Source organism: Paraliomyxa miuraensis (assembly GCF_026337845.1).
In the GTDB taxonomy this organism is placed as follows: Bacteria; Myxococcota_A; Polyangia; order Nannocystales; family Nannocystaceae; genus Paraliomyxa; species Paraliomyxa miuraensis.
This window is the reverse complement of sequence record NZ_JAOVZF010000163.1, coordinates 460,084-516,767: the sequence shown is the minus strand read 5'-3', so window position 1 is coordinate 516,767 and position 56,684 is coordinate 460,084. Positions and strand designations below refer to the sequence as shown.

General features: G+C 69.5%; 49 protein-coding genes and 1 pseudogene (2 of these 50 only partly in view). 30 read left to right on the top strand and 20 right to left on the bottom strand.

The annotated features are described in order from the left end of the window. On the bottom strand, positions 1–1,199 hold the 5' portion of the coding sequence (locus OEB96_RS42270; RefSeq protein WP_266222639.1) for a serine/threonine-protein kinase. It extends 916 nt beyond the left edge of the window; only the first 1,199 of its 2,115 coding nucleotides appear in the window; its start codon is at positions 1,197–1,199; its stop codon lies beyond the left edge, outside the window. 186 nt (positions 1,200–1,385) lie between these two features. On the opposite strand from OEB96_RS42270, the gene lspA reads away from it, so the two are divergent. Beyond that, positions 1,386–2,000, top strand: coding sequence for a signal peptidase II (lspA, locus tag OEB96_RS42265; protein WP_266222638.1), 615 nt, complete (start codon positions 1,386–1,388; stop codon positions 1,998–2,000). A 3-nt stretch (positions 2,001–2,003) separates the two neighbouring features. Here the strand turns inward: lspA and OEB96_RS42260 are convergent, their stop codons facing one another. The 4 genes from OEB96_RS42260 to OEB96_RS42245 form a co-directional block, all read right to left on the bottom strand. Continuing rightward, positions 2,004–3,992, bottom strand: coding sequence for a TRAP transporter large permease (locus OEB96_RS42260; RefSeq protein WP_266222637.1), 1,989 nt, complete (start codon positions 3,990–3,992; stop codon positions 2,004–2,006). Further along, on the bottom strand, positions 3,989–5,083 hold the full coding sequence (locus tag OEB96_RS42255) for a TRAP transporter small permease (RefSeq protein WP_266222636.1): 1,095 nt from the start codon (positions 5,081–5,083) through the stop codon (positions 3,989–3,991). The genes OEB96_RS42260 and OEB96_RS42255 overlap by 4 nt, the downstream gene beginning before the upstream one ends. 165 nt (positions 5,084–5,248) lie before the next feature. Further along, entirely contained in the window at positions 5,249–6,274 is a 1,026-nt protein-coding gene (locus tag OEB96_RS42250) for a TRAP transporter substrate-binding protein (protein ID WP_266222635.1), read from the bottom strand. Positions 6,275–6,580: 306 nt separating this feature from the next. Next, positions 6,581–7,465, bottom strand: coding sequence for a TRAP transporter TatT component family protein (locus OEB96_RS42245; RefSeq protein ID WP_266222634.1), 885 nt, complete (start codon positions 7,463–7,465; stop codon positions 6,581–6,583). Between the two features lie 242 nt (positions 7,466–7,707). On the opposite strand from OEB96_RS42245, the gene OEB96_RS42240 reads away from it, so the two are divergent. The 5 genes from OEB96_RS42240 (at position 7,708) to OEB96_RS42220 (ending at position 13,697) form a co-directional block, all read left to right on the top strand. Then, a complete protein-coding gene (locus tag OEB96_RS42240) occupies positions 7,708–8,976 on the top strand; it encodes a DUF5690 family protein (protein WP_266222633.1) in 1,269 nt (422 codons plus the stop codon). Between the two features lie 79 nt (positions 8,977–9,055). Beyond that, positions 9,056–9,370, top strand: a complete 315-nt coding sequence (locus OEB96_RS42235) for an RpnC/YadD family protein (RefSeq protein WP_266222632.1) — start codon at positions 9,056–9,058, stop codon at positions 9,368–9,370. 86 nt (positions 9,371–9,456) lie between these two features. Beyond that, complete coding sequence (locus tag OEB96_RS42230; RefSeq protein WP_266222631.1) at positions 9,457–10,992, top strand: glycosyltransferase family protein; 1,536 nt, start codon at positions 9,457–9,459, stop codon at positions 10,990–10,992. A gap of 23 nt (positions 10,993–11,015) precedes the next feature. Beyond that, complete coding sequence (locus OEB96_RS42225) at positions 11,016–11,693, top strand: M14 family metallopeptidase (RefSeq protein ID WP_266222630.1); 678 nt, start codon at positions 11,016–11,018, stop codon at positions 11,691–11,693. A gap of 123 nt (positions 11,694–11,816) precedes the next feature. After that, positions 11,817–13,697, top strand: a complete 1,881-nt coding sequence (locus OEB96_RS42220; RefSeq protein ID WP_266222629.1) for an SUMF1/EgtB/PvdO family nonheme iron enzyme — start codon at positions 11,817–11,819, stop codon at positions 13,695–13,697. Positions 13,698–13,782: 85 nt separating this feature from the next. Here the strand turns inward: OEB96_RS42220 and OEB96_RS42215 are convergent, their stop codons facing one another. Continuing rightward, positions 13,783–15,042, bottom strand: coding sequence for an alpha/beta hydrolase (locus OEB96_RS42215; RefSeq protein ID WP_266222628.1), 1,260 nt, complete (start codon positions 15,040–15,042; stop codon positions 13,783–13,785). A gap of 29 nt (positions 15,043–15,071) precedes the next feature. Between OEB96_RS42215 and OEB96_RS42210 the strand changes: the two genes are divergently transcribed. From OEB96_RS42210 to OEB96_RS42195, 4 genes are all read left to right on the top strand, one after another. Then, complete coding sequence (locus OEB96_RS42210) at positions 15,072–15,236, top strand: hypothetical protein (protein ID WP_266222627.1); 165 nt, start codon at positions 15,072–15,074, stop codon at positions 15,234–15,236. Then, positions 15,233–16,936 carry a tetratricopeptide repeat protein gene (locus OEB96_RS42205; RefSeq protein ID WP_266222626.1) on the top strand — a complete coding sequence of 568 codons (1,704 nt, stop codon included), beginning with the start codon at positions 15,233–15,235 and terminating at the stop codon, positions 16,934–16,936. Before OEB96_RS42210 ends, OEB96_RS42205 begins: the two co-directional genes overlap by 4 nt. Positions 16,937–17,197: 261 nt before the next feature. Beyond that, positions 17,198–18,145 carry a hypothetical protein gene (locus OEB96_RS42200; RefSeq protein WP_266222625.1) on the top strand — a complete coding sequence of 316 codons (948 nt, stop codon included), beginning with the start codon at positions 17,198–17,200 and terminating at the stop codon, positions 18,143–18,145. A 57-nt stretch (positions 18,146–18,202) separates the two neighbouring features. Continuing rightward, positions 18,203–20,041, top strand: coding sequence for a serine/threonine-protein kinase (locus OEB96_RS42195; RefSeq protein ID WP_266222624.1), 1,839 nt, complete (start codon positions 18,203–18,205; stop codon positions 20,039–20,041). A 24-nt stretch (positions 20,042–20,065) separates the two neighbouring features. Here the strand turns inward: OEB96_RS42195 and OEB96_RS42190 are convergent, their stop codons facing one another. Beyond that, complete coding sequence (locus OEB96_RS42190; RefSeq protein ID WP_266222623.1) at positions 20,066–22,297, bottom strand: vWA domain-containing protein; 2,232 nt, start codon at positions 22,295–22,297, stop codon at positions 20,066–20,068. A gap of 174 nt (positions 22,298–22,471) precedes the next feature. Here OEB96_RS42190 and OEB96_RS42185 point away from each other — a divergent pair, with 174 nt between their 5' ends. The 6 genes from OEB96_RS42185 (at position 22,472) to OEB96_RS42160 (ending at position 27,209) form a co-directional block, all read left to right on the top strand. Next, positions 22,472–23,053, top strand: a complete 582-nt coding sequence (locus OEB96_RS42185; RefSeq protein ID WP_266222622.1) for a hypothetical protein — start codon at positions 22,472–22,474, stop codon at positions 23,051–23,053. 126 nt (positions 23,054–23,179) lie between these two features. After that, complete coding sequence (locus tag OEB96_RS42180; protein WP_266222621.1) at positions 23,180–23,461, top strand: DUF1244 domain-containing protein; 282 nt, start codon at positions 23,180–23,182, stop codon at positions 23,459–23,461. 11 nt (positions 23,462–23,472) lie between these two features. Next, positions 23,473–23,898 (top strand): secondary thiamine-phosphate synthase enzyme YjbQ, encoded by a 426-nt coding sequence (locus OEB96_RS42175; RefSeq protein ID WP_266222620.1) that lies wholly within the window; start codon positions 23,473–23,475, stop codon positions 23,896–23,898. Positions 23,899–23,913: 15 nt separating this feature from the next. Further along, on the top strand, positions 23,914–24,813 hold the full coding sequence (ttcA, locus tag OEB96_RS42170; protein ID WP_266222619.1) for a tRNA 2-thiocytidine(32) synthetase TtcA: 900 nt from the start codon (positions 23,914–23,916) through the stop codon (positions 24,811–24,813). An 11-nt stretch (positions 24,814–24,824) separates the two neighbouring features. After that, on the top strand, positions 24,825–26,093 hold the full coding sequence (argG, locus tag OEB96_RS42165) for an argininosuccinate synthase (RefSeq protein WP_266222618.1): 1,269 nt from the start codon (positions 24,825–24,827) through the stop codon (positions 26,091–26,093). Between the two features lie 195 nt (positions 26,094–26,288). Further along, positions 26,289–27,209: a hypothetical protein gene (locus tag OEB96_RS42160; protein ID WP_266222617.1), complete on the top strand. Its 921-nt coding sequence runs from the start codon at positions 26,289–26,291 to the stop codon at positions 27,207–27,209. A gap of 9 nt (positions 27,210–27,218) precedes the next feature. Here the strand turns inward: OEB96_RS42160 and OEB96_RS42155 are convergent, their stop codons facing one another. Continuing rightward, positions 27,219–28,268, bottom strand: a complete 1,050-nt coding sequence (locus tag OEB96_RS42155; protein ID WP_266222616.1) for a metallophosphoesterase — start codon at positions 28,266–28,268, stop codon at positions 27,219–27,221. Positions 28,269–28,379: 111 nt separating this feature from the next. Between OEB96_RS42155 and OEB96_RS42150 the strand changes: the two genes are divergently transcribed. Next, complete coding sequence (locus OEB96_RS42150; RefSeq protein WP_266222615.1) at positions 28,380–29,513, top strand: response regulator; 1,134 nt, start codon at positions 28,380–28,382, stop codon at positions 29,511–29,513. 15 nt (positions 29,514–29,528) lie between these two features. Here OEB96_RS42150 and OEB96_RS42145 read toward each other — a convergent pair whose 3' ends face one another. Further along, positions 29,529–29,933, bottom strand: coding sequence for a TraR/DksA family transcriptional regulator (locus OEB96_RS42145; RefSeq protein WP_266222614.1), 405 nt, complete (start codon positions 29,931–29,933; stop codon positions 29,529–29,531). Positions 29,934–30,028: 95 nt separating this feature from the next. On the opposite strand from OEB96_RS42145, the gene OEB96_RS42140 reads away from it, so the two are divergent. After that, positions 30,029–31,639, top strand: coding sequence for a GMC oxidoreductase (locus tag OEB96_RS42140; RefSeq protein WP_266222613.1), 1,611 nt, complete (start codon positions 30,029–30,031; stop codon positions 31,637–31,639). A gap of 9 nt (positions 31,640–31,648) precedes the next feature. Continuing rightward, the gene (locus tag OEB96_RS42135) at positions 31,649–32,704 is read left to right on the top strand and encodes a metal-dependent hydrolase (RefSeq protein WP_266222612.1); all 1,056 of its coding nucleotides are present in this window, start codon (positions 31,649–31,651) and stop codon (positions 32,702–32,704) included. A gap of 4 nt (positions 32,705–32,708) precedes the next feature. Here the strand turns inward: OEB96_RS42135 and OEB96_RS42130 are convergent, their stop codons facing one another. Genes OEB96_RS42130 through OEB96_RS42115 form a run of 4 tightly spaced genes read right to left on the bottom strand, consistent with a single transcriptional unit; the run spans position 32,709 to position 36,976 of the window. After that, on the bottom strand, positions 32,709–34,334 hold the full coding sequence (locus tag OEB96_RS42130; protein WP_266222611.1) for an ATP-binding protein: 1,626 nt from the start codon (positions 34,332–34,334) through the stop codon (positions 32,709–32,711). After that, entirely contained in the window at positions 34,310–34,738 is a 429-nt protein-coding gene (locus tag OEB96_RS42125) for a response regulator (RefSeq protein WP_266222610.1), read from the bottom strand. The genes OEB96_RS42130 and OEB96_RS42125 overlap by 25 nt, the downstream gene beginning before the upstream one ends. Continuing rightward, a complete protein-coding gene (locus OEB96_RS42120; RefSeq protein WP_266222609.1) occupies positions 34,735–35,889 on the bottom strand; it encodes a sensor histidine kinase in 1,155 nt (384 codons plus the stop codon). The genes OEB96_RS42125 and OEB96_RS42120 overlap by 4 nt, the downstream gene beginning before the upstream one ends. A gap of 46 nt (positions 35,890–35,935) precedes the next feature. Further along, positions 35,936–36,976, bottom strand: coding sequence for an archaemetzincin (locus OEB96_RS42115; RefSeq protein WP_266222608.1), 1,041 nt, complete (start codon positions 36,974–36,976; stop codon positions 35,936–35,938). Between the two features lie 65 nt (positions 36,977–37,041). On the opposite strand from OEB96_RS42115, the gene OEB96_RS42110 reads away from it, so the two are divergent. Further along, positions 37,042–37,533, top strand: coding sequence for a cupin domain-containing protein (locus OEB96_RS42110; protein ID WP_266222607.1), 492 nt, complete (start codon positions 37,042–37,044; stop codon positions 37,531–37,533). 39 nt (positions 37,534–37,572) lie between these two features. Here OEB96_RS42110 and OEB96_RS42105 read toward each other — a convergent pair whose 3' ends face one another. Further along, entirely contained in the window at positions 37,573–37,890 is a 318-nt protein-coding gene (locus OEB96_RS42105) for a hypothetical protein (RefSeq protein ID WP_266222606.1), read from the bottom strand. A 172-nt stretch (positions 37,891–38,062) separates the two neighbouring features. Here OEB96_RS42105 and OEB96_RS42100 point away from each other — a divergent pair, with 172 nt between their 5' ends. Continuing rightward, the gene (locus OEB96_RS42100; RefSeq protein WP_266222605.1) at positions 38,063–38,701 is read left to right on the top strand and encodes a TetR/AcrR family transcriptional regulator; all 639 of its coding nucleotides are present in this window, start codon (positions 38,063–38,065) and stop codon (positions 38,699–38,701) included. Here the strand turns inward: OEB96_RS42100 and OEB96_RS42095 are convergent. Continuing rightward, on the bottom strand, positions 38,698–39,966 hold the full coding sequence (locus OEB96_RS42095; RefSeq protein ID WP_266222604.1) for a spinster family MFS transporter: 1,269 nt from the start codon (positions 39,964–39,966) through the stop codon (positions 38,698–38,700). The genes OEB96_RS42100 and OEB96_RS42095 overlap by 4 nt on opposite strands. A gap of 324 nt (positions 39,967–40,290) precedes the next feature. Here OEB96_RS42095 and OEB96_RS42090 point away from each other — a divergent pair, with 324 nt between their 5' ends. From OEB96_RS42090 to egtD, 4 genes are all read left to right on the top strand, one after another. Beyond that, positions 40,291–40,560, top strand: coding sequence for a hypothetical protein (locus OEB96_RS42090; protein ID WP_266222603.1), 270 nt, complete (start codon positions 40,291–40,293; stop codon positions 40,558–40,560). A 182-nt stretch (positions 40,561–40,742) separates the two neighbouring features. Next, on the top strand, positions 40,743–41,666 hold the full coding sequence (locus OEB96_RS42085) for a DUF692 domain-containing protein (protein WP_266222602.1): 924 nt from the start codon (positions 40,743–40,745) through the stop codon (positions 41,664–41,666). Continuing rightward, a complete protein-coding gene (locus tag OEB96_RS42080; RefSeq protein ID WP_266222601.1) occupies positions 41,659–42,525 on the top strand; it encodes an HvfC family peptide modification chaperone in 867 nt (288 codons plus the stop codon). The genes OEB96_RS42085 and OEB96_RS42080 overlap by 8 nt, the downstream gene beginning before the upstream one ends. A gap of 8 nt (positions 42,526–42,533) precedes the next feature. Next, the gene (gene egtD / locus OEB96_RS42075; protein ID WP_266222600.1) at positions 42,534–43,529 is read left to right on the top strand and encodes an L-histidine N(alpha)-methyltransferase; all 996 of its coding nucleotides are present in this window, start codon (positions 42,534–42,536) and stop codon (positions 43,527–43,529) included. 34 nt (positions 43,530–43,563) lie between these two features. Here the strand turns inward: egtD and OEB96_RS42070 are convergent, their stop codons facing one another. Next, a complete protein-coding gene (locus OEB96_RS42070) occupies positions 43,564–44,331 on the bottom strand; it encodes a hypothetical protein (protein WP_266222599.1) in 768 nt (255 codons plus the stop codon). 118 nt (positions 44,332–44,449) lie between these two features. Between OEB96_RS42070 and OEB96_RS42065 the strand changes: the two genes are divergently transcribed. Beyond that, positions 44,450–45,082: an RNA polymerase sigma factor gene (locus OEB96_RS42065; RefSeq protein WP_266222598.1), complete on the top strand. Its 633-nt coding sequence runs from the start codon at positions 44,450–44,452 to the stop codon at positions 45,080–45,082. 10 nt (positions 45,083–45,092) lie between these two features. On the opposite strand, the gene OEB96_RS42060 is transcribed toward OEB96_RS42065, so the two are convergent. Beyond that, positions 45,093–46,265 carry an RCC1 domain-containing protein gene (locus OEB96_RS42060; protein ID WP_266222597.1) on the bottom strand — a complete coding sequence of 391 codons (1,173 nt, stop codon included), beginning with the start codon at positions 46,263–46,265 and terminating at the stop codon, positions 45,093–45,095. Positions 46,266–46,587: 322 nt separating this feature from the next. Here OEB96_RS42060 and OEB96_RS42055 point away from each other — a divergent pair, with 322 nt between their 5' ends. From OEB96_RS42055 to OEB96_RS42045, 3 genes are all read left to right on the top strand, one after another. After that, positions 46,588–49,191 carry a serine/threonine-protein kinase gene (locus OEB96_RS42055; RefSeq protein ID WP_266222596.1) on the top strand — a complete coding sequence of 868 codons (2,604 nt, stop codon included), beginning with the start codon at positions 46,588–46,590 and terminating at the stop codon, positions 49,189–49,191. A gap of 233 nt (positions 49,192–49,424) precedes the next feature. Next, positions 49,425–49,751, top strand: a complete 327-nt coding sequence (locus OEB96_RS42050) for a hypothetical protein (RefSeq protein WP_266222595.1) — start codon at positions 49,425–49,427, stop codon at positions 49,749–49,751. 127 nt (positions 49,752–49,878) lie between these two features. After that, entirely contained in the window at positions 49,879–51,954 is a 2,076-nt protein-coding gene (locus OEB96_RS42045; protein WP_266222594.1) for a D-arabinono-1,4-lactone oxidase, read from the top strand. Between the two features lie 85 nt (positions 51,955–52,039). Here the strand turns inward: OEB96_RS42045 and OEB96_RS46490 are convergent, their stop codons facing one another. From OEB96_RS46490 to OEB96_RS42035, 3 genes and pseudogenes are all read right to left on the bottom strand, one after another. After that, the gene (locus OEB96_RS46490; protein ID WP_323137497.1) at positions 52,040–52,987 is read right to left on the bottom strand and encodes a biotin/lipoyl-containing protein; all 948 of its coding nucleotides are present in this window, start codon (positions 52,985–52,987) and stop codon (positions 52,040–52,042) included. An 85-nt stretch (positions 52,988–53,072) separates the two neighbouring features. Further along, positions 53,073–55,493: pseudogene (gene pyc / locus OEB96_RS42040) on the bottom strand (pyruvate carboxylase); the annotation flags it as partial. Positions 55,494–55,587: 94 nt separating this feature from the next. Continuing rightward, positions 55,588–56,448 carry a hypothetical protein gene (locus OEB96_RS42035; RefSeq protein WP_266222593.1) on the bottom strand — a complete coding sequence of 287 codons (861 nt, stop codon included), beginning with the start codon at positions 56,446–56,448 and terminating at the stop codon, positions 55,588–55,590. Between the two features lie 66 nt (positions 56,449–56,514). Here OEB96_RS42035 and miaE point away from each other — a divergent pair, with 66 nt between their 5' ends. Then, on the top strand, positions 56,515–56,684 hold the start of the coding sequence (gene miaE, locus OEB96_RS42030; protein ID WP_266222592.1) for a tRNA-(ms[2]io[6]A)-hydroxylase. Its footprint extends 448 nt past the window's final position; the window shows 170 of its 618 coding nt (coding positions 1–170); its start codon is at positions 56,515–56,517; the stop codon falls past the right edge of the window.

The window sequence follows — 56,684 nt, the reverse complement described above, 5'->3', positions numbered from 1 at the left end:
TCGAGCTCGTGCACCCACACCAGGGCCGTGTCCTTGGGCGCGTCCGGCTCCGGGTACACCCAGCGCGCCTGGGCACCCGCGGCCGTGGCCGACTGGGCCAGCGTCTCCACCCGCGACAGCTCGGCCGGCGTGGGCTCGGGTCGCGCGACCAACAGCGCCGCGAGCACCGCGATGATCACCACCGCGGCTCCGACGACCGCGGGCCAGACCCACGGTCGCTTCTTGGTGCCCATGGCCGCCTCGAGCGCGTCGACCAGCGCCTCCATCGAGGGCCAGCGCTCGTTGGGCTCCTTGGCCAGGCCCCGCATCACCACCTCGTGGATCTTCGGGGGCACCTTGTTGTTCTGCGGCGGCGGGGTCATCTCGCCGCGGTGGATCGCGTAGGCGATGGCCAGCCGGTTGGGTCCCTCGTAGGGGCGCACCCCGTAGAGCAGCTCGTAGGCCACGGCGCAGAAGCTGTACTGATCGGTCGTCGTGCTCGTGGGTGCGCCCAGGTGCTGCTCGGGCGACATGTACGAGGGCGTGCCCATCACCGTGCCCGCGCGCGTCAGCTCGGGCGAGAGGTGATCGAGCGAGTCGAAGCCCGGCGGCCCGTAGCTCTCCTCGGTGCGATCGACCGTGCCATCGTCGTGCGCCTGCGCCAGCCCGAAGTCGAGCACCCGCGCGCGACCGTGCTTGTCGACCATCACGTTGTCGGGCTTGAAGTCGCGGTGCACCACTCCGGCCCGGTGGGCGGCCACCAGCCCTCGCCCGGCCTGGATCAGCACGCCCAGCCGCTCTTCGAGCGGACGCGTGGAGCGTATCCACTCCTTGAGGGTCGAGCCTCGCACGTACTCCATCGCGATGTACGTGCAGCCCTCGAACTCCTCCACCTCGTACACGTGGGCGACGGCCGGGTGCTGCAGCCGCGCCATCGCCTGGGCCTCGCGGCGGATCCGGGCCCGGTTGCGCTCGTCCCTCGCGGTGCCGCTGTAGAGCAGCAGCTTGATCGCGATCTTGCGATCGAGCTTTTCGTCGTAGGCCGCATACACCGCTCCCATGCCGCCCTCGCCGAGCTTGCCGAGCACCGGGTAGCGGCCGATGCGATAGAGCGCCTGCGGCGGCCCGTGGGCGGGCATGGTCTGACCCGAGCGCGCGGTGTTCCCGACCTCCGACATCTCGCCGAACGCCTGAGTCTCCTCGATGTCGCTTGGGTCCACGCCTTGCCCAAGGGTATCCGACGCCAAGGTTGCGGGATGTGCGCAGTTGGAGTGGACCCGCAGGGCTGTCACACAACGGCAGTCACTTTCATCGCCGAATTCGTTCACCCCGAGCGAAGATCGGGTCCAGAGTCCCGTGGGCGGGCAAGGGAGCGGTCGGCGGGGTGTGCTACACCCAAGGCCGCGATGCCCAAGGCACCCACCGATTCCCCGGAGCCGTCACGGCGCAGCCGCATCGTGCTGACCCTCGTCGTGCTGGCGGCCACGCTCGGTCTCGATCTGTGGAGCAAGGCCTGGGCCTGGGACAACCTGCGGCGCGGCAAGCCGATCATGGTGATCGACCCGCTGCTCGAATTCGCGTTCAGCTTCAACCTGGGCGCAGCCTTCGGGTTCCTCAACAGCGCGTCCTGGTCGCGGGTCTTCTTCATCGTGGTCACGATCTTCGCCCTGCTCTACATGGGCTGGCTGGCGCTCTCGCTGCCCACGCGTCATCGCTATGGCTTCGTGGCGGTGGGCCTCATCGCGGCGGGGGCCGCCGGCAACCTGCACGATCGCCTGGTCCGCGCCAACGAGGGTGGGTTCTACGGCGTGGTCGACTTCATCAAGATCAACTACCCCTGGGGCGGCTCGTGGCCCACGTTCAACGTGGCCGACATGCTGCTGCTGTTCGGGGTGGCGACCTTGCTGATCTACTTTCGGCGTGAGGCGGCCGAGCTCGAGGCGCTCGGACGGGGCGAGGCCAAGACCGCCGAGACGGTCGAGGCGGAACGAGCCCCTGCGGCGGCCGTGCCCGCCGACTGATCCTCAGCTCCCACTGTCCGAGCTGGCGCCCTCGGCCCCGCTGGCGCTGGCGCCCTCGGCCCCATCGCCCGAGCTGGCGCCCTCGGCCTCGGCTCCAGCGCCGTCGGCCTTCAGCATCCCCTCGAGCGCCTCGCAGGTCCACTCGGCCTTCATCACGGCGGTCGCTGCCTCGGTGACCTTGGCGTAGGCATCGGGCCCGGGCGCTTCCACCAGCGCCACGATCGCGAGCACCTCGGGGTTGGTGACCTCCTCCCCCTCGATCTCCTTGCGCCACTTGGCCAGCCGCTCGGCCGCGGGCGTCTCGTCGTCGGCCATCACCGTCTCGGCCGCGTCGCACAGCACGTACATCTGATTGACGATCTCGGACATCTCCTCCATGGAGAGCACGCGCTGGCCGCCGGCTCCGACCTCGCCGACCTTCTTGATCTCGGGCGCCCCCGGGCGCGCCTTCTCTTCACGCACGACCTGCCCCGACTCGTCGACCTGGGGCAGCGGCTCGTAGAACGCCTCGTCGCGCAGCAGCACGTTGACCGGCCCCACCGACAGCGTGGGCACGTAGGTCACGATGCCCAGGCCCACGAACATCAGCCCGATGAACGGGATCACCGACTTGATCACCTCGCCCAGCGGCTTCTTGAACGCGGCGCTGGCCACGAACAGGTTGATCCCGATGGGCGGCGTCAGGTAGCCGATCTCGAGGTTGACGATGAAGATGACCCCAAGGTGCACGGGGTCGATCCCGAGCTGATCGGCGATGGGCTTGAGCAGCGGGGCGATGATCACGATCGCCGAGATCGAGTCCATCAGCGCGCCCACCACCAGCAGCAAGAGGTTGATGATGAGCAGGAACTGCAAGGGGCTCAGCTTCATGGCGCGGATGGACTCCACCGCCATGTCGGGGATCTTCTCCTCCACCAGGAAGTCGTTGAGCCCGAACGCCAGCGCCATGATGATGAGCAGCGTCCCCATCATCACCGCCGACTCGCTGAGGATCTTGGGCAGGTGCTCGGGCCCGATCTCGCGATGGATGCACAGCTCGACCACCAAGGCGTAGATCACGGAGACGGCGGCGGCCTCGGTCGGCGTGAACAGCCCCGAGTAGATCCCGCCCAGGATCACCACCGGCAGCATCACGGCCCAAAAGCCGTCGCGGAAGCGGTCCGCCACTTCGCGGAAGCTGTAGCGGGAGCGCTCGGTTCGCCCGCTGCGGTGGGCGACCCACATGCTGTAGAGCGACAGCAGCACGCCGATGAGCGCACCGGGCAGGATCCCGGCCAGGAACAGCTCGCCCACGTCGAGCGGCACGCGACCGCCAGCCACGATCGCGAACACCAGCATGGGGATGGAGGGCGGGATCAAGATGCCCAGCGAGCCCGCCGTGGTCACCAGGCCCATGGAGAAGCGCCCGTCGTAGCCGGCCTTGACCAGCGCCGGGTACATCATCGAGCCGATCGCGATCACGGTGACCGGGCTGCTGCCGCTGATCGCCGCGAAGAAGATGCAGCCGCCCACGGTGGCGACGGCCAGGCCCCCGGGCATCCAGCCCACCAGGGCCTTGGCAAAGGCGACCAGGCGGTTGGCGATGTCGCCCGCGCTCATGATGGCGCCCGAGACCACGAAGAACGGGATCGCCAGGAGCACGTTCTTGGACGTGAGATCGGCCATCTTGGCGGGGAAGGTGTCGAACCCACAGATGGCGTCGGGGCTCAGCGTCGTGCACTGGCCCGGGTCGTAGAACGCAGGCTCGCCGTAGAGCACGAAGCACATCGCCGCGAGCACCCCGATGATCACGAACAGCGGCGAGCCCAGCAGGACCATGATGGCCAGCGCCGCCAGGAGCACCAGGCCGCCGCCCGATCCGTGCTCTTCGCCGGCCAGATCTTCGGCCAGCTCGGTCCCCTCGGGGGACGCGAAGCCATCGAGCGACATGCCGATCACGACGATGAGCACCGCCAGGGCGAGGGCGCGAACGATCGTCTTGCGCGGGCTCATCGGGCCTCCTCGTCGTCGTCGTCCTTGGAGATCAGCTCACCCGAGCGCCCGCGCTGGCGCAAGTCGTCCTCGGCCTCGGTCTTGCCCATTGCGCTCGCAAGCATCGGGATCACGTCGTGCGCGTCGGTGGGCACCTTGCTCTGCGGTCGCGGAATGCCGTTGTCCAGGGACATGTGCGCCTTCGAGGTCATGGTGTCGATGGCGCTCTGCTTGTCCTCCTCACCGGTGTGGAGCTGCCGTGCCTCGGTGGCGATCTCGCTCGGCTGGGGCCCGCGATCCTGCGGGATGCCCCCGGCCGCCTCGACCGGGTCGAGCGGGACCTCGAGCTCCCCACGCAGCGCAGCGAGGGCCTTGACGAAGTAGCGTATCGTCATGAACGAGAACGCCAGCGGCAGCGCGGAGAAGCCGAGGTACTTGGGCAGGTCCATCCCGGGGAACAGCCCGCCCTTGCCGTCGGTGCTCACGTACTCCTGGTAGTGGAATGTGACGTAGCGCAGCGAGAGCCACACCAGCACCAGGCACACCGTGGTGGTGAACAGCCCGGAGATGAAGGCGATCGACGGACGAAACTTCTCGGGCAGCGCGCGCTGGGCCGCCTCGACGCGCAGGTGGCGGTTCTCGTAGGTGCACATCGAGGCGCCCACGAATCCGACCCACAGCGTGAGCACGAGCGCGAGATCCTGCGACCACGTCAGCCCGTTGGGCAGCATGACCAGCAGCAGTCGGACCAGACCGTAGGCCACCAGCACGCCGGCGGCGGAGATGGCCAGCGCGGTGAGGGGAGCGATGGGCTTGGCGCGCTTGGCCGTGCGGATGCCGATGTATCCCAGCGTGGTGAAGACCACCGCCAGCACGTAGGGGGCGGCGGATTCCAGCCGCGAAAAACCCGGGGTGCCCGGGAGCAGGTCGGCGCCGAACCATCCGCCGACCTTGGCGGCGACGATGGCCAGCTTGCTCTCCTCGCCCGAGAAGCTGCGGTGCACGACGTCGACGAACACCACGAGCGCCATCACGAGCAGCGCGCCCACCACGATGGCGCGCTCGGCCTGATACACGGCCCGATCGATGCGTTTGTAGACCGACTCCGACACCGGCGGCGCATCGTAGCGCAAACGCGACCGCGACCCCAGCCTTCGCGTCGGGCCGGGACCACGAATGACGGAGGGGCAGCGATCGCCGTCCGGCGACCCCTGCCCCTCGTGATTCCCTCTCGCATGGCCCCTCCGGGAGGAGGCCCGGCCCCCGTTCCCCCGGGCCTACAGGGCGGCCTTGATCTTGTCGAGGATGGCCTTGCCCTGGGCGGTGGTGCCGTTGCGGAACTTGGTGTGGACCTCCTCGGCCTTGCTGGCGAATGCCGAGCGCTCGCCGTCGCTGAGCTTGCTGAGGGTGATCCCGGCGTTGACGAAGTTCTGCTCGAGCATCGGGGCGATGGCTCGGACCCCACGGCGGCCCTTCTTGGCGAGGTCGGCGGGGTCACCCATCACGATGGTCTGGAGGTCGGGCGGCAGCTCCTCCCAGAACTTGCGGGAGCACAGCACGATGCCCGGCTGGTAGATGTGCCGGGTGAGGGTGAAGTGGGAGATCGCCTGGTGCCAGGAGGCCGCGAACGCAAACAGCGGGGTGTTGTCGAAGCCTTCGACCACGCCGGTCTGGAGGCTGGAGAGCACCTCGGTCACGGTGATCGGCACTGGCGATGCGCCCATCGACTTCCAGGTGTCGAGGTGCACGTCGCTCTGCTGCGACCGCATCTTCTTGCCCCTGAGGTCGGCGGGGCTCGAGACCGGGAACGTCGAGCCGATCGAGCGATACCCGTTCTCCGAGTAGAACATCAGCTTGAAGCCCCGCTCCCACAGGAGCGCGTCGAGATCCTCACGGATCACGGTATCGAGGATCTTGTCGGCGGCCTTCTCGTTGGGAAACAGGAACGGCAGCTCGAGCATCTCGATCTCGGGGACCAGGGCAGACAGGGCGCCCGCGGTGCCACCGAAGACCTGGATCGTGCCGCGCTTGGTGGCCTCGGCGGTCTCGATCTCACCGCCGAGCGCTCCTCCGAGGTAGGTCTTGACCTTGATCCGTCCCTCGCTCTGCGTCTTGATCGCGCTCTTGAGCCTCTGGAGCTCGGTGGCCCACGGGGTGCCGGGCGGGGCCACGGTGGCCACCTTCATCACGAACTCGGGATCGGCGGCGCGGGCTCTGCCGATGAAGAAGGTGGAGGCCGCCGCGGCGGCGGAGCCCTGCACGAAGCGTCGACGGGTCGAGGAGAAACGGGTGCGGTGAGTCATCGAGCGGTCCCAGTCCTGATGGTGGTCGTGCAGCGGGGTCTTTGGTGGAGAAAGATGTGCGGATATCGCGCGCCCAGCCCCCGCAGCGAGCCGTTCGGACGGAAGACCCCCGACGGGGCTTCAATCCGCCCCCCGATTGAATCGCCTCCCGGCACCCCGAGCAACCCCGATCATCACCCAACCCACGAATTTACCTAGGGTTCCCCCGCTCGCAGAAACCAGGAGGGCTCGCCCGACCGCCGGGGAGGGGGACCCGTGACGGCTTTGCCGGCACGGGTGAGGGGCTGCGAAGCCCCGCCATGAGGATCAGAACAGGTCGCCCTGTTGGGCCAGCAGCTCCTTGGCCTTGGCCTTCTCCACCATGATCTCGGGCCGGAGCTCGGGGATCGAGTCGTCCGGGGCCGCGAGGACCTCGTTGAGCAGCTTCTCGAACGTGTCCTCGTCCTGCTCCTTGGTCGACAGCTCGGCGGCCCACAGGACCTTGGTTCCCACGTAGCTGGGTGCGATCTCCAGCGACTTGTTGAAGTGGACCTTGGACTTCTCGAGATCGCCGCCCGCGAATGCCGGCGCGACCGCGTAGAACGCCCCGAAATAGCGGTGGGGACCACCATAGAAGTAGTCGGGCTCGAGCTCGAGGCACCGATCCATGGTGGCCTTGACGTTGTCCTTCTGGCCGAGGAGCACGGCAAAGCCCTTCTTCTTGGCCCACTTGCCCAGCGCGCTCGCATACCAGTACATGGCCGGCACCCCCTCCTTGGGCACCACCTTGACCGCGTCGGGGATCTTGCCCCCGTCGCGCATCTTGGCGTCGAACTCGGGGGAGGCGGCGACCATCGCCTTCTCGCCCCACTTGACGGCCTTGTCCATCGTGTCGAGGTACTCCTTGTCCTTGTCGCGGAGGTAGCCGTCGGCAAGGAAGTAGTAGCCCCGCGTGAGCTTGACCAGCACGTCGAGGTTCTTGGGATCGGCATTGGCTGCCTTCTCCCACTCGGCGAGGGCGGTCCGAATCGCCTGCGGATCGCTGCGCTTGCCCCAGCTCTCGTCGCCCTTGGCGACGAGCGCGGCCACGTCGACGGTGGCCTGCGTCGTGGTGTCGCCCTCGCCGTCCTTCCACACCGCCTTGCGCCCGGCACAGCCACCGGGCAGGAGGATGGCCATCGTCATCACCAGTGCCACGCGCTTTTCGAACATCGTCCGCTTCCTGACTCGATCGAGGGACGGCGTCCCGGCGGGACGTCCGCTTGCGTGGCTTCTCAGATACACCGGGGCCGGTCGGGCGTCAAACGCCCGGATCTCGTGCGGCGGCTGCCAGCAGGCCATTGCGGGAGGGTCGTGGCGGGAGCACCCCCGTTGCGCATCGGGGTCTCCCCGGCGAAGCTCCGGCCGTGGATCCGGAGCCCGTCGAAGGCCGAGGCCGGCAAGGGACCTCCGGCGTGCGTGGGTGGCTGAGCCGAGCGTCCCCGACTGCGTTCTCGACCTATGCGATCGTGGCGGCGTTCTCCGCCTACTTTTGCATGTACGGCTTTCGCAAGCCGTTCGCGGCGGCCGAGTTCGCGGGCGAGGGGGCGTGGGGCCTGCATCTCAAGGCGACGCTGGTGCTCAGTCAGATCGTCGGCTACACGCTGTCCAAGTTCCTCGGAGTCAAGCTGGTCACCGAGCTGGCGGCCGGGCGACGGGTGGTGGTGCTGGTGGGGCTCATCGTGTTCGCCGAGCTCTCCCTGCTCGCGTTCGGGTTGCTGCCGCCTGCCCTGCGACCGCTGGCGCTGTTCTGCAACGGCCTGCCGCTGGGCGCGGTGTGGGGGCTGGTCTATGGGTTCCTCGAGGGGCGTCGGACCTCCGAGATCCTGGGGGCGGGCCTGTCCGCCTCGTACATCGTGGCCAGCGGGGCGGTGAAGTCGGTGGGGTCGGCGATGCTCGGGTGGGGGGTGCCCGAGGTCTGGATGCCGTTCCTGACCGGCCTGGTGTTCCTGCCGCCGTTTGGGGTCGCGGTGTGGATGCTCAGCCGCCTTCCGCCTCCCGATCTCGACGACGAGGCGGCGCGGACCCATCGGCAGCCGATGACGGGAGCCGAGCGCCGCGCGTTCTTCATGCGCTTTGGCCTGGGGCTCACCGTGCTCACCGGGCTCTACATGCTGCTGACCGCGTACCGCGACTTCCGCGACAACTTCTCGGCGGAGATCTGGCGGGCGGTGGGGCAGAGCGGCAAGCCCGAGCTGTTCACCCTGACCGAGGTGCCCGTGGCGCTGGCGGTGATGGCCGGGCTGGCGCTGCTCTACCGCATCCGCGACAACCGGCGGGCCCTGCTCGCGGTTCACGTGGTGATGGCGGGGGGGGCGGTGTCGATCGGGGTGGCCACGCTGCTGTTCGACCTGGGGGTGCTGGGGCCGGTCTGGTGGATGGTGCTGATTGGCACCGGGCTCTATCTGGCCTATGTGCCCTACGGCTGCATGCTGTTCGATCGCCTGATCGCCGCCACGGGGGCGGTGGGGACCGCGGTGTTCATGATCTACGTGACCGATGCGTTCGGCTACGCGGGCTCGATCGCGGTGCTCCTCTACAAGCTCGTGGGGCAGGCGGAGCTGTCGTGGCTGGCGTTCTTCCGCGGGTTCTCGTACGTGACCGCGGTGGCCTGCACGGGCGCGTTCGTGGTGAGCGCGTGGTACTTTGGCCGTCGCGTGCGCGAGGGGAAGGGGTTCGGGTGACCGGGACGCCACGCAACTGCTGGACAACCTCGGGTACTGGGGCGCCGCGTTCGCCGAGGCTGCCCGCACGCCTCACGGCGTGGCCGCGCTGGCGCAACTGATGCGTTACATCGCCCTGGTCAGCGACGAGCTGCGCCTGGAAGCGTTTCGTGCCAAGATCCGGGAGCAAGCCCCCGAGGCCGAGCAAGCCGTCATGACGATCGCCGAGCAGATTCGCCGAGAAGTCGCCGCACAGACGCGCGCCGACGTGCTGACCAAGCTGCTGGTGCTGAAATTCAAGAACCTCACTGCCGAGCACGAGGCGCGCATCGCCGCGGCGACCCCCGAGCAGATGGAGCGCTACATCGAGCGGGTGCTGACGGCAGCGACCATCGACGACGTGTTCGGGGAGTAGGCGGCGGATCGGGAGGGTCGAATGCATCCCGTTGCTGACGACCCGTGATACCTTGGCCGTCGCGTGCGCGAGGGACGGGAGCCGGCATGAAGCTCGGGACGTTGCTTCACCATCCCGCCCTCGATGCGGTGGCGCGCTGGCGGCGGGGAGACGGGCTGCCGCGTCGCGTTCACCTGGGGCTGGGGCTCGTGCTGCCGCTGTGGGTGCTGCTCGTGAACATGTGGCGGGTCCACTGGTTCACGATCGACGACAGCTACATCTCGTTTCGCTACGCTCGCAATCTCGCGCGGGGGATGGGCCTGGTCTACAACCCGGGCGAGGCGATCGAGGGCTACACCAACTTCCTGTGGACGGTGGTGCTGGCCGGGGGGATCCGCGTGGGCCTCGATCCGCACCTGGTGGCCAAGGTGCTGGGGGCGGCGGCGGCGATGGGCACGCTGGTGCTGGTGTACCGCCTGGCCGATCGGCTCCTGCCCCTGCGCACGCTGCCGTGCGTGGCCACGTGGCTGCTGGCGAGCTCGGTGCCGTTCTCGGCGCATGCGGTGCTGGGGCTCGAGACCAGTGCGTTCGCGTTCTTGGTGCTGTGGGGCACGTGGCGGATGTTCCTCGAGGTCGAGCGTGGCGAGGGCGTTCCATGGTCGGGGCTCTTGTTCGCGGCCGCCGGGCTCACGCGCCCCGAGGCGCCCTTGTTCATCGGGTTGCCGATGCTGTTGCTGGGCCGGCGCTTCGTGTCGCGGCAGAACCTGGTGCGCGGGCTGCTGTGCGTGGCGCCGCTGCTCGTGCACCTCTTGTGGCGCCGCGCCTACTACGGGGCGTGGCTGCCGGCCACGCTGGCGGCCAAGACCGGCGATCTGCGTCAGCAGTGGCAGGGGGGGACCGCCTATGTCGAGGGCTGGATCGAGCACGTGGGCCCGGTGGTGTTCTTCGCGTTGCTCGGGGCGGCGATGGGCGTGGTCCGCCGGCACCGCGAGCTGGTGTCGCTGACGGCGGTGGTGATCGCATGGCTCGCCTACGTGGTGCTGGTGGGCGGAGACTGGATGTCCTTCCATCGGTTCATCGCGCCCGCCGAGCCGTTCGTGTTCTTGCTGGTGGGCCTGGGGCTGCGCAAGGTGGTGGAGACGCGAGATCCGGCGCCGCTCTTGGCCATCGGGCTGTTTGGCGCGTACGTGGGACGGCAGCGGCTGGAGGACCTGAAGGATGCCCAGGAGCAGCTGGTCAAGGAGGAGATGCGCTACTGGATGAACACGGCGGGGCAGGCCGCCGAGTGGCTGGCCACGCGGGCGAGCCCGGGACGGGTGGCGATCGGCGACATCGGCTTCGTGGGCTGGCGCACCGACTACCCGATCCTCGATCTGCTGGGGTTGGTCGATCCCGTGATCAGCGAGCTGCCGGGGGGCTACACCCGCAAGATCGGCGATCGCTTCGTGGAGCGCTACTTCGAGGTGCGCCCCGAGTATGCGGTGCTGGTGATGGGAGGCGATCGCTGCAACGTGCCGGTTCATGCGGCGGTCGTGATGATCCACGGGGATCCACGCTTTGGTGCCGACTACGAGGTCGCTCACCAGCTCCACGTGAAGGCCGATGCGTCGTGGTGCATCTTCAAGCGGCGTGATCTACCCTAGCGGCCCCACGCCGAGCCGCCATCATGCCCCTGACTCCCGGTGTCCACTGGTTCTCGCCCACGCTGCCGCTGCACGTCTTCGATGCCGACGAGCCCGGTCCCACCGCGCTCGTCCAGGCGGGGATCCACGGCGACGAGGTGGCGGGCGTGCATGCGCTGCAGGAGCTGCTCGAAGAGGAGATCCGGCCCACGCACGGGCGGCTCATCGTGGTGCCCGTGATGAACCCGCCCGCGTACCGGGCGCGGCAGCGCATGGTGCCGGGGGGGCTCGATCTCAACCGGTGCTTTCCGGGGGATGCGGAGGCGCCCGAGCGCGAGCGTCGGCTGGCGCGTCGCTTCATGGATCTGGTGGAGGACGAGCGGCCGGCGTTGATGGTGACGCTGCACGAGAGCCACAAGCGGTACGATCCGGCGGTGGTGCCGTCGTTCGGGCAGACGATCGTGGTTGGGGTGGAGCCGCGGCCGGCGATCGTCGACCGGGTGCTCGCGCGGCTCAACGAGCGCTTCACGGGGGAGGGGGAGCACTGGGATCCCCAGTACTACCCGGTGGCGACGTCGTCGACCGAGGTGATCGTGGATGCGATCGGCTGCGTGGGCCTGTGCATCGAGACGTGGATGGGGTTCGAGGAGGCCCGCCGCATCGAGATGCAGCGGGCGGTCGTGGAGTACCTGCTCGACGACGTCGGGGTGCGCCGAATCTAGGGATTGCGTTGTAGGTCATTTCCCGACAGTGCTCGGGGTGAGCGGCTGCCCGATCATCGATCTCGCCCACGCTTATTACCGATGCGTCGGGACGGCTGGCGAGTCTAGGATTGCCCCTTCCCGATGCTGCCTTCGCTCGAAGAGCGGGCCCGGCTCGTGATGGGGCTCGCGCGTGGTGCCCTTCGCGTTGCCGAGATCATGGCTCGGTACGCCGTTCCTCGGGAGACCGTGGAGCTGTGGGTGCAGGAGTTCGTGCACGCGGTCTCCGATCGCTTCGACTCCGAGATGCTGTCGATGCTGCGAATGCAGGGGATGGTGATCCCGGAGGTCCACACCCAGCAGTTCGGTCGCATTCAGGAGGTTCCGCCGCTCGATCTGCTGCAGAGCCTCAACATCTATCGTAGCGCCGGTCAGGTGGTGTTCTTCCATCCCCACGGCATCAGTCAGCTGTGGTTCGAGTCGCGGGGGGAGATCATCGACGCGAGCAGTGGTGCGCTGCGCGGAGAGGCGGCCGTCTATCGCATCGTGACCCACGAAGCGGGTGACTACCGGGTCGACGTCACCGGAACGTCGCGGCCGCGCACGATCGAGCGACCGGTGACGGCGTTGATCCTCGAGGGGGCTCGACGGGTGGACGAGGGCAAGCGGCTCGCCGAGGCCCTGCCGCCGTCCGGTCACGTGCTGTCGAGCGATCCGGTGGCCGTGGAGCAGGCGGGCCTTCAGCACGTCGAGCAGCAGGTGGCGGCGCTGCTCCGGGGCGGAGCGACGGCGGGCGAGGTGCTCGAGGTCTCGCCGCTCGGCGAGCTCGAGACGTGGACGATCCTGGCTCGCCTGCACGGGGCGGGAGCACTCGCGTCCACCGGGGCCATGCGCCGGCCGGAGATCCCCAGCGCCGAGCGGCGATCGAGCGCGCTGCAGAAGGCGTCGGTCGAGGTCTCGGCGCAGATGTCCCAGCGGATGTCGCGAGCGTCGCTGGAGATCTCACAGCCATCGCTGACGGGGGGAATGCGGCCCAACACCGGGCCCTTCACCCCGCCCCCGTCCGCGAATCGGGCTCGGGCTCGGCTCGTGGTCGGAGGCGCGGCGATCGGGGTGGTGCTGCTCGTGGTCGGGCTGGTGGTGGCGCTCGGAGGCGACGAGGCCGAGGGATCGTCGTCCTCGACCGTCGCCGAGGCGAGCACTGCCGACGCTGCGCCTGCGCCGGCACCAAGGACCTGTCCGCCGGGGATGGTGCTGCTGGCCGAGGCCGAGATCACGATGGGGCGCGAGGCCGGAATCCCCATGGCGGCGCCGGCCCACCAGGTGCGGCTGTCCGCGCTGTGCGTCGATCGCTTCGAGGTCACGGTGGCCGACTACGGAGCCTGCGTGAAGCGAGGCGAGTGCGTCTCCACCATCCCGCCGGAGCCCGCGGTGGTGGAGCCTCCCGAGGGCAAGCGACGCGCCGTCAAGCCCCCCGTGAGGGACGAGCGCTGCAACGAGGGGCACATCGATCGCGACGAGCACCCCATCAACTGCGTGAGCTGGGAGGAGGCCGACGCGTACTGCCGTGCGGCTGGCAAGCGCTTGCCGACGGAGGCGCAGTGGGAGCGGATGGCCCGAGGCGATCGCCACGATCGATATCCCTGGGGGCACGATCCTCCGACTTCGGAGCGGCTCAACGCGTGTGGGCAGGAGTGCAGCAAGGGGGTGCCGGCCTATGCGGATCTCGATCCGCATCCGGCGACGGCTCCGGTGGGCCAGCTTCCGAAGGGGGCCACGCCCGAGGGGATCCACCACCTGGCCGGCAACGTGCGCGAGTGGACGGCCGACGGTCGCCACGACTATGGAGATGGGCTCGCCGAGGATCCCCACGTGCCGCCCACCGGTGACGATCGGATGGTCCGCGGAGGCAGCTTTGCCAGCGCCGATCGACTCGAGCTCGATGTGTCGTATCGACGGGTGATGTCGGGCCTCGTGGGCAAGCCGGACGTGGGGTTTCGCTGCGTGGCGACCCCGCAGGAGTAGGGATCGCGTCGAGGGCAGGCGCGGAGATCGGCGTATTCGCGAAAGGCGAAAGGCGCAGGGCATCTCGCAAGAGGGTCCTCGACGATCAGAGCGCCTCGCGGAAGTCCATCGCGGCGGGGTAGCGCTGCTGGATGCTGGCGAGCGGCTCGGCGGCGAGCGGCTCGCAGTGGAGGGTCTCCTCGAGCACGGCCGAGCTGGCGAAGTTGGTGATCTCCCAGCCGTCGGGATCCGGCAGGAAGCTCGAGTCGCACTGGAACAGCGCGCCCGCGAACGCGGCCCCGCACACGCCAGCGGCGGTGGCGATCTCCAGCAGATCATCGCCGGCGTCGTTGTACAGCGAGCAGAGCTGGGCGAATGCGAGGTGCCCGGTGTTGGCGATGCCCACCAGCCGCTTGCGCGGCGAGGTGGACTCGTAGCCCATGACCTGATCGTCGAAGGGGACCACCGAGTCCGCCATGGCGCCGAGGATCAGGCTGGACTCGAGCAACGGGCCGTCGTTCACCCCTCGCGCGGCCATCGGGATGATCACCTGGGCGCGGTCGCCTGCTTGCGAGACCGCCATGCCGCCGGCGCTGTGGCCGGAGGCGGCGATGCGCTCGGGATCGAGGTGCTCGATGAACGGCTCGAGGCCCCCCACCTCGCCGCGCACGGCGGCGAGCACGGAGTCGAGGTCGCCCTGGAGGTTCTGCGAGGGCGTGTCGGCTCCGCACAGGCCTCCGAGCAGATCGGCGAGCCACAGCCCCGGGTGATCGGCGGCGATCACCACGAAGCCGCGGCTGGCCCAGTGCACCATGTGCGGCAGCGACTGGGTGCGGAAGCCGGCGGTGCCGTGGATGAACAGGATCACGGGATAGGGGCCCGAGGCGCCGTCGATGGGCAGGTCGCGGTAGCAGTCGCAGGTCTGCCACGGGTTGTCGGCGTCGCTGATCTTGTCCTGCTCGGAGGCGGGGAGCGACTCGCGAATGTCGTAGACGACGGGGTCGATGCGCGGGCCAGGATCCTCGGCGGGGTACCAGACCTCGGCGCGAAGGCCCTCGATCTGCACCGTGCTCGCGCCCACGGCCCAGGGGCCGCGCATGGCGGGGTCGGCGGGGCGCGGTCGCAAGCTGGTGCCCGGGCATGCGCCCACGAGCTCGGGCTCGGTGTCCGTGTCGGTCTCGTCCTCGCCGGTGGTGGCGCCCGAGCTCGTGCCCATGTCGGTGGTCGCGGCGGTGGTGTCGGCCGTGTCGCCGGTGGTCGTGGTGCTCCCGCCCGAGGTCTCGCTGCCCGTGGCCGAGCCGTCGTCACCGCAGCCGAGCCCCAAGAGCACTGCCGCCACCCCTGCGCATAGCCGAGCCGTGTTCATCGAGGCGGACTCTAGCAGGGAATGGCGTCGTGCATGGGGTGGGCGATCCGTTCGTGGTGATTGCTCGGTTGAGGCCGACCGATCTCGGCCTAGGCTGTTGGTTCGACGAGCTCGGCTGGTCGGAGGGCATCGGGCTCCTGCCCGTGTCCTGCGACGTCGTCGACGCCGAGCGGCTGCCCCAGGAGCTCGCATGATTCCTCGCTTCGTGTCGATCCTCGCCATCTGTGGTGCGTGCAGCTGCAGCCCGAAGGGGTCGCCCGTGCCGGTCGTTCCGGAAGGACATGCCCCGGCCGAGCACGCCCACGCATCGTGGACCCTCGAGCAGCTGGCCCAGGGGGCGGTGCTCCTTCCCGGCCTCGAACGCGTGCAGCGGCGGGTGACGACTCGGTCGAGCGAGGCGCAGGCGTTCTTCGACCAGGGGCTCGCGCTCACCTACGGCTTCAACCACGACGAGGCTGCTCGCTCGTTCGCGCGAGCGGCCGAGCTCGATCCGCAGTGCGCCATGTGCCTTTGGGGGGTCGCCTATGCCCTCGGGCCGAACTACAACATGCCGCTGCTGCCCGAGCGAGCCGAGGCGGCGTGGGACGCAATCACGCGCGCGCAAGGGATCACCGCGGCCGGTGGTGCGAGCCCGGTGGAGCAGGCGTTGGTGGGCGCGCTGGCCAAGCGCTTCGGAGGGCCCGAGTACCTCGAGCCCGCGGCGATGCAGGCATACAACGAGGCCTACGCCGCTGCGATGAGAGAGGTGGCGGCGCAGTACCCCGATGATCTCGATGTGCAGGCGCTCTACGCGGAGGCGGGCATGAACGTCAATCCGTGGAAGCTCTGGACGCTCGAGGGCGAGCCCAGGCCGGGCACGGAGGAGATCGTCGCGGCGCTCGAGTCGGTCCTCGATCGCGCGCCCGACCACGTGGGGGCCAACCACTACTACATCCATGCGGTGGAGGCCTCGAAGCATCCCGAGCGCGCGGAGGCGGCCGCCGATCGCCTCGGCCGCCTGCTGCCGGGGGCGGGCCACGTCGTCCACATGCCGGCGCACATCTACCAGCGCGTCGGTCGGTACGCGGATGCGTCCGCGGCCAACCGCCGCGCGATCGAGGCGGACCTGCGCTATCTGGAGGCGGTGACTCCGCTGGGCTACTACCCGTTCTACATCGGGCACAACTACGGCTTCCTCGCCTACTCGGCCTCCATGCAGGGACGCAGCGCCGAGTCCATCGCCGCCTCGCGCCAGGCGGCGGCACGGGTTCCCACCGACATCGTGTGTGGCATGCCGGGGATGGACTTCTTCCTCGCCGAGCCGCTGTTGGTCCTCGTGCGCTTCGGGCGGTGGTCGGAGCTGCTCGCGGAGCCGCAGCCCAATCCGAAGTATCCCGTGCTCTCGGCCCTGTGGCATCACGCGCACGGGATGGCGCTGGCGTCGACGGGGGAGTACGTGCGCGCGAGCGCCGAGCTCGGCGCGATCGAGCGGATCGCGGCGGAGGTGCCCGCGGAGGTCATCACGGGGGTCAACAGCGGGCCGGTCGTGCTCGAGCTGTCGGCGAGGATCCTCGAGGCGAGGATCGTGGAGGTGCAGGACCGTGCGGCCTCGATTCCGCTGTGGGAACGAGCGGTGGCCCTCGAGGACCGGCTCGAGTACAACGAGCCCGCCGACTGGTTCTATCCCGTGCGTCACTACCTCGGCGCCGTGCTGCTCGAGGAAGGGCGCGCCCGTGAGGCCGAGATCGTGTACCGGGCGGATCTCGAGCGGAACCGTGCCAACGGCTGGGCGCTGTTTGGGCTGTGGCAGGCGCTGCGGGCCCAGAAGAAGACCAAGGAGGCGTCGGCGGTGGAGCAGAGGTTTCGCGAGGCGTGGGGGGATGCGGATTTCGAGCTCACGCGGTCGGCGTTTTGAGTGATGCCGAGAGTCGGGTGGGGCGCGAATTGAGCAGGGGTAGACGGCACCGGAGGTGGTGGCGCCATCGTTGGCCTGGTCGCCACCGGGGCGGAGCCGGCCCGATCGAGCCGCGACCCGTGAACCCCGTTCCCCTTGCCTCGGCCCCCACCGCCTGCCGTCGGTTCACGACCAAGCCCTGCCCCGGAGCCACATCCCTCGGCTCCAGCCCCTCGCCTTTTCCCGTCCCCATCCGCCCCCTATGCTCCACGGAGCACCGTCATGCTCCGCTCGCTCGCTCGCGTTGCCCTCTCGCTCGTGCTCGGTGCATCGCTCGTCCTCCCCACCGCCAGCGCCTCCACTCCGCGCGAGCGCAGCCAGACCTTGCTCGCCGAGGGCGACACGGCCTACGCCAGCGATCGCCTCGACGACGCCATCTCCAAGTACCGGGCCTCCTACTACAGCCTCGAGCCGGACGACCAGGCCGACTATCTGGGCTCGCTCCCGCTGCGCAAGGCGATGCGGGCCTTCAGCCAGCTCGTCGATGCCGAGCAGGATCCCGCACGTCGTCGGGCGCTGCGGCAGCGGCAACGCGTGATGCTCGAGGAGTTCCTCGATGCCGTGTCGCGCAAGCCAGGCGCGGCCGAGAACGTGGGCGAGGACGTGATCGGCGAGCTCGAGGAACTCCGCCGCTCGATCGAGCAGGAACTCGCCGGCCCGACCACGCCCGTCGACCCCGCGGCGGCCGGCACGTCCGACGAGGCCGCCACGCAGTCCCAGCCCACGTCGGGCACGTCCACGCACGACGAGCAGTCCTCGCAAGATCCGGCGCAGCGGTCCGGCGCCAGGCCCGATCGCACCGGCTCCCGCGACTGGCTCGGCCTCGGCTTGGTGATCGGCGGTGGCACCACCCTCGCCGCCGGCGTCGGCGTCACGATCGGCTATTTCACCATCCGCCGCGGCGCGCTCGAGACGGTCGACGGTGGCGGCCCCGAGTTTGCCGACGGCACCCAGGCTCGCACCGAGTATCTCGACGACGAATACGCACGCGCCAAGAACTTCCTCATCGCCGGCTCCGTCGTCGGTGGCGTGGGCCTGGCGGTCGCCATTGGCGGTGCGGTCCGCCTCGCCGTCCACCGCCGCCGCTCGTCGTCCGCCGCCACCGCCATGCAGCTCTCGCCCATGCTCACCCCCACCACCGCCGGCCTTGCCGTCCACCGCCGCTTCTAGTCCCGTTCTGATCCCGTTCTTGGTCCTGGATCGGCCCGTCCAGGAAGGACCCCGCCCGTGACCACGCCCGACAAGCTCCCCGAGCCCGACCTCAGCGGCCGGACCCTCGACCGCTACCACCTCCTGCGTCGCATCGGCGTGGGTGGCATGGGGGCGGTCTACGAGGCCGAGCACACCCGCCTGCGCAAGCGCTTCGCGGTCAAGCTGCTCCGTCACGAGCTCGCGAGCAACGAGATGTTCCGCAAGCGCTTCCTTCGCGAGGCGCGGGCGGCCTCGGCGGTCTCCCATCCCCACGTGGTGGCGATCTCCGACTTCGGCGAGACCGACGACGGCCACGTGTTCTTCGTGATGGAGCTGCTCGAGGGCCGCGACCTGCAAGAGCTGCTCGGGGCGGAGCGCGTGCTGCCCTGGCCCCGGGCGCGCAAGATCCTGCTCCAGGTCACTGCGGCCCTGCAGGCGGCCCACCAGCAGGACATCATCCATCGCGACATCAAGCCCTCCAACGTGTTCCTCGCCGACGTTCCCGGCAAGGGCGACGAGGACTTCGTGAAGGTGCTCGACTTCGGGATCGCCAAGCTCTCGGGCAGCGTGGGGGAGGCGACGGCCCAGCTCACCTCGACCGACGAGATCTTCGGGACCGTGGCCTACATGGCGCCCGAGATGGCGATGGGCATCAACGACGATCGCCGATCCGACGTGTATGCGGTGGGCGTGATGATGTTTCGCATGCTCACGGGCACGCTGCCCTATACCCAGGGCAACGCGTTCCAGATCCTCTCGCAGCACATCAACTCGCCGATCCCCTCGCCGCGCGAGAAGAACCCGTCGATCCCCGAGGCCGTGGAGGCGATCGTGCTGCGCGCGATGGCCAAGCAACCCGAGGAGCGCTTGGCCACGATGGAGGCCTTCAATCAGGCGCTCCGCCGCGGCACGCTCGAGGTCACCGAGATGCTGGTGGCGATGCAGACGGCCCCGCTCGTGAGCACGCCCAAGGGCCTGCTGGAGACACGCCCCGACGCGATCGGGATCGACGAGACCACGCCGATGCCGGCACGGGCCCAGGTGGCCCCGCCGCTGCCCGCCACGGTGGTGGCGAGCGCCAACGCGAGCGACCGCGGCGACTCGGCCGCGATCCCGCGGGTCGAGGTACGCACGGTGGTGTCGACTCCGATCGTGGTCGATGCCGCAGCGGACCGGCCAGGCGGAGGCCAACGCATCGAGCCCTCGATGCCACGGCAGGGCGAACCGGACGAGCCACGGCGATCGCCGCTGCGCTGGCTGCTGCCCACGGTGGGGGCGGCGGCGGTGCTGGGCGTGGTGGCACTGTTGGCGACGGGCGGGGAGGGCGACGACACGGACGCGAAGGCATCGATGCCGACGGCCGCGGTCGCGATTCCGTCCGACGCGGCGCCCGGGGCCGAGGTGACGCCCGGGTCCGAGGTGACGCCCGAGCCCGGAGTGACGCCCGAGGCCGACGCAACGCCCGAGGCCGACGCAACGCCCGAGCCCGACGCGACGCCCGAGCCCGACGCGACGCCCGAGCCCACGGCGCAGGACGATGATACGCGGGGCCCAGATCTCGTCGTCGATCCGGAGCCCATCGCGGAGCCCAAGTCGCCCAAGTCCTCGTCCAAGCCCAAGCCCAAGCTCTCGCCCAAGCCCAAGACCGACAAGGAGGTGGTCGCTGCCCTCGCGGCCAAGATCACCGCCAAGTGCAAGGGCCAGCTCGGCGGCAAGGTGAGGGTCGAGGGCATGATCAACTCCACGGGCAAGGTGGAAGGCTTGCTCGTCACCCCGCCCAATGGGCTGGGTACGTGCGACAAGCTCGTGAAGGCGGCGAAGTTCGATCCGCAAGGCGGCGTGCGGCCGATGCCGCGGTTCTCGGTGGAGCCGTAGGCATACGGACGCACGCCAGCGCGCCTACTCCTCCCAGCGCCGTCGCGGTCGTCGCAGCGCCATCACGAACAGCGGCAGCGCGAGCAACGGCGGCAAGAGGTACAGCACCTCGAGCACGAACCGCGCCCAGTCGAACGGCTCGGCCTGGCCGTCCTTGGCGGGCTCGGTCGTGGGGCCGGACGCGGGGTCGGACGATCCATCGCTGATCTGCAGCGGCTGGTCATACCTCACCGGTCGCGGCCCGTCCGTGGGCCTGCACTCGATGCTCGCCGCCTCGAGCGGATGCCCTTCCAGCGCGCTGGCTCGCTCGATGAGCCCCACCAGCTCCGCCCGTCGGCACTGCCGATCCTCGCCCCGCGCATGCAAGGCCAGGTCGCGCAACTCCTTCAGCGACTCCACCTCGTTCACTCCGGCTGGCCCTCCCTTGGGGTCGTCTTCGGCGCCCCAGGCCACCTTCGTCGGGAACCCCCAAAGCGACTGCCCGAACCCGGCGACCGCGGCCGAGAACCGGAAGTCGTTCGAGGTCTGCGAGAGCTCCTTGGCCCCGCGCGCGGGTACGGGCACCTGCACCAGGCGGCTGCGATCGCCGTCGGGCTCCTTGTACCGCAGCTTCAGCTCCATCACGTTCCAGTCGGGCTCGGCCGGCGCCGCGGTGGGCACGATCTCGTAGAGCGCGGTGACCGTGTGGCCCGAGCCGATCTCTCCGGCATCCTTCGTGTCGTCGGCGAAGTCGCGATCGGCCAGCACTCGGTTCTCGTAGCCCACCAACCGATAGCTCTTCACCGCACGCCGATCGAAGTCGACCTGGAGCTTGACGTCCTTGGCAATGGTCACCAGCGTGGCCCCGGCCTGCTCCACCAGCACCTTGCGGGCCTCCGCCAGCCCGTCGATGTAGGCATAGTTGCCGTTGCCCTTGTCGGCCAGCTGCTCCATCATGTGATCCTGGTAGTTGCCCATGCCGTAGCCCAGCACCGACAGGAACACGCCCGAGTGGCGCTTGGTCTCGATGAGCTCCATCAGCTCGTCGTGGTTGGTGGTGCCCACGTTGAAGTCACCGTCGGTGGCCAGCACCACGCGGTTGATGCCACCCGCGATGAAGTGCTGCTGCGCCTGCGCGTAGGCGAGGTGGATCCCTCCGCTGCCGTTGGTGGAGCCGCCGGTCTGCAGGCGCTCGAGCGCGCCCAGGATGGTGGCCTTGTCGCTGCCCGGAGTGGGCGGCAGCACCACCCCCGCGGCGCCGGCGTAGACCACGATCGAGATGAAGTCCTGCTCGCCGAGCTGCTCGGTGAGGTACGTCAGCGAGTTGATCACCAGCGGTAGCTGGCCCGACATCGAGCCCGACACGTCGATCAAGAACACCAGGTTGCGCGGCGGGACGGCGTCGGCGGCCACGTGGCGCCCCTGCAGGCCCACGTGGACCAGGCGGTGGTCGGCGTCCCACGGGCACGGGCCCACCTCGGTGGTGATCGACACGGGCACGTCCCCGCTGGGCTCGGGGTAGTCGTAGTCGAAGTAGTTCACCAGCTCCTCGATGCGCACCTGGTCGGGCGAGGGGAAGCGGCCGAAGTCGTTCAGGCTCTGGCGGACCAGGCTGTAGCTGCCGGTGTCGACGTCGACCGAGAACGTCGACACGGGATCATCGGCGACCACGACGAACGCCTGGTCGACCCACGTGCGGTAGACCTCGGGATCGAACGCGGGCTCGGCCTCGATCGTCGTGGCGGTACCGGCCTTGCCGATGAGGCCCAGCCCGCCCGCGCCGTGCACTCCACCCGTGGGCCCGCCCCAGACGCTGTCGTCGTCGTTGCCCACCGCGAACGCGGCGCCGTAGGGGCTGGCGAGGAAGTGCCCCGACTCCTGCGCCATCATCCCCATGATCCCGGCGTTGCGACCGGCCATGTCGAGATCGAAGTGGCGGGCCATCTGCGGCACCGCGTGCGCCGGACCCTTCATGGCGTAGAGCCCACTCTTCTGCCGGGAGGTGGGCTTGCCCATCTTGCCCTCCTCACCCTTGTGTCGCTGGCCCTGACCGCCGGCCTCTTCGTCGAGCGGCTCCTCGGGCTGCATCATCGCGGCAACGAAGCGGTCCTCGCTCTCCAGCTCGTCCATCGACAGCTCGGTCGGCGGCGCGAGGTGGCGGTGGGCGTTGAGCCCGATCCCCAGGGCCAAGAGCGAGCATGCAGACAGCAGCAGCACGCGGCGCTTGGATCGAGTGGGATCGAAGGATGGCGACGGGTCGGTTGGCGTGGTGGGCATGTGGCGGGTTCCTGCGCGTGGTCTCCGGACACCGTGACCTCACGAAGGTTCCGGGTGATCACGCATCTTGCGCGCGGTGCGCAAGGAGGTGCACGCCCGCACGAGAGGGCGGGCGCGCGCCCACGGGCTCGCGTTTGCAAGGCGGTCGGCCTGCGGTAGACCTGCCCCCGGGTCATGGACCACGTCACCGACACCGCACTGATCGCTCGCCCTCCGGTCGACCACCCGCTGGTGGCCAAGGCCGACGAGGTCTTCGATCGAACGAGCCCCTACGAGGGTGACGGGCTGCGCAATCACTGTCGACGCATCTACGGCTTCACCTCGCTGCTCATGGCCCGACGAGGCGTGGCGTTCGACCCGGGGCTGGCCTACTTCATCGCGATGATCCACGACCTCGGTCTGGTGAGCGAGCAGGACGAGGGCATCAACTACCTGCGTCGGAGTCTCGCGTTGTTCCATCGCGAGACCCGCGAGCTGCCGCTGCCCCACGTGGCTCCCGAGGTCATCGAGCAGTGCATCGTCTACAACCACCGCGTGCTGCCGGTGCCGGGGCTGTGCGATGCGGCCGAGTGCTTCCGCAACGCGGTGATGATCGAGCACACCCGGGGCCTGAGTCGCTTCGGGCTGTCCCGGGACTCGGTCGAGCCGATCTTCGCCGCCCATCCGCGCGCCAACTTCGATCGCGTGCTGATCGACTTCACCTGGCGCACGCTCAGGCGCGAGCCGCTGACGCTGGTCCACGGAGTCTTTCTATGACCCCCCGCAACCGACTTGGAGCTGGCCACCACCGAGGTGCCCCCCAAGGGGGGCAGGGTCGAGCCCGCAACCGACTTGGAGCTGGCCACCACCGAGGTGGCAATCGATATGGATGGAGCGAGCACCATGGATGACCAAACCCGTCTCGAGGTCGAAGCCGCCGCGTTCCGTCGTCTGGTCGCGCACCTGCAGTCGCGCAGCGACGTGCAGAACATCGACCTGATGAACCTGGCCGGCTTCTGTCGCAATTGCCTGTCCAAGTGGTACCGCGCCGCGGCCGACGAGCGCGGGCATGCCATCGATCTCGAGCAGGCCCGCGAGCTGGTCTACGGCATGCCGTACGAGCAGTGGAAGGCCCAGCACCAGACCGGTCCCAAGCTCGAGCTGCCGCCCAAGGACGGCGGCTGACGCCCTCGGCCATGTCGCTGCGTCACCATAGCGAGCGCCTTCGGGTCCGCACGCCGGGCCGGGGCACGGTCGACGTCACCGCGCGCGTCCAGGAGATCGTGCGCCGCGCCGAGGTCGAGCTCGGGCAGTGCACCGTGTTCGTGCACCACACCTCGGCCTCGCTCATCATCTGCGAGAACGCCGACCCCGACGTGCGTCGCGATCTCGAGGCGTTCGCCGCTCGCCTCGTGCCCGATGGCGATCGCCTGTTCACGCACACCGCCGAGGGTCCCGACGACATGCCGGCCCACGTGCGCAGCGTGCTGACGCAGTGCTCGCTGACCATCCCCGTCGCGGGCGGGCGGGCCGACCTCGGCACGTGGCAGGGGGTGTACCTGTGGGAGCATCGCCATGCGGCCCACACCCGCACGATCACCGTCACCGTGCTGGGGAGCTGAGTCGAGGGCGCACGCATGTCGGCGATACGCAAGCGCCTGGCTCGCACGATGACCCGCACCATCGCGGCCCATGGCCTCGTCGAGGCGGGGGACCACGTGATGGTGGCGGTGTCGGGCGGCAAGGACAGCTACACGCTGCTCGATCTGCTGTGGGAGGCGCGGCGCAAGGCACCGTTTCGCTTCGACGTGACCGCGGTGCACCTCGACCAGGGCCAGCCCGGCTACGACGGGACCCCGCTGCGTCGCTGGCTCGCCGCGTTCGGGGCTCCGTTCGAGATCGTGTCGGTCGACACCTACTCGACGGTGGTGAGGGTGACCCCCGAGGGCAAGAGCTTCTGCGGGGCGTGCTCGCGGATGCGACGGGGGATCCTCTACACCACCGCCGCACGCCTGCGCTGCAACAAGATCGCGCTGGGCCACCACCGCGACGATGCCCTCGAGACGCTGCTGCTCAACCTGTTCTATGCGGGCAAGCTCCAGGCCATGCCCGCCGGCTACACCACCGACGACGGGCGCTTTGGGGTGATCCGTCCGCTCATCGAGTGCCCCGAGCCCGACATCGTGGAGCATGCACGAGAGGTGGGCTACCCGATCCTTCCCTGCAACCTCTGCGGCTCGCAGGATGGCCTGCGTCGCGAGCGGATGGGGGCGCTGATGTCCGAGCTCGAGCGCGACAACCCCCATGTGCGCTCGGTGATGCTGAACGCCCTGCGCAACGTGCAGCCGAGCCACCTGCTCGATCCCGCGGTTCGACGCATCGACGATGGTCTCGGCCATGGTCCCAGGGGCAGCCTCGGGACCAACCCCGAGAGCGATCCCGCACCTTCACCCACCTCGCCGGAGCGGCCAGAGCCATCGGATCGGCCATCGGATCGGCCGCCGGTTCGTCTTCCCGTCATCGAGCCTTTGCGCTAGCCTGCTTGGCTGTGAAGCTCCAGGATCTCAAGGGTGAAAAGCTCGGCATCTGCGTCTCTGGTGGTCTCGACTCCAAGACGGTGGCATCGCGTCTGATCGAGGCTGGCCTCGACGTGCTGTGCTTCACCGCCGACTTGGCGCAACCCGACGAGACCGACATCAACGACGTGGCCAAGCGCATGGCCGCCACCGGGGCCGACACGGTCATCGTGGACCTCAAGGAGGACATGGCCGATGCGTGCTTCATGATGATCAAGGCGCAGGCGATGTACGACGGTGGCTACTGGAACACCACCGGCATCGCGCGTGCGGTCACCGTGCACGGCCTGCTCGGACCGATGCAGGAGCGCGGCTGCACGGTGCTGGTGCACGGCGCCACCGGCCGCGGCAACGACCAGATCCGCTTCGAGCGCTACACCAACACGCTGGCGCCCCGCATGAGGGTCTACGCCCCGTGGCGCGACGACACGCTGCTCCAGCAGTTCCCCGGTCGCCGCGAGATGGCGGCGTACCTGCAGGAGAAGGGCATCGAGGCCAAGGTCGAAAAGACCAAGCGCTACTCGACCGATGCCAACCTCGCCGGGCTGTCGCACGAGGCCGAGGATCTCGAGAGCCTCGAGACCTCCGAGCTCATCGTCGATCCGGAGATGGGCGTGTGGCCGCACCAGGCCCCCGACCAGTTCGAGGACGTGCAGGTCCGCTTCGTGCGGGGTCGCTGCGTGGAGATCAACGGCAAGGCCGTGACGCCGCTGCAGGCGATGCTCGAGGCCAACGAGATTGGCGGGCGCAACGGCGTGGGCATGAAGAACGCGCTGGAGAACCGGGTCATCGGGACCAAGAGCCGCGGGGTCTACGAGTCGCCCGGGCTCGACCTGCTCGGCTACTGCCTGCGGGCGGTCTATCAGTGCACCCTCGACCGGCGCTCCACGGGCCTGTTCCACGCCATGTCGCGGCTCATCGCCGAGCAGGTCTACGACGCGCGCCTGTTCGATCCGGGAGCCCGGGCGGCGCTGGCCGGCATCGAGGTGTTCTCCGAGTACGCCACGGCCACCGTCAACGTGAGCCTCTATCGCGGCAACGTCTACTTCAAGTCGCTGACCGACTGTCCCAACAGCCTCTACAACCCGGCCGATGCCTCGATGGAGGCGAGCGATGGTCTGAACCCCCGAAGCTCGCAGGGCTTCGTGGAGGTGCAGGCCTGCGAGGCCCTCAACATCGCGAGGGCGGGCCAGATCGCCAACCCGTTCTGGGGGCGCGGGGTTCAGATCCTCAAGGGCTAGCCGCCCCGTGGCGCCGTCCTGGTGCCACGCTGGCGCCACCCTCAGCGGAAGCCGCGCTGGGAGCCCCAGGGGGCGCGCACGAATTTGCACACCTCTGGAGCGAACGAACCGAGAACCGAGTCCATCCCACGAGGCCGTTGCCGCCGCACGTCGGCCGAAGCCTCGTGGGGCGACGATGCTATCTTCGTCGGCATCATGCGGTTCTCGCTTGGGCTGGCGCGTTGGCTTCCCGTCGCTGCTCTCGTATCCCTGGCGTCGTGCACCGACCCACCACCGGGGACGGACACGACCGAGCAGAGCGAGGAGGACGATGGCACCACGCTGATGCCCGGTACCGCCGGCGATGCTCCGATGAGCTCCACCAGTACCTCGGAGACCGGGGTGCTCGACGAGGCGAGCGGGACCGGACAGCAGGGTGGGGGCGAGTGCTCGTTCTTCGAGCAGGACTGTCGCGACGGGGAGAAGTGCGTGCCGTGGTCGGAGCTGCCCGACCTCGTCCCCGACGAGATCCGCTGCTGCCCGATCGCCGAGCCCGTGGTGGAGGCTGGCGACATCTGCTCGGTGACCGGCTACCTCGGCAGCTGCATCGACAACTGTGCGGTCGGCAGCATGTGCTTCGACTTCGACGGGGACGGCGAGGGCGTGTGCCAGAAGATGTGCGCGGGGACGGCCGAGAACCCCGAGTGCCCCAACGTCGACGACGAGTGCTTCATCTATTACTCGGGGGTGCCGCTGTGCTTCCGCACCTGTGATCCGCTGGTGCAGGACTGCCCGCCCGACAAGGGCTGCTACCCCGATGCGATCGCCGAGGGCGGGACCGGGTTCCTGTGCATGCCCACCATCGGCGACAGCCAGCTCGGTGACTACTGCTGGCTGCTGTCGGCCTGCAATCCCGGCATGCTGTGCGCGACCCCCGATCTGCTGCCCAACTGCTTCGGCGATGCCGACGACGCGGGCTGCTGCACGGACATCTGCGACGTCACCGAGGTGCCCGATCCCTGCAAGAACATCCACCCCGAGCTCGAGTGCGTGGCGTGGTACTACCAGGGCGCGGAGCCGCCCTCGGCCGAGCTGCAGGACGTGGGCGCGTGCGTGCTGCCCGAGGGCGTGGGCTGAGCTCCCGACTCACGGACCTGCCGGGGTCGAGGGCAGCGGCTGCACGCGATCGCCCTCGATGCTCAGCACCTGCACCCGGCCGCCGTAGTGCGCCGCCATGCCCACGTCGATGCGCCACACCCGACCGTCGCAGCCGGAGGTGATCCCTCCCTTCTGTACGGTGTGGCCCACCACCATGCGCGCGGCGTCGAGCCGCGCGAGCGCGTCTGCGAGCAGGCTGCAGGTGTGGACGTCGTCCTCGGCGTAGACGCGCGTCCACACCACGCCCTCGGGGGACAGGACCGAGGCCTCGACGCGGCGCTGGTCGCCGGCACCCATCAGCCAGGTGCGCACGTCGGCGTTGAGCCGCTCGAGGTCGGCCAGCCCCGAGGGCACGTGCTGCGGCAGCACCCCGCCGTGCACGAATACGCTCGGCCCCACCTGCATCACGGTGTTGCGCTGGGCCAGCACCCTCGCGTAGGGCCCGCCGGGCACGAACGCGGCGGCACGCGCTCGGGCCACCGGTGGCAGCTCGGCCAGCGCGGGATCGTCGAGGGCGAGCCCCTCGATGCCCTCGAAGTCGGCGAAGCCACCCGGCGTCACGTAGCGCAGATCGCCCGCAGCGTTCATCAGCTCGTGGTTGCCGTTGAGCGCATGGAATGCGCCGCCCGAGGCGGCCGCCTCGTTGCGCAGCCGCTCGAAGAGATCGAGGATCGCCTGCTCGTCATCGCCGCGGTCGAGCTGGTCGCCCGTCTGCACCACCACAAGGGATCCACCGACCCAGCGACCCTCGGCATCGGTGGCCCCCGCGAGCTGGAGCGCGGCGAGGGTGGCGGAGAGGTCGCCATGGACGTCGCCGAACGCCATCACCCTTGGGGCGTCGGGAACGCGAGTCGGCAGTGTCGGGAGCGGTGGCGTCACCGACGGCCCAGCGTTGGCCGTGGCCGGAGCGCTCGGAGCGGGGGAGGGCCGGGCGTCCGACGGTGCGCCTTGCTCGCGAGCGGGGGGCGGCTCCATGCGACACCCACCTGCAAGGACGAGCAGGATCATTCCGACCAGGGACTGCGAACGCTGGATCACGGCGCGGGATGGTAGCAGCTCGGAGCATCGGATCCGCGCTGCCCGATCCGAGGATCGATCGGCCGAAAGCCCCCATTGGGCTTGCAGAACACGGTACTCTTGGATCGATCGATGAGCGCCCCCACCCACGAAGGGATTGCGGCAAAGGTCCTGGTCGTCGATGACGAGGCCGGAGTCCGGCGGGTGTTGACCCGTTTGCTCTCGGCCGAGGGCTATGAGGTCCTCGAGGCCGCGAGCGGCCAGGAGGGGCTCGAGCTGCTGTGGACGCACGGAGCCGACACCGTGCTGCTCGACGTGATGATGCCGCGCATGGATGGCCTGGAGGTCTGCCGGCGAATCAGAAAGAACAGTCGTACGGCTCACACTCCGGTCGTCTTCATCACCGCCGCCGTCGATCGCCAGTTTCGTCGTCAGGCTCGCAAGGCCGGGGCCGACGACTTCCTGGCCAAGCCCTTCGACGAGGTGGAGCTGCTCGCCCGCGTCAACAACACCGTGCGGATGAAGCTCTATCACGACGGCCTCACCCGCGAGCGCAACCGACTGCGCAACGAGGTCGACGGTCGCACGCGTGCCCTCGACGAGGCGACCGACCGGCTCGAGCGACTCACCGAGGATCTGAGGATCGCTCGCGAGGAGACCATCCTTCGCCTGGCGCGAGCGGCCGAGTTCCGCGACGACGAGACCGCGGCGCACCTGCAGCGGATGAGCCACTACTGCTATCTCATCGGCAAGAAGAAGAACCTCGACGAGTACACCTGCGAGATGCTGCGCATCGCCAGCCCGATGCACGACGTGGGCAAGATCGGGATCCCCGATCACATCCTGCTCAAGCCGGGGCGGCTCACCCCCGACGAGTACACGATCATGAAGCAGCACGCGGAGATCGGATACAAGATCCTCTCCGGCTCGCAGTCGCCGCTGGTGGAGCTGGCCGCCAACATCGCCCATACCCACCACGAGAAGTGGGACGGCTCGGGCTATCCCCGCGGCCTGCGTGGCGAGGCGATCCCGATGGAGGGGCGGATCGCGGCGGTGGCCGACGTGTTCGATGCGCTGACGAGCGAGCGGCCGTACAAGAAGGCGTGGCCGCTCGACGACGCGGTGGCGCTGCTGCAGCGCGGTCGTGGAGCGCACTTCGATCCCGAGCTGGTGGATCTGTTCCTGGGCTCGATGGACGAGGTGCTGGACATCAAGCAGGAGTTCAAGGACCACCACGGCGGCGGCGAGACGCGGCTGCCGTCGTAGGCTCGCGAGCGACGGTCAGTACGCGTCGGTCTCGCTCGTCGTGGCGCCGGCGAGGCTCTCGCGGGCGCGCTCCTCCTCGAGCATCTGCTGTGCCTCCACGGTGAAGCGGGTGGTGGGCTCGGCCCGCAGCCGGGCGAACGGGATCTCCTCGTCGGTCTCCTCGCAGACCCCGTAGGTGCCATCGTCCATGCGCTGCAGCGCCGCGTCGACCTCGCGGAGGCGGTCCTCGTCGATCTTGCGTCGGCGCAGCGCGGTCAGGCGTCGGGCTTCCTCGGAGGCCCGATCCTGCACGTCGCCGGGCTCGACATCGGCGGTGACGGCCTCGGCCTCGTCGGCGTCCTGGCGTTCCCATAGTCGCTGTCGTTCCGTCTCGAGCAGTTGGCGGAGCTCGGCGAGCTGGGCGGCGTGCAGGTGCTGCATGGGGGACGTTCTACGCCTCTACCGTCCGAGGGCAAGGGCCCGGAGGCAAGGGGCACCGACGGGCCGGGCGGTACGCTATGCTCCCCCCCGCGCTCATGCCCGAAGGATTCGACTACGACGTGATCATCGTGGGCTCGGGCTTCGGCGGCAGCCCCACCGCGCTGCGCCTGGTCGAGAAGGGCTACTCGGTGCTGATGCTCGAGAAGGGCTCCGAGCTCGGTCCGGCCCAGTTCCCCAGGAGCAACTGGAACGTGTGGCGGTGGCTGTGGATGCCGTGGCTGGGCGCGCGCGGCCTGTTCAAGATGACGTTCTTCCGCCACGTGACCGTGCTGTCGGGGGTGGGGGTGGGCGGCGGCTCATTGGTCTACGCCAGCACGCACCCGGTGCCCAACACCTCGTTCTTCCACACGGGGAGCTGGGCGGGGCTGGCCGCGTGGGAGGAGGAGCTGCGGCCCCACTACGCCGAGGTCAAGCGCATGCTGGGGGTCAACCCCACGCCGATGCTCACGCCCCCCGACAAGATCATCAAGGCGATCGCCGAGGAGCGTGGGCAGAGCGAGGGCTTCCATCCCACCGACGTGGCGATCTACTTCGGTGACCCGGGCAAGACGGTCGACGACCCCTACTTCGACGGCGAGGGCCCGCCGCGCACCGGCTGCATCCGCTGCGGCGGCTGCATGCTCGGCTGCCAGCACGGGGCCAAGAACACGCTCGACAAGAACTACCTGTGGCTGGCCCGCAAGCAGGGGCTGGTGCTGCAGGCCGACACCGAGGTGACCGCGGTGCGTCCGCTGCCCCCCGGCCGCGGCGGCGGCTACCAGGTCGAGGCCAAGCACGGCCGCCATCCGCTGTGGCGCCGCCGCAAGGTCTACACCGCGCGCCGGGTGGTGCTGGCGGGGGGCGTGCTGGGCACGGTGGAGCTGCTGGCCAAGATGAAGCGCGACCCCAGGGGCCTGCCCAGGCTCAGCGACAAGCTCGGCGCCGCCATCCGCACCAACTCGGAGTCGCTCATCGGGGTGGTCACGGCCAAGCGCGACCTCGACTACTCCAAGGGGGTGGCGATCGGCTCGATCTTCGAGATCGACGAGCACGCGCACCTCGAGCCCGTGCGCTATCCGGCGGGCTCGGGGGCGTGGCGCCTGGCGCTCCTGCCCCACGTGACGGGTGAGAACGGCGTGGTCCGGATCGCGCGCATGCTGGGCACGATGATCCGCCACCCGCTTCGCCTGCTGCGTGCGATGCTCGTGCCCGACCTGGCCAAGCAGAGCGCGATCCTTCTCTACATGCGCACGGCCGACGGCACGCTGCGCTTCGTTCGCCGCTGGTGGGGGAGCCTGGGCTCCCAGCGCGAGGCCGGCCCGGCGCCCACGGCCTCGATCCCGCAGGCCACCGAGCTCGCGCACGCCTTCGGCGAGCGCATGGGCGGGATGCCGATGTCGCTGGTCACCGAGACCGCGCTCAACATCCCCACCACGGCGCACATCCTGGGCGGCTGCTGCATGGGCGACAGCATCGAGACGGGAGTGATCGACGCCGAGCACCGCGTGCACGGCTACGAGGGGCTCTACGTGATCGATGGCTCGTCGATCTCGTCCAACCCCGGGGTCAACCCCTCACTCACCATCGCGGCGCTGGCCGAGCGAGCGGTGGCGCGGTGGCCCAGCCGCGCCGAAGCGAGCATGGCCGATCAGACCGCAGCGCAGTGAGCCTCACCGATGGATCCGCTGACCCAGGGGTTGCTCGGGGCCGCTGCCGCCCAGGCCCTGCTCGGGCGTCGGCTCGGCCGACGGGCGTGGCTCTACGGCGCGATCGGAGGGATGGCGGCCGACCTCGACGTGTTGATCCGCAGCGCCGACGACCCGCTGGTGGGCTTTCGCTTCCACCGACACTTCACCCACAGCCTCGCGTTCATCCCCGTGGGCGGGGTCATCAGCGCGCTGCCGTTCGTGCTGCGCAAGCGCTACGTGGGCGTGCGGCGCGACATCATACTGGGCACCACCGCCGGGTACGCCACCCACGCCTTGCTGGATGCCTTCACCTCCTACGGCACCATGCTGTGGTGGCCGTTCTCCGACGCGCGGGTGGCCTGGAGCTGGGTGGCGATCGTCGATCCGATCTACACGGGGATCCTCGCCGCCGGGGTGCTCCTGTCGGCGCGCTGGACCGCGCGGCCAGCGGTACGGTCGGCCGCGGAGTCGGTCGTCCGGGGGCGCGCTGCGATGCGACCGGCCCGCGTGGCCTTGCTGTTGTCGTCGCTCTATCTATTGTTCGGGTGCCTGCAGCGCAGCCGGGTGCTCGAGGCCACCCGCGGGCTGGCAAGGGCGCGCGGCCACGCCATCGCGCGCATCGATGCGTACCCGTCTCCACCCGCGAACCTGGTGTGGCGCACGACCTACCAGAGCGAGGGCCAGATCTGGGTCGATCAGGTGCGCGTACCGTGGTGGGGCCCGGCCACCACGCGGGAGGGAGGCTCGGTACCCCTGCTCGCCGAGGCGGAGCTGCCCGATGCCATTCGCGGCGACCCGGCGACGCTGCGAGGGTTTCGTGTGTTCCAGTGGTTTGCGCGGGGCTGGGTGGCCTGGGATCCCCACGCGCCCCACGTGGTGGGCGATCTTCGGTACGGGGCGCAGGGCGATGCATCCACGTCGAGCATGTGGGGCGTGCGGCTCGAGCCCGGGGGGTCACCACCGGTGAGCGCCCATCGAGCGGACCTGCGAGCGAGCCTGGCCGAGCGCTGGGACGTGCTGCTGGGCCGCGATCGGGCGCCGTGAGTCGCTATCCCCGGCGATGCAGCGGGAGCACCACGCGAAAGGTCGTGCCGCCCCCGGGGGTGCTCGAGCAGCCGATCGTGCCCTCGTGCGCCGCGAGCACCTGGCGCGCCACCGGGAGCCCGAGGCCGGTCCCGGCCGCCTTGGTGGTCTGGAACGCCTCGAACACGTCGATGCCCTCGGGGAGCCCCGCTCCGGTGTCGGTGAAGTCGATGAGCAGGCGCTGCTCGTCGGTGGTGGCCGTGACGGTGAGGCGGCCCCCCGTGGGCATGGCCTCGATCGCGTTCTTGACCAGGTTCATGAACACCTGCTTGAGCTTGCTGGCGTCGCCCAGGATGGTGGGGAGACCGGGCGGGATCTCGCGCACGACCTCGACCGCGCCCATGTCGAGCAGCGGCTGCTCGAGCGCGAACAGCTCGTCGAGCAGGTCGTTCATGTCGGTGGGCACCAGGGTCAGCGCGTTGCGGCGCGACAGCGAGCGAAAGTCGTGCAGCAGGTTGGTCAGCCGCACGTTCTCCGCCAGCAGGACCTCCAGGCCCTGCGTGATCTTGGGATCCACGTCGGGCAGGCGGGCGAGCCGGCGCTGCAGCAGCTGTGCGTGCATGTACATGCTGTTGAGCGGGTTGCCGATCTCGTGGGCGAGGGTCGCGGCCGTCTCTCCCACCGCGGCGAGGCGCTCGCGATCGACCAGCTCTCGCTGTAGCCGCCGGCGCTCCTCCTGCTCGCGCTGGCGCTCGGCGAACACGTCGAGCTGGGCCGAGATCGTGCTCAGCAGCCGCTCGATGTCACCGTTGGGGTGGCCGATGTCCTGGGCATAGAACGAGAACAACGCAAAGATGCGACCGTCCGAGGTGCGGATCGGAAAGCCGTAGCCGCAGCGAAGCCCCAGCCTCGAGATCACGGGGCGGCGGCGCTCCGCTGGCGCGTCCTCGGGATGGAGGATCGAGAGCTGCGCGCCCTTGGCCCAGGTGGTGCCGGGCAGACCTTCTCCCCTGGCGAACACGGGCTCGCCGCCCTCGGTCTCGACGCGTACGATCGCGGTCTCGGTCGCGTAGAAGGCAACCCGGCGCAAGACCTCGGCCTGCTCGTCCACCCGCCACAGCTCGCCCAGCGGCCACTCCACGCAGTGGCAGATCGACTCGAGGATCCGCGTCCCCGCCTGCTCGAGCGAGACGCTGGTGGCCAGGGCCGAGGCGACCTCGTACTGCGACTGGAGCTGTCGCGTGGCGCGGGCATGGGCGCGCTCGAGCTCCCACTCGCGCATCGCTCGGTCGACCACGTGGGGCAGCTCGCTGAACATCAGGTCGGACTTGACGATGTAGTCGAGCGCGCCGGCACGCATCGCCTCGACCGCGTCGCCCTCGCTCCCCTGGCTCGTCATGATGACGATCGGGAAGTCCTTGCCGCGGCACAGGTCGATGCCGCGGCCATCGGGCAGCCTCAGGTCGGCGATGACCATGTCGGGCATGCCCTCTTGCAGCGCGCGGATCGCCTGGTCGATGCGGTGGGCGACGGTGAGGATGATCGCAGGACGGTCCTCGAACGCGCGCTTGATGAGCTCGGCGTGGCTCTCGTCGTCCTCGACCAGCAGGATGCGCCGCTCTGCTCTCACTGCTTTCTTCGCCGATTCCATGACAGCCAGAACGTGCTCGTGTCTTGGAGCATCTTCTCGAGGCTCGCGTAGTCTACGGGCTTGACGACGTAGGCGTTGACGTGACTGTCGTAGGCACTGGCGAGGTCTCGATCGGCCGAGGACGTGGTCAGCACCACCACGGGGATGGACTTGAGCTCGCGAGCCTCCTTGATCCGGCGCAGGACCTCGAGACCGTCGATGCGAGGCAGGCGCAGGTCGAGGAGGATGACGTCGGGGCGGTGGTCGGCGGCGTCGTTGCCGAACAGGTAGTCGAGCGCGGCCTCGCCGTCCTTGACCCGCTCGGCGATCCCTTCGATGCCGTGCTCCTCGAGCGCACGGGTGATGAGCTCGGCGTGGTCGTCGTTGTCCTCGACCAACAGGATGCGAGGGATCGGCGTGGTCATGACGTCGGGCTACCTGCGATCGGGGGCTTGGCCAACGGGAGGGTGAAGGACATGGTGGTGCCGTGGCCTCGGCCCTCGGACTCGGCCCAGACCGTGCCCCCGTGCACCTCGACGATGCGCCGGACGAGCGCGAGTCCGATGCCGGTGCCGGGGGAGGCGCCGTCGAGCTGCTCGAACAAGCCGAAGACCCGGTCGATGTACTGCGGGTCGATGCCGATGCCGTGGTCGCGCACGTGGCAGACCGCGAAGCCTCCCTCGGCCCGCGCCCCGATCTCGATGCGCGGGGCGTCCCTGGAGAACTTGAGCGCGTTCTCGACCACGTTCTGCAGGATCTCCACCAGCCGCGTGCGATCGCCGCGAACCACGGGGAGCTCGCTCTCCACGGTCACTCGGGCGCCGGTGGACTCGATGCCGGCCGACAGCAGCTCGAGCACCTCGTCGACCAGCACCTGCATCGACACGTCCTCGGGCGGGTTGACGAGGCGACCGATGCGGGAGAGCTCGAGCACGTCGTCGAGCAGCTCGGCCATCTTGTCGGCGGCCCCGGCGATGCGGGTCACGTCGGAGCGGAACCGCTCCATCTTGCCGGCGGTCACGCTGCGCTCGAGCTGTCCCACGAAGCCCTTGATGGTGATGAGCGGGCTCTTGAGGTCGTGCGAGACGGTATAGGTGAAGCGCTCGAGCTCGGCGTTCTTGGCCTCGAGCTCTTCGATCAGGCGCTCGCGCGCGGCCTCGGCCGCCTTCTGGGCCGAGATGTCGCGCATGATGCCGACGAACAGCCGCGTGGATCCACCGACCTCACCCACCGACAAGAAGATCGGGAACCTGGTGCCATTGCGGTGAAGGGCCACCACCTCGCGCCCGACGCCGATGATCCTTCGCTCACCGGTCGTCACGTAGCGGTGCAGGTACTCGTCGTGCTCCTCGTGATAGGGCGAGGGCATGAGCTTGATGACGTTGTGACCCGCGAGCTCCTCGGCCTTCCAGCCGAACATGCGCTCGACGGCTGGATTGACGCGCTGGATCGTGCCCACCGCATCGATGATGACCATTGCATCGACCGCGGCCTCGAATACCGCCACCAAGCGGCCATCGTCGGCCCAGGCCTCGGAGTCGGAGGGGCGGTCGACCACTGCGAAGTACCGTGGCACGACGGTCGGAGGCCGTGCAAGCCCATCTGGCCTCGGATGGCCGATTTCACGTGGACGCTGGGCGTTCCACGAGGGCGGCGTCCGCCGCCGACGCCAGTCGCTGGCGAATCCACCGGGCCTCGTTCTCCAGCCCATGCTCGGAGTACCAGTCCGCGAGGGCTCGGTAGCGGGCCTCGGGATCCATTCCCCCGACGAACAACAGCTTGCGCAGGCACTCGGGACACAGGTGCAGCGGGGTCTGGTCGAGCTCGTGCTCGTCGGCGATGCCATTCATCACGCACGCATAGTGGTCGCAGTGGCGCAGCCCGAAGGTGTGGGCGAGCTCGTGGGCCAGGAGCTTGTAGGCACGGGCCCGGCCGACCTCCTCGACGCTGGTGCCCGGAGCCGAGCCCGTGCGTCGCGGGTCGATGCGGGAGAAGCTCATCACGGCCAGCCGCTCGTGGTGGGTGGCGTAGCCGAAGCCGAAGCTCTGCTCGGGGCCGGAGACGAGCTCGCGGTTGATGAGCACGATCATCGAGTGCGCGTGCTCGGGCAGGACCGGAGCGACCGCGTCGATGATCCCTCGTGCGTCGTAGCATGCGCGGCCGTGGCGCTGCTGCGTGGGGATGTCGAGCGGCTCGATGGGGATGGGCGTGACCACGTCGACCGGCAGGCCGAAGTACGCCGAGACGAAGCCCCGCAGCTCGTGCAGCTCGGGGGTGTGGATGGTGTGGAGCTCGTCGCCCTCGATCACCAGCTCGGTGGGGAAGCTGCCCAGCGGCAGCAGCACCAGCGTGTCGCGACCAGGCACGGGGCGGTTGAAGGGCGAGCGAGCCAGCTCGGCAAGGGATTGGGGAGGCTCGTGCACGCGGTCGCGCCACGAGCCGGGCCGAGGCGGCGGCAAGGGATCGAACGCGGAGGGATCGAGCCAGGGCAAGAGGGTCTCGGGCATCGCGTCCGCGAGGAGCTCGGCGGGGTCCTCATGGGCGTGGTGGGCGGCCGGAGTGAGCGGCGGCGGGTCGCTCGAGCCCGTGCCGTGCGCGAGCTCGAGCGGCCCGCCGCAGCCGAGCGCCCCGAGGAGCACTGCGCTGGCCCATCGCGTCCGCATCGCCATGGGGTTGGACACGCGACCCCGACCACGAGGTTCCCGGCCCGCTTGGTAGACTGCCGCAAATGGTCGAGATCTCCCGTCTCCTCCCCCTGGTGGCCGCCTTTGGTCTGGGTGCCTGCGCGGCGGCGGCCGTGCAGTCGTCGGCGTCCCCTCCGGCGCCGGCACCGGCACCGGCACCGGTCGCGACCCCGGCCCCGTCCCCGCCGGTGACCCCGGCCGCCCGGGCCGAGCGACGGATCGCACCCAACGGCAAGGCGCGGGTGACGATCCTGGCGCGCGGTCTCGAGGCCTTCGTGGCCCGGCTGGAGATGGATCCCGGCGCCGCCGTGCCCGAGCACCGAGACGCCACCGAGGAGTACATCCACGTGCTCGAGGGCTCGGGCACGATCACGATCGACGATCACGAGTACCCCCTGGCCGCGGGAGACACGGTGTACATGCCGGCCGAGGCGAAGGTGAGCTTCCAGAACGGCGACGCCCCGCTGGTGGGCCTGCAGGTGTTTGCGGGGCCGGAGCCGGCCGCCAAGTACGACGCCTGGACCCCGGCCCCGTGATCGACGCTCGAAGCACCGAGCCTTCGGCGTCGTGCGGCTTCAGGCGGCGCGAGCCAGCTCGATCGCGAGCGAGCGCGGCGTGGCCTCGGGCTCCTCGTCGCTGGCGAGCTTCCCACACGCGGCGCAGGCGGCCTGGGCCCCCGCGCGCTCGTGCAGGAACGGCAGCAGGCCGAACCCGGTGGCCATGAGCAGGGGGAGCACGGCGATGATGGTGGGGCCCAGCAAGCTCGCCCCGAACACCATCATCCCGAACAGGACGTAGCCGCCGACGAGGGCCGCCTTCCAGGCGGCCGAGGGGCGCACGACGGCGTGCTCGTGGCAGGACGCGCAACGGGTGGCATGGCGATGGGCGGGCATGGTGGTTTCCTTCCTCGATCTCGTCGTCTGGGGCTGACCTATCGACCGATAGGCTATCGATCGATAGCTTGACTATCGCCCGATAGGTCGACAAGCTCGTCGTGCTCGTGGTCGACGATTCCCACGTAGATCCAAGTACTTCTGCCGACGACTCCGAGCCCGAGCCCCCTCCATGTCCACGACTCGCGCAGAATCCGCGCCCTCGCGTCGCCAGGAGATCATCGCCACCGCGCTCGAGCTGCTGGCCGAGGAGGGCTACGCCGGGGCCTCGCTGCGCAAGCTCGCGGCTCGGCTCGGCATCGCGCAGCCGAGCCTCTACCACTACTTCCGCACCAAGGAGGAGCTGGTCGAGCAGGTGCTCGCCACCTATGCGGGCCAGATGTTCTTCTCGCTGGATCCCTCGCGCTTGCCCAAGCGGCTCGAGGAAGTGCCGCGCTTCATCGTCGGCACCGCGCTGCGGGTGTACGAGCGACCGAGCCACGCATCGTTCGTACGGGTGGCGATCTCCGTGTCACGCACGCACGAGCGCTTCGGTACGCTCATGCGCCGGGCGTTCGTGGATCAAGCCACGTGGGGCATCCAGCAGATCATGCGGCCGTTCGTCGAGGCGGGCGAGCTGTCGTCCGGCGAGGCGCTCGATCTGGTTCGCCTGTTGCTCAACGCGATCGGCCTGCGCCTCATCGAAGACCAGGTGATGTTCGCCGCGCACGAGCCCGGTCCCGACTTCGATCGCTTCGTCGAGTTCGTGGTGCAGGTGGGCGAGACGTGGGTCGAGGCCCGCCGTGCGCGCGGGCCGAGCCCCGCCGACTAGTCGTCGACCGCCATGAGGCCCCCGGAGAGCCGACTGACCAGCCGCGCTCCCCACAGCAGCACCACGCCGCCCACCACGATCGGTATCGCCACGGATCCCACCGCCAGGGCCAGGTTCCATCGCTCGCTGATCAAGCCCATCAGGGGGGGAGAGATCGCATCACCGAACGCGTGGATGAAGAACACGTAGACCGCGACCGCTTGCACCCGCATGGAGGCCGGCACGCAGCCCACCATCACGGCGTTGAGCGGGCCCGTGTTGAGGAACAGCAGCAGCTCGGCGACGAACGCCAGCGCGAACGTGCTGCCGACGGTGGGCATCAGCGGCAGGGCGGCCACGAGCGGGGCGCCGAGCAAGAGCCCCACTCCGCTCACGTGGAAGTAGCCGCCCGGGCTGCGGGCCTGGGCGCGATCACCAAGCCATCCGCCGAGCAACGTGCCGCACAGGCCCGCGACCACCGTCACCGCGCCGAAGCCGGTGCCCGCCTCGCCCACGGTCAGGCCGTGCGTGCGCTGGAGGAAGGTGGGCATCCAGGCCGCGAGCCCGCCGAGGGTGAAGGTCATCAGCGTGGTGCCCACGGTGTTGATGCGCCACGCGGGGCTTCGAAACAGCCGCCGCACGGCGGCCATCGTCGTGGTGGGCCCGGTGGGTCCCGCGGCCTCGCTCTTGGTGTCGTCCATGGCGCCGCGGACGGGCTCGGGCAGCAGCATCGAGACGAGCGCGAGCACGAGACCCGGACCACCCGCGACGAAGAACGCGGCGCGCCAGCCGTGGGCCTCGGCGATCGCCCCCCCGAGCAGGTAGCCCAGCGCACTGCCCATGGGCGTGGCCAGATAGAAGATGGCGAGCTTGCGACCGCGTTCCTGGGGGCGGAACAGATCGGCGATGACGGTGGGGGCCACCGCGGCAAAGCCCGCCTCGCCAATGCCGACCGCCACGCGGGTGGCGAACATCGTGGCGTAGTCCGGGGCCAGGCCCGAGCCCACCGTGGCCAGGCTCCACAGGGTCAAGGAGGCCGCGGTGATGTGCTTGCGCGGGATCCGATCGCCCAGCGGTCCCACCAGGGGCGAGGCCACCATGTACGCCACCAAGAACACGGTGGCGAGCAGCCCGGACTGCGAGTCGCTCGAGCCCAGCTCGATGCTCATCGGCTCGAGCACCGCGAACACGACCTGGCGATCGAGGTAGTTGACGAAGTTGATCGCGGTGAGGACCAGCAGGGTCGTGAGCACGAGCCGTCGCTGGGGGACCGGGCGATCAGCCATCGCGTGCATGCTAGCGGTTCGTGTCCGACGGCCGGCTCGCGATCGCGCCAATCGTCCCCAGAGGGCGGTCATGGCGCCCGGAGCTGCCCTCGGGGGCCGGCCGGGGTGGGCCCGGGGTGGGGTTGGAAGAAAATCGACCGGGAGACTAGGAAAAGCCGACCAAACTGTGTATTCGTCCAGTATCGAGAAACGGCGGGACGGAACAAACTCCCTCCGACCGATCCGCTGGAACGCGGAGCGCGTAACTCGACACGCGAACGGACGATTACCCAGCCAATTCCTGCGACAAGCGGAAGCGGAAGCGACTCAGGAGAAGAAGAACAAATGGCGAACCTCAAGGACATTGCTGCCACCCTCGCGATCCTCGGCTCCGGCGTGCTCGTCATGAGCGGCTGTGGCAAGGACAAGCCCGCGACCGAGGTGCCGGCTGGTGACGGCGCGGCTCCGGCCGACGACGCGGCTGCGGCCGGTGGCGACGCGGGAGGCGAGGCCTCGTGCGGTGGCGAAGGCGGCGGCGAGGGCTCTTGCGGCGGCGAAGGCGGCGAAGAGGCTGCGGCCGACGGCGGCGAGGAAGCCTCCTGCGGCGGCAAGTAAGCCTCGCTGGGCAACGACCCTCCACACGATGATCACCGATCGCTCGAGGTGATCGGTGCGAGGCCTCCAGGCCTCGGCGAGACCCGCGGACGGAAATTCCGACCGCGGGTTTCGTGCATTCATCCATTGGGTGCTCTGGGTTCCGGCCCGCCCACCACGGCCCGCTATACTCGCGCGGCCCCATGAGCATGTTCGAAGCGATCCTGTCCACACGCTCCGTCCCCACCGGGATCGGCCTTGGCCTGCGTGCCCGGTTCATCGACCGCGTGGCCCGGGGAGCCGCCGATGGGGTGCCGACGTTCGTGGAGCTGTGCCCCGAGAACTACATGCACCGGGGCGGTCGCAGCCCGGCGCGGCTGGAGGAAGTGGCGCAGCGATTCCCGGTGATCTGCCATGGCCTGATGATGTCGCTGGGCAGCACCGATCCCTTCGAGGATGCCTACTTCGCGCAGCTGCGTGCCTTCCTCGATCGCTACGATCCGCCCTGGCACTCCGACCACCTGTGCTGGAGCGGCCTGCACGGCGCCGTGCTGCACGACTTGCTGCCGGTTCCGTTCACCTCGGCCGTGGCGCGCCGCGTGGCCAGCCGCGTGGTCGAGGCTCGCGATCGTCTCGAGCGGCCGATGGCGGTGGAGAACATCAGCTGGTACGCGGAGCTCGGCGCCTCGCAGCTCGACGAGGTCGAGTTCCTGGTGGAGATCCTCGAGCGCGCCGACTGTGGGCTGCTGCTCGACGTCAACAACGTGTTCGTCAACGCCCAGAACCACGGCTTCGATCCCCTGGCCTGGCTCGAGCGCATTCCCCTCGAGCGCGTGGTGCAGCTCCACGTGGCGGGGCACGAGTCGTGGGAGGAGGACCTCATCATCGACACCCACGGGGCCACCGTGCGCGACGAGGTCTACGAGCTGATGGCGTGGGTCATCGAGCGCACGGGGCCACGGCCGGTGCTGCTCGAGCGCGACAGCAACATTCCGCCGCTGCCCGAGCTGCTCGACGAGATCCGCCGGCTCGATGGCGTGTACCAGCAGGCGCTGTCCCGCTGGGAGGCCGACCGCAGCGGCGGCTCGGCGGACGTGCGCACGGCGAAGGCGGTGGGCCATGCCTGAGGCCAATCCTGCGCGGGGCCCCGAGCCGGTGGTGGTCGAGCGACCGACCTCGGCGCTCGCGGCCGTGATCCGCCGTCGAGACGCCCCGACCGCGATGCGAGAAGACCTCGAGGGGTGGCTCGCGGCCCAGGGGGTGGAGGGCGAGGACCTGCAGGCGATGCTGGCGGTGGGGGCCGAGCGCCTGCTGGTGTATCGCAAGCTCGTGCACAACCGCCTGCGCAGCACCACGCGCGAGTTCCTCGAGCGAACCGTGGCGCGGCTGGGCACCGAGCGCTTCGCTCGCGACTTCGAGGGGTTCATGGAAGATCGGGCATCTCACACCCCGTACCTGCGCGACGTACCGACCGAGTTCCTCGAGTGGGTGCTGCCACGCTGGGCCGAGGACCCCGAGGTCCCGCGCTACCTGCCCGACCTCGCTCGCCATGAAGTGTGCGACTACGAGGTGCGCAACCACTTCAGCGCGCAGGCCCACGAGGACGACGCTCCAACCGGCCTGCCGCTGGCGCTCGATCGTCCGCTGCGCTTCCACGGGGCGGCTCGATTGATGCACTACGAGCATGCGGTGCATCGCTTGTCCACGGCCAAGGACGATCGCACCGAGGCCGAGGCCGAGCCCACGCACCTGCTGGTCTATCGCGACGACCGGCACCGGGCCCGCTACCTGGCGCTCACCCCGTTTGCGGCCGCGCTGCTGCAGGCGCTGGTGGTCGATCGCATGGCCGTGCAGCCCGCCCTGCTGGCCGCTGCGCAGGCGCTGGGGGAGCCACTCGATGACGACAAGCTGGCCTCGGCGGCCGAGCTGCTGGCCGATCTCGCGGAACGCGGGGCATGCCTGGGCGCCGAGCCCGAGACCGCCTGAGCATAGCGATGACTGCAACTGCCGCAACCACCGCAACCACCTCGACCGAGCTCGATCTGGTCGATCTCTCGCCCGCCATCGATCGGTTCCGACGCGACGTGATCGGGGCGCTCTCACGAGCGCCGCAGCGCGAGCTTCCCACCCAGTATCTCTACGATGACCGGGGCTCGGCGCTGTTCGATCGGATCTGCGAGCTGCCCGAGTACTACCCCACGCGTACCGAGCTCGCGATCATGGATCGCGACGCCGCCGCGATGGCCGAGGCGATCGGTCCGGGGGCGCTCATCATCGAGTACGGCAGCGGCAGCAGCGTCAAGACCCGTCGGCTGCTGGAGGAGCTGCGCGACGCCGCGGGCTGCGTGCTGGTCGACATCTCGCGCGATCACCTGCTGCGCTCGGCCGAGAGCCTCGCGTCGTGCTTCCCCGAGGTCGAGATCCTTCCGGTGTGCGCCGACTTCACCGCGCCGTTCGACGTGCCCGAGCCCCGGGTCGCCGCACGGCGCCGCGTGGTGTACTTCCCCGGCTCGACCATCGGGAACTTCCTGCCCAGCCAGGCCACGAGGCTCCTGAGCCAGATGGCCGCGCAGGTCGGGCCCGGCGGAGGCCTGCTCATCGGGACCGACCTGCGCAAGGATCCCGCCGTGCTCGAGGCCGCCTACAACGACGCCCAGGGCGTGACGGCGGAGTTCAACCTCAACCTGCTGCGACGCATCAACCGCGAGCTGGGGGCCAACTTCGAGCTCGACGGCTGGCGGCACCAGGCGATCTACGACCAGGAGCTGGGGCGCATCGAGATGCTGCTCGTCAGCGGCCGCGCCCAGGTGGTCGAGGTGGGGGGGCAGCGGTTCGCGTTCGCGGCGGGGGAGTCCATTCGCACCGAGTACTCGCACAAGTATGCGATCGACGAGTTCCACCGGATGGCCAGGCAAGCCGGGTTCTCGGCGGTGAAGGTATGGACCGACCCCAAGCCGCTGTTCGCCGTGCACCTGCTGGAGCGGGCGTGATCGGGACCGAGGCGGCACGAGCCCCGCCGGGCCGTCACTGTCCGACCGCAGCGTGGCCGGCCTGATCGGTGGTGTACCCGCCCACGGTCAGGCCATCGAGGTCGCAGTAGACCCAGGTGGCTCCGCTGTCGCCCGATATGCGCACGGCGTGGTCGTAGATGCCGGCCATGCCGATCGAGAGCTCGCCCTGGTACTCGTCGTTGACGGCGCTGTAGTCGGGCGCGCCGGGACCGTAGCCCGCGTTGGGAGTCGCGGGCAGCCACGTCCACGGGGCGCCCATGCCCGTCTCGGGGTTGCTGCCGTCGACCGAGTAGCCCACCTCCACCACGAGCTCGGGAGCGGGGTCGGTGACGCCGGTGAGATCGGTGAGGCCCGGGGCGTAGAGGCGCGTGTAGATCGTGAACGCCTCGCCCACGGCCAGCTCGACCATGGGCGGCCACTGCAGGATGCACCACTGCACGTCGTAGCCGCTCGTGCCGCCATCGGACGAGGAGCTGCCGGCCGGCTCGCCCGAGCTACCGCTGCTCTCCTCGGAGGATCCGGTGGATCCCGCGGTGGTCTCGTCGACGCTGGTGGTGGTCTCGTCGACGCCGCTGGTGGTGGACTCGTCGGCGGTCGCGGAGCCCACGTCCCCCGTGGTGGGGTCGGTGGTGGGGAGCGGAATCGTGGTCGCGGTGACGTCGCTGGTGGTCGACGAGGGATCGGTGGTCGACCCCGAGTCATCGCTCTGCTTGCCGTCGCCCGCACACGCCACCACGATCGTCGTCGACAGCCCCAGCGCCAGGATTCTCGTGAAGTCCATGGCGCAGCTCTACCCCAGTTTCCTTGGCGCGAGCCGCGAATCTGGGCCGAGGCGGGCTGGGGGGAGTACGACTCGCCCGCTCTTGATCGCGTCGATCCGGTACGACGATACTCGTCTCGTGTCGAGCGACGTCGAGCTCCTCCTGGCCTGGCAGCGTGGTGAGCGCAGTGCCGGCAAGGAGTTGTTCGAGCGCTACTACCGGGTGCTGGTGCGGTTCTTCGCCAACAAGGTCGGCGAGGACTCCATGGACCTCATCCACGAGACCTTCCTCGGCTGCATCTCCGGTCAGGCGCGGCTGCGAGACAGCCAGAGCTTTCGCTCCTACCTGTTCGCCATCGCCTGCAACCAGCTGCGCAAGCACTACGAGCGCCAGCGACGGCACGGCGAGCGCTTCGATCCCTCCACGCAGACCTCGGCAGATCTCTCGCCCGGGCCGGGCTCGATCCTGGTCAAGCATGCCGAGCAGCGGCTGGTGCTCGCCGCCCTGCGACGGATCCCGGTCGAGCATCAGATCGTGCTCGAGCTGTTCTACTGGGAGGGCCTGACGTCCGCGGCAATCGCCGAGACCCTCGACGAGCCGCACGGCACGATCCGCACGCGGCTGCGACGGGCACGGCAGCTCCTCGACCAGGCGATGGCCGAGGTCGCCGAGGATCCACGGATCCACGTCGCCACCCACAGCGATCTCGAGGGCTGGGTGGCGAAGATCCGCGCCACGATGATGGCGAGCGACCAAGCGGGTGGCTCGTGAGCTCCCGAGCTCACTCGGCATCGCTGCCGTCGTAGATGACGATGTCGGGCAGCTTGCCCACCGCCCACGCCGCTCCGCCGTCGATGAGCTCGTCGCCGTAGCCCAGCTCTCCTGCCTCGTTGCTGCCCCACCCGCGCAGGCCGCCGTGGTCCAGCACGGCAAACGTGGTCCACGCGGTCGGGCCCGAGAACACGGCCGTGGCACGATGCTCGCCGAGGTCCACCCGCCGCAGGCCACCGACGTCCTGCCCCTCGCCGAGCTGCCCGAGGTCGTCGCTGCCCCAGCAGTAGAGGCTCCCGTTCGAGGTGATCGCACACGTGTGCCGTGCCCCTGCGGCCAGTCCAACCACCGGCTGACCCAGCGGCACGGTGTCCGGGTACGAGCCCGCGTGGCCCAGCTGTCCCTCGTCGTCGTTGCCCCAGCACTGCACGGTCTGCGTGTCGAGCAGCGCGCAGCCGTGCTCGCCACCCGCCACGATGCGGTTGGCCGGACCCGACAGCGGTACGGTGCTCGTGCCGCTCGCCGACCACGAGCCGAGCTGGCCGCTGGTGTTGTTGCCCCAGCACTGCACCGCGCCCGTGGAGAGCACCGCGCAGGCGTGCGCGTGCCCGGCCGCGAGGTCGATGGCCGCGTCCGCCAGCTGCGGGCTCACGATCGATCCTTGCGCAGGCGATCCCCCCAGGGCCTGGCAGCGCACGCTGCCACCGACCAGGCGTGCGCACACGAATCCCTCGCCCAGCGCGAGCTGGGCCACGGGCTCGGTCACGCCGAACGACAGCGGCGTGGGCGTCGACGTGCCGAGGTCACCCGCGTCCCAGGTCACCACGGCACCGTTGCCGAGCCGCGCGACGGCGAGCTCATCGTTGCCGTGCACCTCGAGCGCCGGGGCACCGAGCGCGACCGGGTCGATCTCGGCCGGCGCCGGGCACCCGCTCGAGTCGCAGTAGGGCTCGCCCCAGCCCTTGATCTCGTCGTCGGCCGTGACGACCCAGGACCGGCCGTCGCCCAGGCCCATGCCGACGATGGCGGGAGAGGGCGTGGTGCCGGAGCGTCGAACGAGGGACTCGAGCGCCTCGCTCGTGCGTGGCTCGTCGCAGGCGCTGGCGAGCAGCAGACTCGCGGTCACGAGCCCGTGAGCGAGGGTGGGGATGGAGGTCGAGATCTTGGGGATGCTCCTGCTCATGTCGATGGCTCCTCGTTCGCGATCGGCGGGCGCAGGCGCATCGGGAATCGAGGCGCTGTGCCAGCGTCGTGGTGGTCGACTACGGACCGTGATTCCGGAGTGGAACCGAGCCGCTCACTCCTCGAGCCGCCGTTCCGGGGAATCGCTCGTCGTAGTGAACCGAGCCCGCATGGCGATCGACGAAAGTCGACGTCGACCCGCGGACGAGGCCCGAACCGCCATCGGGGCTCGATCGAGAGCCGCTGCGAGTATTGCGTCGGGCGTACCGCTTCGGAGGCCGGACGGGCACACGGGGCAGGTGCTAGATTTCGGCTGACGCTCGATGTCCAGCCCCGATGAGCTCGACGACGAGGTCCGCGCCGGACTTCCTCCCATGCAATCGGGCACGGGGATGTCGATGCTCGACGACGGGTGGCACAAGAGGATGCTCGAGGCGCGCTTGTTCGGCGAGGAGCCCGAGCCGCGAAGGGTGGGCCGCTTCATCATCCTCGGTCCCCTCGGTCGGGGCGGCATGGGCACGGTGCTGCGGGCCTACGACGAGACCCTCGATCGCCAGATCGCGGTCAAGCTCATGCATGCCAGCAAGACGGCCGCGCACGACAAGCGCATGCTTCGCGAGGCTCAGGCGCTGGCTCGTCTCTCGCACCCCAACGTGGTGCAGGTCTACGAAGTCGGCGAGCTCGACGGCCAGCTGTTCATCGCCATGGAGCTGGTGAGGGGCCAGACGCTGCAGCAGTGGCAGACGACGCCTCGCCCGTGGCGCGAGCTGCTGAGTGCCTACTTGCAAGCGGGCCGGGGCCTGGTGGCGGCCCATGCCGTGGGGATGATCCACCGCGACTTCAAGCCCGCCAACTGCATCATCGACGACAGTGGACGCGTGCGCGTGCTCGACTTCGGGCTCGCGCGGCACAGCGGTGAGACGCTCGAGGACCTCGAGGATTCCGCCGGGGGAGCCGATGTCCCCGGCTCGGTCGCCCGCGTGCAGGTGACCTCGAGCGTGCTCGAGCAGCGTCTCACCCAGACCGGATCGGTCATGGGCACCCTCGGCTACATGGCGCCCGAGCAGCGCCAGGGGCAGGCCGTCGACGCTCGCGTCGATCAGTTCAGCTTCTGCGTGTCGCTGCTCCAGGCGTTGCTCGACCGGCTCCCCGCGGCCGAGCGAGCGCCGGAACTCGCGGCCACTGACGCGGGGTCGCTGGCGGATCCGCGGGGCGGCCGGATCCCGCGGGGCCTGGTTCGAGCGCTGCGTCGCGGCACGTCGGCCGAGCCCGACGCGCGCTGGCCCTCGATGGACGCGCTGCTCGAGGCGCTCGAGCCCTACCAGCGACGCACGTCGTGGCCGAAGGCGGCCCTCGGCATCGCGGTGCTCGGGCTCGGGGCGCTCGGGCTCGCGGCCTCCGGCCCGTGGTCGTCGCCGGCCGAGCACCGAACCTCTCCATGTCAGGATGCCGGACGAGACTCGGCCGCGCTGTGGGGTGACGAGCCGCGCGAGCAGGTCCGAAGCGCGTTGCTGGCCACCGAGCAGCCCTACGCCGCCGAGGCCTGGTCCCGGGTGGACTCGGAGCTCGGTCACTACGTCGCTCGGCTCGGTACGGCGCACGTCGAGGCTTGCGAGGCGACCATGGTGCGGTTCGAGCAGACGCGCGACGAGCTCGAGCAGCGCCGATCCTGTCTCGAGCAGCGGGCGAGTGCGCTACGGCGAACGACCGAGGTGCTCGCACGGGCCGACGACGAGGTGGCCGAGCGCGCGGTGGATCTCGTGGTGGCGCTGCCCGTCATCGATGCCTGTGCCGACGTCGATGGGCTGCGACGGGCCGCCGCGCTCACCGACGACACCGATCCCGAGGTCGCGTTGGTGCGTGGGTTCCTCGACCGGGCTCGTACCCTCGAGGTCGCGGGCAAGCACGCCGAGGCACTCGCGGTGCTCGCCGAGCTCTCCGAGCCCGAGCCGGGCTCGTCCGAGCCGCTGCGGGCCGAGCTCCTGGCCGTCGAGGGCACGCTGCGGGCCGAGCTCGGCGAGTACGACCGCGCGGTGGAGCTGCTTCAGCGCGCGCTTCGTGGTGCGCTCGGGCATGGTGCCGACGCGGTGGCAGTGGAGGCCCTCTCCACGCTGATCTACGTGGTCGGCGTCGACCAGGCCAAGCCCGACGCCGCGCTGTGGCTCGGTGTCGCGGCCGAGGGCCTCGTGGACCGCGGCACGCTCGAGGGCCGGGCGCGGGCCGAGGTGCTCACGGCCAAGGGGCAGGTGCTCGGCGCCAGCGGGGAGCACCCACGGGCGCAGCACGAGTACGAGGCGGCGCTCGAGGTCCTGCGGCAGGCCGTGGGCGACGAGCACATCGCCCTGGCCGATCCGCTCGACGGCCTGGCGATCGCGCTGCGGCACCAGGGACAGCTCGACGCGGCGCTCGAGCACTCCCGGCTCGCGCTCGAGCTGCGCACGCGGTGGCTGGGACCGCGTCACCCCGACGTCGCCCACCAGCGCATCAACCTCGGCGCGGTGCTCCAGCAGCGCAGCGAGCACGGGCTGGCGCAGGAGCAGTATGAGCAGGCGCTCGAGATCCTGCTGCAGGCCAAGGTGCCCAATCGACAGATGATCGCCCACGCGCGCACCAACCTCGGCGCCTCGCTGGCCAAGCTCGGGCGCCACGCCGAGGCCGAAGCGCAGCTGCGCCGCGCCGTCGAGGACTGGGAGGCCGAGCACGGGCCCGAGCACCCGCGGGTGGCCATGGCGAGGATCAGCCTCGGGCGCGTGCTGCATCGGCAGGGGCGGTTTGGGGAGGCGATCGGGGAGCTCGAGCGGGCGGTGGGGATTCTGGAGGGGCTCGAGACGACGGCGGAGATCGAGGGGATGAAGGCGGCGGCGGCGGGGTGGGTGGCGGAAGCGCGGGCGGCGCAGCGATCCGAGTCGGCAAGCGCTTCCGAGTGACGACGGACGGGAACAGGCAGCCGCGCGCATTCTCGCGCGGTGATGGCATCGAGCACACCAGAGCGACCGGGAAGCGACTTCGTCGTCGGGTCGGTTTCCTTCACATCGACGCAATCAAGATCTGCGCGAGCCGTACTCCTTCCGCGGTACCCCCAACGGCGACCCGTGACTGTCACCGGCGCCGGGTTCCTCGACTCCAGCAGTCGACACAACCTCGAAAGGACGAGAACGTCATGGCACAAACTGCGAGTGGTTTCTACCTGTACAACGACGGAGGCTTCGTGGTCTCGATGCACGTACTCTACGTGGACGACGAAGGCATGTCCCAAGACGACAGGATCAGCGGCAACTTTCCCATTGCCCAAGGGAAGTCCGAGACGCTGGACCCAAACAAGATCCCTCTGGGCGTGTGGGTGAGGTTGAAGGTCTGGGTGGAGGCCGGCGACGACAATACGGCCGCGGAGAACTTCAAGTTCGATCCCAACGGCCCCATCCAGGGGTACAAGATCTCCGGCTCGACTCTCAACAACTCGCTTCAGTACACCGGTCCGAGGAAGTAGGGACGCGGGTCGAGCTTCGGAAGCCCCTCCATCGTCCTCGACAGTGGAGGGTCTTCCGAGCACGCCACGCCAGGCTCCTCTTCATTGCGCGATTGTGTGCCACTGTCGAGATCGCGGCAGCGGCCCGATGCATTGGCTCGATCTCGATCATTTCACGAAACGGACATCGACAATGGATACAGCACGAGGTTTCTCTCTCCATGATGCGGGGGCATTCGAGGTCGAGATGCTTTGCAGCTATAGGGATGGCAACGGCATTCAAGTCGAGCCGTCTCTGTCAGGCACCTTTGCCGCTGGTGGCTCCGAGTCCGTGACGCTGACCCCACAGAGATGCCCCGGTCTCGAGAAGGGCATGTGGGTAGCACTGAAGGTCAAGGTTGTGGGTGGCAAGGCCAACCTGGCCGCAAAGAACTTCAAGTACGACCCCGAAGGCCCCATACAAGGCTACCAGATCTCCGGTACCACTCTGAAGAACAAGCTCGAATGGACAGGGATCGATTGGAGCAACTTTGCCCAGACCATCAGGTTGCAGCCTGCGGTTCTCGAGAGGCCACAGACCATCGCCGGTCTGGTGGCCGCCCTCGAAGGTGCGGCTTCCGCCAAGAAGAAGGTGCGCCTTGGGTCGAGCGGTCACTCGTGGAGCAACGGGGTCGTGCCCGGTACAGGACCCTACACCCCCGACACGTATACACCGACCGCGACGAAGGTCGACGCCTGGTTGATCGATCCCTCCGATCTCTCCCCATTTGGTGCCACCCGCGACCCCTACCTCAAGGCTCACTACCTCGAGGTGGGCGGCACCTACTACGTGGCCATCCCACCAGGAACGCGCCAAGGCTGGCTTGCCTATGACGCCGCCAACTCCAAGAAGATGGGGAAGGACGATGACCTGGTCTGGTACGATCCCGAAGAGGCCGGCGAACAGTCCAACCCACACCCACCGCTGGCCGTCAGCTCCATGGGTCCAGCCCCGCAGATCACCCTGGGCGGTTTCGTGGCCAACGGCTGCCATGGCACCGGCTGGGAGGCACCGACCGTGTCCGATCTCGTCATGGCGATGGAGGTGCTCACCGTGAACGAGCAGGGAAAGGTCGTACCAAAGGCCTATGCGGCCAGCCAGGAGCTCGCCGACGCGCTCGAGAGCGCCGGGGTCTTTCAGAGCAAGATCATTGCCGTCAGTGAGGACGACATGGCGGCGCTCCGCGTGAGCCTCGGAGCCCTGGGCGTGATCACCAAGCTGGTGCTGCAGCTGGAGCCCCTCTTCAAGGTGGGTCTCTTGAATCAGTACGCCCCCGTCACCCGCTTCTTCCCCGACGACAAGGATCCACGCGAGTTGGCGAGGCTCATCGAGGGCTGCGACTACCTGGAGATCTTCTGGTTTCCCTTCACCGACCAACTCTGGATCAAGCGTTACAAGCGTCAGGCCGACGGCACCCCGTTGCGCAACGTGACCAAGGCCGACGATGGGGTGGCTCTCATGTCGCAAATGGCGAGCCATGCGGGCAGCGTCACCAAGGTCTTCCTGGCCAACGAGCCGTCCTCGACTCCAACGTACATGCAGTTCAGCTGGAACGCGGCCAAGGAACTACTATCCATGACCCCACTGGCCTCCACGGATGCCAACGAGGACCTTGGCCCGGACGAGCCGGTCGTGGATGTGCCGGATGCCTACCTCTACCAGCAGAAGTACTTCTCCGACTTCCTCGACACCTCCTGGACGGTGGAGATCTCCGACGAGGGCGGCGAGCCGGACCTGCGCAAGGTGATGGATGCATGGAGTCAGGCTCGGACTCTGATCGAAGGCATGCAGGGCGAAGGCAAGTTTCCGGTCAATCTCAACATTCACATGCGCTTCAACAAGTGCTCTCAGGCCACCCTCTCGCCCGCCAATTGGGGAAATGCCACCAGTCACACTTGCTGGATCGAGTTCCTCAGCTTCACGCCCATCAAGAGCCTCCTCGGGTCCAACGCTGCCATCGACGTCTACCGAGAGTACCACAACCAGATCGTCGAGCAGTGGGCTGCGCACGGCGGTCTGATGCACTGGGGCAAGCTCTTCCAGGCATGGGCGGGTGCCTACGCCGACGCGCGCCAGAAGCTGAGTCGCCGGCCAGGACTGGCGCGCTTCCTTGCAATGCGGAAGGCCAACGATCCCACCGGCATCTTCTACAACGACTTCACCGACCAAGTCCTCGGCGATTGAGCAGGTCTCTCCTGCGAACGCCGTCGCGCCAAGCGAGCAACAGGTCGCGCTCGCTTGGCGCTCGCTCGGCCACGAGCGCCGCTCCCTACCCCACCGTCACCTCGCACAAGAGGTCGCCCGCCTTCACGGCGTCGCCCGTGCTCACCGCCAGGCGCTCGACCTTGCCGGTGACGGGGGAGGCGACGACGGTCTCCATCTTCATGGCCGAGAGCACGACCAGCGCTTGACCGGCGGTGACCTGGGCCCCGACCTTGGTGCGCAGGTCGATCACGGTGCCGGGCATGGGGGCGCCGATCGAGCCGGGGTCGGAGCCGTTGGCGCGCTCGCGCACGACCACCTCCGTGCTGGCCTCCTGATCGCGCACTCGGATCGCCCGCAGCCGGCCGTTGAGCAGGAAGAACACCTCGCGGATGCCCTCGGCGTCGGGCTCCCCCACGGTGGCGAGCTGCACGATGAGGGTCTTGCCGCGCTCGATCTCCACCAGGATCTCCTCGCCCTTCTCCATCGGAGCAAAGCAGTTGCGGGTGGGCAGCACCGAGATGTCGCTGTGCTCGATGCGGAACTGCATGTACTCGTCGAAGACCTTGGGATAGAGCGCCGCGCTGAGCACGTCCACGTCGCGGATGCGGGCGCCGTACTCGTCGCGAAGCGAGGTCTCGAGCGCCGTCAGATCGAGCGAGGGCAGCGAGGCGCCCGGGCGGCCGGTGATCTTGGGGCGGTCGCGCACGACCTTGGAGCGCAGCGGCTCGGGAAAGCCCCCGTAGGGCTCGCCGAGGTAGCCCTGGAAGAACTCGACCACCGACGACGGAAAGCTCAGGGTCTCGGCTTGCTCGAGCACGTCCTCCTCGGTCAGGTCGTTCTGCACCATGAACTGGGCGAGGTCGCCGACCACCTTGGAGGAAGGGGTCACCTTGACCACGTCGCCCAGCAGGCGGTTGGCGGCCGCATAGGCGCGCTTGATCGCAGGCCAGCGCTCGGCGAGGCCGAGCTGCCGTGCCTGGAACTGCAGGTTGGTGTACTGACCACCCGGCATCTCGTGGAAGTACACGTCGGCGCTGCCGCTCTTGAGCCCCGACTCGAAACGGCGCATAGAGCTGGCGCGCCTGCTCCCAGTAGTCCTCGAGCGGCTGGAGCACCTCGAGTGACAGCTTGGTGTCGCGAGGACCGTCGCGCAGCGCGGCCACCACCGCGCCCATGGCGGGCTGCGAGGTCATGCCGGCCATGGGCGCCACGGCCAGGTCGACCACGTCGGCGCCCGCGTGGGCACAGGCCAGCATCGAGGCCACCCCGGTGGCGGCGGTGTCGTGGGTGTGCACGTGGATCGGCACGTTGGGGTACGCGTCCCTCAAGGCCCTCACCAGCGCGAGCCCGGCGCGGGGCTTGAGCAGCCCGGCCATGTCCTTGATGGCGAGCACGTGCGTGCCCAGCTCGACCAGCTTGCCGGCCAGGTCCACGTAGTACTGAAGCGAGTACTTGGTGCGCCTCGGGTCGCTGACGTCGCCCGTGTAGCACAGCGCGGCCTCGATCACGCCGTTGGCCTCGCCCACCGCATCGATGCCGAGCCGCAGGTTCTCCACGTAGTTCAGGCAGTCGAAGATCCGGAACACGTCCACGCCCCGCTCGCGGGCGACCTTGACGAACCCCTTGACCACGTTGTCGGGGTAGTTGGTGTAGCCGACCGCATTGGCGCCGCGCAGCAGCATCTGGAACGGGATGTTGGGCACCAGCGCGCGCAGGCGCTCGAGGCGATCCCAGGGGCACTCGCGGAGGAATCGCAGGCACACGTCGAAGGTGGCGCCGCCCCACATCTCGAGGCTGTAGGCCGAGGCCAGCGCCTGCGCGGTGGCGGGGGCGATCGCAGCCAGCTCGCGGGTGCGCACGCGGGTGGCGAGCAGCGACTGGTGGGCGTCACGCCAGGTGGTGTCGGTGATGAGCAGGCCCTCGTGCTGGCGCACCGCCTGGGCGAACGCCTGGGGGCCCTGCTCGAGCAGGATCTTGCGCCAGCCATCGGGGGGCGGTCCGGAGAGGGCGGGCGGCACCTCGGGCACGATGTTGGCCGGGGGCTCGCTGGTGCCCAGCGGAGTCATGGGCCCGTTGACCACCAGCTCGCCCAGGAACCGCAGCAGGCGCATGCCCCGGTTGCGTCGTCGCGGGAACCGGAACAGCTTGGGCGTCTGATCGATGAACGAGGTGTCGAGCTGGCCCTGCCCGAAGCGCTCGTGGGCCAGGACGTTGAGCAGGAAGGGGATGTTGGTCTTCACCCCCCGGATGCGGAACTCGGCCAGCGCGCGCGAGGCCTTGCGGACCGCGGCGTCGAAGGTGATCGCGCGTGCGATCACCTTGATGAGCAGCGAGTCGTAGTGGGGCAGGATCACCGAGCCCATGTAGCCATCGCCGCCGTCGAGGCGGATGCCGAACCCATGCCCGGTGCGAAACTCCTCGATGCGCCCGGTGTCGGGCTGGAAGCTGCGCAGGGGATCCTCGGTGGTCACCCGGCACTGGAGCGCGTAGCCCCGCACCTGGATCGATTCCTGGCGCAGGCCGAGATCCTGCAGGGTGGAGCCGCCGGCGATGCGGATCTGCGACTGCACCAGGTCGACCCCGGTGATCTCCTCGGTGATGGTGTGCTCGACCTGGATCCGCGGGTTGGCCTCGATGAAGTAGTGGCGGCCCTCCTGATCGACGAGGAACTCGAACGTGCCGGCGTTGCGGTAGCCGACCTCCCGGGCCAGGCGCACCGCATCGCTGGTGAGGGCCTCGCGTAGATCCGAGGACAGGCCCAGGGCAGGGGCGATCTCCACCACCTTCTGGTGGCGCCGCTGCACCGAGCAATCGCGCTCGTAGAGGTGGATCACGTCGCCCGTGTGGTCGGCCAGGATCTGCACCTCGATGTGGCGCGGCCGCTCCACGTAGCGCTCGATGAACACCGAGCCGTCGCCGAACGCCGCCGCGGCCTCCGAGGTGGCACGGCCGTAGCCGTCCTCGAGGTCGCTGGCCTGCCGCACCACTCTCATGCCCCGACCGCCGCCGCCCTTGGCCGCCTTGATCATCAGGGGGTAGCCCGCCTCGTCGGCGAAGGCCCGCGCTGCGTCGAGGTCGGCCACCGGATCGGGAGTGCCGGGGATCACGGGGACCTGCGCCCGCTGGGCGAGGCGGCGCCCCTGGGTCTTGTCGCCGAGGGCCTCGAGCACCGCCGGCGGTGGACCCACGAAGGCGATCCCCGCGTCCTCGCAGGCCTTGGCGAGCTCGGCTCGCTCGGAGAGGAAGCCGTAGCCGGGATGGATCGCGTCGACGTCGCTCTCGCTGGCGATCTTGATGATCTCCGGGATCGCCAGGTACGCGCCCACCGGGCTCTTGCCGCGGCCCACCAGGTAGGACTCGTCGGCCTTGTAGCGGTGCAGGTGCAGGCGGTCTTCGTGGCTGAAGATCGCGACGGTGCGGATGCCGAGCTCGGTAGCGGCTCGGAACACACGGATCGCGATCTCACCGCGGTTGGCACAAAGGAGCTTGCGAATGGGCCGGGGCGGAGGGGCGGACATGGCGGGGCGACGGTGGAGCATACCGCGAGGTCGGGTGCGGAGGCTGCGGCGGGCGGGACCTGCCGCGAAGCCAGTTGGCCGCTTCCGAACCTGGCTAGCGCCCGGGACGGGCGACCGGATCGGATGGACGGAGCTCGAGCGAGGCGCTGCGGTGGCCGGCCACGTCGTGGAAGGCTCCGCCTTGCACCGACAGGGCGTCGATCGGCGCGGGATCGTCCACGCACAGGTCGAGCACGTTGTCCTGCCCCGCCTCGCCGTGCTCGGTCTCGTGGTCGTCGAAGCGCACGGGGCTCACGAGCGCGCCGCCGTGCAGCCGCACCCGAATGCGCGAGAGATCGTCGGCTTCCACGCCGCGCAGCTCGTCGGTCCAGTAGGTCCGCAGGGTCTGCGCCACGCCCTCGCAGCGCTGCGGGGCGGGGGGCAGGACCTGCAGCGCCACGACGTAGGGTGGCGCGGCAGACGGGGTCACGGGAGCACCCAGGCCCTGCAGCAAGCGGCCATCCTCCGACCACAGCGATCCGGCGATCGCCACGTGCGAGGGCTCTTGGCCGGGCTCCCCGAACTCGCCGATGAGCAGCACCGTGCGGTTCTCGTCGTCCTCGCTGGCCGGTGCGAGGATCGCTTGCTCCGGCCACACGGGGCCGGCGGAGGTTCGGCTGATCACGAACGCCCGAGGCCGCAGCGAGGCGGCGTCGAGCTCGGCGTCGAGCACCAGGAGGATGCCGTCCTTGCCACCGAGCTCGGGATCGTCGACGCGAGCGAGGTGGGCGGAGAGGATCGATGGTGGAGCGGCGGCAGGCTCGCGGGGCGCCGGGGCGGGAGGCTGGATGCGGGGTGGCGGGGCGGGCGGGCGGCAGGCCCCGAGCCCGCACAGCCCGAGCCCGCACAGCAGGACGGTCGAGCTGCTCCACGGGGAGACGTGCCCCCATCGGGGCGTGGGCCTGGTGTCGTGCACCGCGGGCGATGGTAGCAGTCCGGGCGGGCGTCCCGGCCATCGCGTGCGGTATCCTCCGCGGCCGTCGTGCTCCACCTGCGCTCGCACAGCTCGCCCGAGTGGCCGGGTTGGGCCCTGGCCCACCTCGACGAGATCCTCCTCGATCATGCGCACTGCGAGAAGAAGGCGGCGTCCACCGCCATCAACCTGATCTTTCGCTACACGCAGCACGAGTCGCTCATGGAGCCGCTGTCGGC

What these genes read in the sequence shown, in the direction of transcription:
- OEB96_RS42140 (WP_266222613.1), top strand. Translation starts at nt 30,029, where the DNA reads ATGCCCGAAGGATTCGACTACGACGTGATCATCGTGGGCTCGGGCTTC.
- OEB96_RS42070 (WP_266222599.1), bottom strand. Translation starts at nt 44,331, where the DNA reads ATGGACTTCACGAGAATCCTGGCGCTGGGGCTGTCGACGACGATCGTG.
- OEB96_RS42080 (WP_266222601.1), top strand. Translation starts at nt 41,659, where the DNA reads ATGCCTGAGGCCAATCCTGCGCGGGGCCCCGAGCCGGTGGTGGTCGAG.
- OEB96_RS42200 (WP_266222625.1), top strand. Translation starts at nt 17,198, where the DNA reads ATGCTCCGCTCGCTCGCTCGCGTTGCCCTCTCGCTCGTGCTCGGTGCA.
- OEB96_RS42100 (WP_266222605.1), top strand. Translation starts at nt 38,063, where the DNA reads ATGTCCACGACTCGCGCAGAATCCGCGCCCTCGCGTCGCCAGGAGATC.
- OEB96_RS42045 (WP_266222594.1), top strand. Translation starts at nt 49,879, where the DNA reads ATGCATTGGCTCGATCTCGATCATTTCACGAAACGGACATCGACAATG.
- OEB96_RS42135 (WP_266222612.1), top strand. Translation starts at nt 31,649, where the DNA reads ATGGATCCGCTGACCCAGGGGTTGCTCGGGGCCGCTGCCGCCCAGGCC.
- ttcA (WP_266222619.1), top strand. Translation starts at nt 23,914, where the DNA reads ATGTCGGCGATACGCAAGCGCCTGGCTCGCACGATGACCCGCACCATC.
- OEB96_RS42130 (WP_266222611.1), bottom strand. Translation starts at nt 34,334, where the DNA reads ATGGAATCGGCGAAGAAAGCAGTGAGAGCAGAGCGGCGCATCCTGCTG.
- OEB96_RS42185 (WP_266222622.1), top strand. Translation starts at nt 22,472, where the DNA reads ATGGACCACGTCACCGACACCGCACTGATCGCTCGCCCTCCGGTCGAC.
- OEB96_RS42190 (WP_266222623.1), bottom strand. Translation starts at nt 22,297, where the DNA reads ATGCCCACCACGCCAACCGACCCGTCGCCATCCTTCGATCCCACTCGA.
- OEB96_RS42125 (WP_266222610.1), bottom strand. Translation starts at nt 34,738, where the DNA reads ATGACCACGCCGATCCCTCGCATCCTGTTGGTCGAGGACAACGACGAC.
- OEB96_RS42150 (WP_266222615.1), top strand. Translation starts at nt 28,380, where the DNA reads ATGAGCGCCCCCACCCACGAAGGGATTGCGGCAAAGGTCCTGGTCGTC.
- OEB96_RS42085 (WP_266222602.1), top strand. Translation starts at nt 40,743, where the DNA reads ATGAGCATGTTCGAAGCGATCCTGTCCACACGCTCCGTCCCCACCGGG.
- OEB96_RS42055 (WP_266222596.1), top strand. Translation starts at nt 46,588, where the DNA reads ATGTCCAGCCCCGATGAGCTCGACGACGAGGTCCGCGCCGGACTTCCT.
- OEB96_RS42060 (WP_266222597.1), bottom strand. Translation starts at nt 46,265, where the DNA reads ATGAGCAGGAGCATCCCCAAGATCTCGACCTCCATCCCCACCCTCGCT.
- OEB96_RS42090 (WP_266222603.1), top strand. Translation starts at nt 40,291, where the DNA reads ATGGCGAACCTCAAGGACATTGCTGCCACCCTCGCGATCCTCGGCTCC.
- OEB96_RS46490 (WP_323137497.1), bottom strand. Translation starts at nt 52,987, where the DNA reads ATGCCGGGTGGTCAGTACACCAACCTGCAGTTCCAGGCACGGCAGCTC.
- OEB96_RS42115 (WP_266222608.1), bottom strand. Translation starts at nt 36,976, where the DNA reads ATGCGGACGCGATGGGCCAGCGCAGTGCTCCTCGGGGCGCTCGGCTGC.
- OEB96_RS42160 (WP_266222617.1), top strand. Translation starts at nt 26,289, where the DNA reads ATGCGGTTCTCGCTTGGGCTGGCGCGTTGGCTTCCCGTCGCTGCTCTC.
- OEB96_RS42260 (WP_266222637.1), bottom strand. Translation starts at nt 3,992, where the DNA reads ATGAGCCCGCGCAAGACGATCGTTCGCGCCCTCGCCCTGGCGGTGCTC.
- OEB96_RS42105 (WP_266222606.1), bottom strand. Translation starts at nt 37,890, where the DNA reads ATGCCCGCCCATCGCCATGCCACCCGTTGCGCGTCCTGCCACGAGCAC.
- OEB96_RS42180 (WP_266222621.1), top strand. Translation starts at nt 23,180, where the DNA reads ATGGATGACCAAACCCGTCTCGAGGTCGAAGCCGCCGCGTTCCGTCGT.
- OEB96_RS42095 (WP_266222604.1), bottom strand. Translation starts at nt 39,966, where the DNA reads ATGGCTGATCGCCCGGTCCCCCAGCGACGGCTCGTGCTCACGACCCTG.
- OEB96_RS42245 (WP_266222634.1), bottom strand. Translation starts at nt 7,465, where the DNA reads ATGTTCGAAAAGCGCGTGGCACTGGTGATGACGATGGCCATCCTCCTG.
- OEB96_RS42145 (WP_266222614.1), bottom strand. Translation starts at nt 29,933, where the DNA reads ATGCAGCACCTGCACGCCGCCCAGCTCGCCGAGCTCCGCCAACTGCTC.
- OEB96_RS42175 (WP_266222620.1), top strand. Translation starts at nt 23,473, where the DNA reads ATGTCGCTGCGTCACCATAGCGAGCGCCTTCGGGTCCGCACGCCGGGC.
- lspA (WP_266222638.1), top strand. Translation starts at nt 1,386, where the DNA reads ATGCCCAAGGCACCCACCGATTCCCCGGAGCCGTCACGGCGCAGCCGC.
- egtD (WP_266222600.1), top strand. Translation starts at nt 42,534, where the DNA reads ATGACTGCAACTGCCGCAACCACCGCAACCACCTCGACCGAGCTCGAT.
- OEB96_RS42225 (WP_266222630.1), top strand. Translation starts at nt 11,016, where the DNA reads ATGCCCCTGACTCCCGGTGTCCACTGGTTCTCGCCCACGCTGCCGCTG.
- OEB96_RS42205 (WP_266222626.1), top strand. Translation starts at nt 15,233, where the DNA reads ATGATTCCTCGCTTCGTGTCGATCCTCGCCATCTGTGGTGCGTGCAGC.
- OEB96_RS42110 (WP_266222607.1), top strand. Translation starts at nt 37,042, where the DNA reads ATGGTCGAGATCTCCCGTCTCCTCCCCCTGGTGGCCGCCTTTGGTCTG.
- OEB96_RS42215 (WP_266222628.1), bottom strand. Translation starts at nt 15,042, where the DNA reads ATGAACACGGCTCGGCTATGCGCAGGGGTGGCGGCAGTGCTCTTGGGG.
- OEB96_RS42050 (WP_266222595.1), top strand. Translation starts at nt 49,425, where the DNA reads ATGGCACAAACTGCGAGTGGTTTCTACCTGTACAACGACGGAGGCTTC.
- OEB96_RS42230 (WP_266222631.1), top strand. Translation starts at nt 9,457, where the DNA reads ATGAAGCTCGGGACGTTGCTTCACCATCCCGCCCTCGATGCGGTGGCG.
- OEB96_RS42220 (WP_266222629.1), top strand. Translation starts at nt 11,817, where the DNA reads ATGCTGCCTTCGCTCGAAGAGCGGGCCCGGCTCGTGATGGGGCTCGCG.
- OEB96_RS42250 (WP_266222635.1), bottom strand. Translation starts at nt 6,274, where the DNA reads ATGACTCACCGCACCCGTTTCTCCTCGACCCGTCGACGCTTCGTGCAG.